51 protein-coding genes and 2 pseudogenes are annotated in these 46,094 nt (G+C 39.9%); 27 read left to right on the top strand and 26 right to left on the bottom strand.

The genetic code is table 11. The features are described 5' to 3' along the window. Positions 1-79 precede the first annotated feature (79 nt). Both BABA_RS17065 and liaG read right to left on the bottom strand, forming a co-directional pair. Entirely contained in the window at positions 80-469 is a 390-nt protein-coding gene (locus BABA_RS17065) for a YuzC family spore coat inner layer protein (protein ID WP_007086463.1), read from the bottom strand. 192 nt (positions 470-661) lie between these two features. Next, a complete protein-coding gene (gene liaG, locus BABA_RS17060; RefSeq protein WP_083865426.1) occupies positions 662-1,546 on the bottom strand; it encodes a LiaG family protein in 885 nt (294 codons plus the stop codon). A 210-nt stretch (positions 1,547-1,756) separates the two neighbouring features. Between liaG and BABA_RS17055 the strand changes: the two genes are divergently transcribed. The 6 genes from BABA_RS17055 to BABA_RS17030 all read left to right on the top strand — a co-directional run bounded on the left by BABA_RS17055 (position 1,757) and on the right by BABA_RS17030 (position 6,150). Further along, positions 1,757-2,089, top strand: a complete 333-nt coding sequence (locus BABA_RS17055; protein WP_007086461.1) for a rhodanese-like domain-containing protein — start codon at positions 1,757-1,759, stop codon at positions 2,087-2,089. 16 nt (positions 2,090-2,105) lie between these two features. Further along, positions 2,106-3,074: a bile acid:sodium symporter family protein gene (locus BABA_RS17050; RefSeq protein ID WP_007086460.1), complete on the top strand. Its 969-nt coding sequence runs from the start codon at positions 2,106-2,108 to the stop codon at positions 3,072-3,074. Between the two features lie 19 nt (positions 3,075-3,093). Continuing rightward, on the top strand, positions 3,094-4,410 hold the full coding sequence (locus BABA_RS17045) for a purine/pyrimidine permease (protein WP_007086459.1): 1,317 nt from the start codon (positions 3,094-3,096) through the stop codon (positions 4,408-4,410). A gap of 72 nt (positions 4,411-4,482) precedes the next feature. Next, positions 4,483-5,418 (top strand): dipeptidase, encoded by a 936-nt coding sequence (locus BABA_RS17040; protein WP_007086458.1) that lies wholly within the window; start codon positions 4,483-4,485, stop codon positions 5,416-5,418. Positions 5,419-5,436: 18 nt separating this feature from the next. Continuing rightward, positions 5,437-5,685, top strand: coding sequence for an excisionase family DNA-binding protein (locus BABA_RS17035; RefSeq protein ID WP_211214194.1), 249 nt, complete (start codon positions 5,437-5,439; stop codon positions 5,683-5,685). Positions 5,686-5,775: 90 nt separating this feature from the next. Beyond that, entirely contained in the window at positions 5,776-6,150 is a 375-nt protein-coding gene (locus BABA_RS17030; protein WP_007086456.1) for a DUF488 domain-containing protein, read from the top strand. A 41-nt stretch (positions 6,151-6,191) separates the two neighbouring features. Here the strand turns inward: BABA_RS17030 and BABA_RS17025 are convergent, their stop codons facing one another. Both BABA_RS17025 and trhA read right to left on the bottom strand, forming a co-directional pair. Beyond that, the gene (locus BABA_RS17025) at positions 6,192-7,013 is read right to left on the bottom strand and encodes a YitT family protein (protein WP_007086455.1); all 822 of its coding nucleotides are present in this window, start codon (positions 7,011-7,013) and stop codon (positions 6,192-6,194) included. Between the two features lie 121 nt (positions 7,014-7,134). Continuing rightward, positions 7,135-7,782, bottom strand: coding sequence for a PAQR family membrane homeostasis protein TrhA (trhA, locus tag BABA_RS17020; protein WP_007086454.1), 648 nt, complete (start codon positions 7,780-7,782; stop codon positions 7,135-7,137). Positions 7,783-7,914: 132 nt separating this feature from the next. Here trhA and BABA_RS17015 point away from each other — a divergent pair, with 132 nt between their 5' ends. After that, entirely contained in the window at positions 7,915-8,505 is a 591-nt protein-coding gene (locus BABA_RS17015; protein WP_007086453.1) for a DUF1836 domain-containing protein, read from the top strand. Here BABA_RS17015 and BABA_RS17010 read toward each other — a convergent pair. Continuing rightward, entirely contained in the window at positions 8,496-10,046 is a 1,551-nt protein-coding gene (locus BABA_RS17010; protein ID WP_007086452.1) for a glycosyl hydrolase family 28-related protein, read from the bottom strand. The two genes, BABA_RS17015 and BABA_RS17010, sit on opposite strands and share 10 nt — an antisense overlap. A gap of 142 nt (positions 10,047-10,188) precedes the next feature. Here BABA_RS17010 and BABA_RS17005 point away from each other — a divergent pair, with 142 nt between their 5' ends. After that, the gene (locus tag BABA_RS17005; protein ID WP_007086451.1) at positions 10,189-10,905 is read left to right on the top strand and encodes a VOC family protein; all 717 of its coding nucleotides are present in this window, start codon (positions 10,189-10,191) and stop codon (positions 10,903-10,905) included. Between the two features lie 143 nt (positions 10,906-11,048). On the opposite strand, the gene BABA_RS17000 is transcribed toward BABA_RS17005, so the two are convergent. After that, positions 11,049-11,798 (bottom strand): RDD family protein, encoded by a 750-nt coding sequence (locus BABA_RS17000; protein WP_007086450.1) that lies wholly within the window; start codon positions 11,796-11,798, stop codon positions 11,049-11,051. A gap of 153 nt (positions 11,799-11,951) precedes the next feature. Between BABA_RS17000 and BABA_RS16995 the strand changes: the two genes are divergently transcribed. Next, entirely contained in the window at positions 11,952-12,251 is a 300-nt protein-coding gene (locus BABA_RS16995; protein WP_007086449.1) for a DUF3892 domain-containing protein, read from the top strand. A gap of 38 nt (positions 12,252-12,289) precedes the next feature. On the opposite strand, the gene leuD is transcribed toward BABA_RS16995, so the two are convergent. From leuD to BABA_RS16930, 13 genes are all read right to left on the bottom strand, one after another. Beyond that, a complete protein-coding gene (gene leuD / locus BABA_RS16990) occupies positions 12,290-12,874 on the bottom strand; it encodes a 3-isopropylmalate dehydratase small subunit (RefSeq protein WP_007086448.1) in 585 nt (194 codons plus the stop codon). Positions 12,875-12,876: 2 nt separating this feature from the next. After that, positions 12,877-14,295 (bottom strand): 3-isopropylmalate dehydratase large subunit, encoded by a 1,419-nt coding sequence (gene leuC / locus BABA_RS16985; RefSeq protein WP_040346753.1) that lies wholly within the window; start codon positions 14,293-14,295, stop codon positions 12,877-12,879. Between the two features lie 178 nt (positions 14,296-14,473). Continuing rightward, complete coding sequence (gene leuB, locus BABA_RS16980) at positions 14,474-15,580, bottom strand: 3-isopropylmalate dehydrogenase (RefSeq protein ID WP_007086446.1); 1,107 nt, start codon at positions 15,578-15,580, stop codon at positions 14,474-14,476. A 107-nt stretch (positions 15,581-15,687) separates the two neighbouring features. Further along, positions 15,688-17,223 (bottom strand): 2-isopropylmalate synthase, encoded by a 1,536-nt coding sequence (locus BABA_RS16975; RefSeq protein WP_007086445.1) that lies wholly within the window; start codon positions 17,221-17,223, stop codon positions 15,688-15,690. Next, positions 17,210-18,241, bottom strand: a complete 1,032-nt coding sequence (ilvC, locus tag BABA_RS16970; protein WP_007086444.1) for a ketol-acid reductoisomerase — start codon at positions 18,239-18,241, stop codon at positions 17,210-17,212. The genes BABA_RS16975 and ilvC overlap by 14 nt, the downstream gene beginning before the upstream one ends. Positions 18,242-18,267: 26 nt before the next feature. Continuing rightward, positions 18,268-18,789, bottom strand: coding sequence for an acetolactate synthase small subunit (gene ilvN / locus BABA_RS16965; RefSeq protein ID WP_007086443.1), 522 nt, complete (start codon positions 18,787-18,789; stop codon positions 18,268-18,270). Further along, positions 18,786-20,516 carry an acetolactate synthase large subunit gene (gene ilvB, locus BABA_RS16960; RefSeq protein WP_007086442.1) on the bottom strand — a complete coding sequence of 577 codons (1,731 nt, stop codon included), beginning with the start codon at positions 20,514-20,516 and terminating at the stop codon, positions 18,786-18,788. Before ilvB ends, ilvN begins: the two co-directional genes overlap by 4 nt. A 480-nt stretch (positions 20,517-20,996) precedes the next feature. Then, entirely contained in the window at positions 20,997-22,664 is a 1,668-nt protein-coding gene (ilvD, locus tag BABA_RS16955) for a dihydroxy-acid dehydratase (protein ID WP_007086441.1), read from the bottom strand. Between the two features lie 11 nt (positions 22,665-22,675). Further along, entirely contained in the window at positions 22,676-23,581 is a 906-nt protein-coding gene (ilvE, locus tag BABA_RS16950; RefSeq protein ID WP_007086440.1) for a branched-chain-amino-acid transaminase, read from the bottom strand. A 421-nt stretch (positions 23,582-24,002) separates the two neighbouring features. After that, the gene (locus tag BABA_RS16945) at positions 24,003-25,265 is read right to left on the bottom strand and encodes an ammonium transporter (RefSeq protein WP_007086439.1); all 1,263 of its coding nucleotides are present in this window, start codon (positions 25,263-25,265) and stop codon (positions 24,003-24,005) included. Positions 25,266-25,441: 176 nt separating this feature from the next. Beyond that, on the bottom strand, positions 25,442-25,768 hold the full coding sequence (locus BABA_RS16940; protein WP_007086438.1) for a MerR family transcriptional regulator: 327 nt from the start codon (positions 25,766-25,768) through the stop codon (positions 25,442-25,444). A 135-nt stretch (positions 25,769-25,903) separates the two neighbouring features. Then, positions 25,904-26,278, bottom strand: a complete 375-nt coding sequence (locus tag BABA_RS28525) for a hypothetical protein (protein WP_007086437.1) — start codon at positions 26,276-26,278, stop codon at positions 25,904-25,906. A 78-nt stretch (positions 26,279-26,356) separates the two neighbouring features. Further along, positions 26,357-27,346 (bottom strand): cbb3-type cytochrome c oxidase subunit I, encoded by a 990-nt coding sequence (locus tag BABA_RS16930; protein ID WP_007086436.1) that lies wholly within the window; start codon positions 27,344-27,346, stop codon positions 26,357-26,359. Positions 27,347-27,557: 211 nt separating this feature from the next. On the opposite strand from BABA_RS16930, the gene BABA_RS16925 reads away from it, so the two are divergent. The 4 genes from BABA_RS16925 to BABA_RS27390 all read left to right on the top strand — a co-directional run bounded on the left by BABA_RS16925 (position 27,558) and on the right by BABA_RS27390 (position 30,177). After that, positions 27,558-28,358 carry a basic amino acid ABC transporter substrate-binding protein gene (locus tag BABA_RS16925; RefSeq protein WP_007086435.1) on the top strand — a complete coding sequence of 267 codons (801 nt, stop codon included), beginning with the start codon at positions 27,558-27,560 and terminating at the stop codon, positions 28,356-28,358. A gap of 104 nt (positions 28,359-28,462) precedes the next feature. Continuing rightward, positions 28,463-29,119, top strand: a complete 657-nt coding sequence (locus tag BABA_RS16920) for an amino acid ABC transporter permease (RefSeq protein ID WP_007086434.1) — start codon at positions 28,463-28,465, stop codon at positions 29,117-29,119. Continuing rightward, on the top strand, positions 29,116-29,838 hold the full coding sequence (locus tag BABA_RS16915; RefSeq protein WP_007086433.1) for an amino acid ABC transporter ATP-binding protein: 723 nt from the start codon (positions 29,116-29,118) through the stop codon (positions 29,836-29,838). Before BABA_RS16920 ends, BABA_RS16915 begins: the two co-directional genes overlap by 4 nt. A gap of 18 nt (positions 29,839-29,856) precedes the next feature. Continuing rightward, on the top strand, positions 29,857-30,177 hold the full coding sequence (locus BABA_RS27390) for a hypothetical protein (protein ID WP_157273217.1): 321 nt from the start codon (positions 29,857-29,859) through the stop codon (positions 30,175-30,177). A gap of 5 nt (positions 30,178-30,182) precedes the next feature. Here BABA_RS27390 and BABA_RS16905 read toward each other — a convergent pair whose 3' ends face one another. After that, entirely contained in the window at positions 30,183-30,692 is a 510-nt protein-coding gene (locus tag BABA_RS16905) for a hypothetical protein (protein ID WP_007086431.1), read from the bottom strand. A gap of 240 nt (positions 30,693-30,932) precedes the next feature. Here BABA_RS16905 and BABA_RS28150 point away from each other — a divergent pair, with 240 nt between their 5' ends. From BABA_RS28150 to BABA_RS27380, 7 genes are all read left to right on the top strand, one after another. After that, positions 30,933-32,066, top strand: coding sequence for a tetratricopeptide repeat protein (locus tag BABA_RS28150; protein WP_235749725.1), 1,134 nt, complete (start codon positions 30,933-30,935; stop codon positions 32,064-32,066). A gap of 9 nt (positions 32,067-32,075) precedes the next feature. After that, positions 32,076-33,686 carry a dynamin family protein gene (locus BABA_RS28145; protein ID WP_268870164.1) on the top strand — a complete coding sequence of 537 codons (1,611 nt, stop codon included), beginning with the start codon at positions 32,076-32,078 and terminating at the stop codon, positions 33,684-33,686. Positions 33,687-33,821: 135 nt separating this feature from the next. Beyond that, positions 33,822-34,514, top strand: coding sequence for a response regulator transcription factor (locus BABA_RS16895; RefSeq protein WP_007086430.1), 693 nt, complete (start codon positions 33,822-33,824; stop codon positions 34,512-34,514). After that, positions 34,492-36,735, top strand: coding sequence for a sensor histidine kinase (locus BABA_RS16890; RefSeq protein WP_007086429.1), 2,244 nt, complete (start codon positions 34,492-34,494; stop codon positions 36,733-36,735). Before BABA_RS16895 ends, BABA_RS16890 begins: the two co-directional genes overlap by 23 nt. A 35-nt stretch (positions 36,736-36,770) precedes the next feature. Continuing rightward, a complete protein-coding gene (locus tag BABA_RS16885) occupies positions 36,771-37,286 on the top strand; it encodes an RNA polymerase sigma factor (protein ID WP_007086428.1) in 516 nt (171 codons plus the stop codon). A 328-nt stretch (positions 37,287-37,614) separates the two neighbouring features. Continuing rightward, the gene (locus tag BABA_RS27385) at positions 37,615-37,986 is read left to right on the top strand and encodes a VOC family protein (protein WP_007086427.1); all 372 of its coding nucleotides are present in this window, start codon (positions 37,615-37,617) and stop codon (positions 37,984-37,986) included. A gap of 15 nt (positions 37,987-38,001) precedes the next feature. Beyond that, positions 38,002-38,439, top strand: coding sequence for an SRPBCC family protein (locus BABA_RS27380; protein WP_007086426.1), 438 nt, complete (start codon positions 38,002-38,004; stop codon positions 38,437-38,439). A 41-nt stretch (positions 38,440-38,480) separates the two neighbouring features. On the opposite strand, the gene BABA_RS16870 is transcribed toward BABA_RS27380, so the two are convergent. Beyond that, positions 38,481-38,990 carry a hypothetical protein gene (locus tag BABA_RS16870; RefSeq protein ID WP_007086425.1) on the bottom strand — a complete coding sequence of 170 codons (510 nt, stop codon included), beginning with the start codon at positions 38,988-38,990 and terminating at the stop codon, positions 38,481-38,483. A 292-nt stretch (positions 38,991-39,282) separates the two neighbouring features. On the opposite strand from BABA_RS16870, the gene BABA_RS16865 reads away from it, so the two are divergent. The 3 genes from BABA_RS16865 to BABA_RS16855 all read left to right on the top strand — a co-directional run bounded on the left by BABA_RS16865 (position 39,283) and on the right by BABA_RS16855 (position 40,487). After that, on the top strand, positions 39,283-39,777 hold the full coding sequence (locus tag BABA_RS16865) for a DUF456 domain-containing protein (protein ID WP_157273216.1): 495 nt from the start codon (positions 39,283-39,285) through the stop codon (positions 39,775-39,777). Positions 39,778-39,793: 16 nt separating this feature from the next. Next, on the top strand, positions 39,794-40,090 hold the full coding sequence (locus BABA_RS16860; RefSeq protein WP_007086423.1) for an antibiotic biosynthesis monooxygenase family protein: 297 nt from the start codon (positions 39,794-39,796) through the stop codon (positions 40,088-40,090). A 109-nt stretch (positions 40,091-40,199) separates the two neighbouring features. Continuing rightward, complete coding sequence (locus BABA_RS16855; RefSeq protein ID WP_007086422.1) at positions 40,200-40,487, top strand: hypothetical protein; 288 nt, start codon at positions 40,200-40,202, stop codon at positions 40,485-40,487. A 65-nt stretch (positions 40,488-40,552) separates the two neighbouring features. On the opposite strand, the gene BABA_RS28520 is transcribed toward BABA_RS16855, so the two are convergent. Both BABA_RS28520 and BABA_RS16850 read right to left on the bottom strand, forming a co-directional pair. Further along, positions 40,553-40,657, bottom strand: a complete 105-nt coding sequence (locus BABA_RS28520) for a hypothetical protein (RefSeq protein ID WP_420806000.1) — start codon at positions 40,655-40,657, stop codon at positions 40,553-40,555. Further along, the gene (locus BABA_RS16850; RefSeq protein WP_007086421.1) at positions 40,623-41,015 is read right to left on the bottom strand and encodes a LysR family transcriptional regulator; all 393 of its coding nucleotides are present in this window, start codon (positions 41,013-41,015) and stop codon (positions 40,623-40,625) included. The genes BABA_RS28520 and BABA_RS16850 overlap by 35 nt, the downstream gene beginning before the upstream one ends. A 116-nt stretch (positions 41,016-41,131) precedes the next feature. Here BABA_RS16850 and BABA_RS16845 point away from each other — a divergent pair, with 116 nt between their 5' ends. Then, positions 41,132-41,917, top strand: a complete 786-nt coding sequence (locus BABA_RS16845) for a class I SAM-dependent methyltransferase (RefSeq protein WP_007086420.1) — start codon at positions 41,132-41,134, stop codon at positions 41,915-41,917. A gap of 382 nt (positions 41,918-42,299) precedes the next feature. On the opposite strand, the pseudogene BABA_RS16840 reads toward BABA_RS16845, so the two are convergent. Continuing rightward, positions 42,300-42,641: pseudogene (locus BABA_RS16840) on the bottom strand (IS1595 family transposase); the annotation flags it as partial. Between BABA_RS16840 and BABA_RS16835 the strand changes: the two are divergent. Beyond that, positions 42,617-43,092: pseudogene (locus tag BABA_RS16835) on the top strand (transposase); the annotation flags it as partial. The pseudogenes BABA_RS16840 and BABA_RS16835 sit on opposite strands and share 25 nt — an antisense overlap. Positions 43,093-43,335: 243 nt before the next feature. On the opposite strand, the gene BABA_RS16830 reads toward BABA_RS16835, so the two are convergent. Next, the gene (locus tag BABA_RS16830) at positions 43,336-44,097 is read right to left on the bottom strand and encodes an SDR family NAD(P)-dependent oxidoreductase (RefSeq protein WP_007086417.1); all 762 of its coding nucleotides are present in this window, start codon (positions 44,095-44,097) and stop codon (positions 43,336-43,338) included. 363 nt (positions 44,098-44,460) lie between these two features. Here BABA_RS16830 and BABA_RS28140 point away from each other — a divergent pair, with 363 nt between their 5' ends. Both BABA_RS28140 and BABA_RS16820 read left to right on the top strand, forming a co-directional pair. Then, the gene (locus BABA_RS28140) at positions 44,461-44,604 is read left to right on the top strand and encodes a site-specific integrase (RefSeq protein WP_007086416.1); all 144 of its coding nucleotides are present in this window, start codon (positions 44,461-44,463) and stop codon (positions 44,602-44,604) included. Positions 44,605-44,946: 342 nt separating this feature from the next. Further along, positions 44,947-45,147 (top strand): hypothetical protein, encoded by a 201-nt coding sequence (locus BABA_RS16820; RefSeq protein ID WP_007086415.1) that lies wholly within the window; start codon positions 44,947-44,949, stop codon positions 45,145-45,147. Between the two features lies 1 nt (position 45,148). Here the strand turns inward: BABA_RS16820 and BABA_RS16815 are convergent, their stop codons facing one another. Then, positions 45,149-45,757 carry a YitT family protein gene (locus BABA_RS16815; protein ID WP_007086414.1) on the bottom strand — a complete coding sequence of 203 codons (609 nt, stop codon included), beginning with the start codon at positions 45,755-45,757 and terminating at the stop codon, positions 45,149-45,151. Positions 45,758-46,094 lie beyond the last annotated feature (337 nt).

The raw sequence follows: 46,094 nt of genomic DNA, 5'->3' as shown, positions 1-46,094 counted from the left end.
GCTCTCCGTGTTTCCTTTATCTCAGTTGGAGCACTCCAGGCCATACGCCGCTGACCAGGGCGCTTGCGCTTTTCTTATTTTACTGCCCCCACTTCATCGCTATGGTTAAGGAGCAGCAATTTAATGGATTTTGTTGGGTTGTTTGTGTTGTCAAAATGAAATTCACTCCGGTTGGTGTAAACTTAGTGATTACTGGGACTTTTAGACCGATGGATTTAATCATTTGATCCACTTCGGTATTTTTCCCTTGCTGGGCAGCACCCATCATTTTTTTTGCAAAACTAGCATCACCCAAGCGGTCTAAAAGAATACTTCCTTGTTCCATTAACAGCCGAAATGACTTTACTGAGCCTGCAAAAATTTTGGTATCAACTGGCGGATAGGAGCGCGGAATGGGGTAGGCTGCCATGTATGTTGGAAAGGGCGGCATTGGTTGAACAGACGGATAATTAAAAGGGTAGTAGTACATACTTCACTCTCCTTCCTTTAAGAAAAACACAAGGCAATATACGGTATGATATTTCCAGATTTTTGGTTACTTGGAATTTAAAACGGAAACGTGATACATAAGGGATTGTCAGGTGGAAAATGGCATAGCGGGAGGGAAGTCTGAATTAGTAAAGAAGCGCACGGATTATAAGCATCCATGCGCTTTTGGGTATTAATGAATTTTGACATTGCCACTGGAAACATCAAGGTCAATTTTATACTTGCCAGAGCCATGTTTGCCCTGAATACTATGTTTACTAACCTCCTTTGTGGTCAATGGAAAATCACAAGAAATGTTGCCGCTGCTGACATCACTAGTAAGGGTAAAATCAGCCTGATCAGGTAAATCAAGCCCGACATTCCCTGAGCTTACATCAATTTTAATTGAATCGGTTAATTTATCCATTTGGATATTTAGCCTACCTGATGAAACATCTGCTTCCATTGCTCCCATATAGTGTTTGATATCCATGTTACCGGAACTAAGGTCAAATGTGCCTGTTTCCGTTCTAAGGGAATCAATCTTCACATTTCCAGAACCAATGTCCTGACTCCAGCGTTTAACGAGTAGATTTTTGAAATCCATGTTTCCAGAACCAATATCAATCGTTACTTCATTTAATTTCATCGGATTTTCTTTAGATTGTCCGGAAAAATGTAGATTTCCTGAACCCAAATCGATGGTCATATTTCGGTCGTAATCTTTGGGAATATAAATGGTAAGCTTTGATTTTTCCGTGAACGGTGTCCAGTCAAAAAAATTGAATCCCTTGCTTTTTACGGAAACAGCCACTGTATCCCCATTTTCTGAAACCTTTAATTGTTGTTTCCCATTATAAACGGCCTTTAAATCGATTCGATCTTCGGGAATAATAGTTGTACTGACACTTGAAACATCTACTTTAATGACCTGTACATCAGTTGAAATAGCGGCCTGCCCGTTTTTATTCCCCTCACTACTGGTGCCAAATATATCGAAGCGATAGGCCTGATTAAACACTATATATAAGCCGGTAATCACCAATAACAATATCAATATTCTCTTCACTTTTAACATCCCCTTTTCTTTCGTACTCCTTCTATATATATCATAAGAAATCCTTTATCTTTCCTCCATGTACTGGAGATTTATTTTCATCTACGACTTGAGGTGTATTTAACTGGTTTAGTACCAATAGATCGCCCATTATTTTTCGATTATCGAAGGATTTTTTTCGTTCGGAGATAAGAAATTGTGTTATTCTTTTTATTGGAGGTGTAGACAAAAATGACTTACAAAAAAATAACACCAAAGGAGCTCCACGTAAGGCTGAACAGCGATGAAAAGCTAGTCCTTCTGGATGTTCGGGCGGAAGAAAAGTTCAATGAATTTCATATAAAGGAAAGCCGTAATCTACCTAAGACGGTTATTTTTCAACTAGACGAGAAAGAAGATGCCGAGCTTTCCTTACCGAAAGATCAAGAAATCATCGTCACCTGCACAACGGGTAATTCCGCAGCAAAGTGCGCCGCAATCCTAGACAATCTCGATTATTCTGTGACTGTATTGGATGGGGGTCTTACGGGGTGGAAGGAATATTTGAGCTCATTAGAGGATTAATGAGGAGAGATTCGGCATGCTCCAAAAAATAAATAAACAACTAGAAAAAGCCATGCCGTTACTAACCCCAGTTAGTGTGGTTTTAGGTGTGCTGCTCAGTGCCTATTTGCAGGATCTAGTCTTCTTAATCCCGTGGATTTTTGCTTTTATGTCCTTTGCTGGAAGTTTGGGTTCCAACTTCAAATCATTGAAGGTAGTGTTGAACCATCCGTTTCCCGTTTTCTTGGCGATGTTGATCCTCCATGTCTTGATGCCGCTCTGGGCCTCGGGAATCGGTCATATCGCCTTTTCTGATGATATTTACACCATTACCGGACTTATTTTAGGTATGGCAATCCCAACAGGTATCACAAGCTTTATATGGGTTTCCATCTACAAAGGTAACATTTCCTTGGTCTTAGCGGTGATCTTAATTGATACCTTGCTATCGCCAGTCCTAGTTCCGTTATCGCTTTCGTTATTTGTCGGTCAAAGGGTTGAACTAGATTTCATTAGTATGATGAAAGGGCTATTGGGGATGATTGTTATTCCTTCCATAATTGGCATGGTGTTAAACCAGGCAACAAAGGGGAAAATTAATGTCCAACTAGGCTCACGTCTAGCTCCTTTTTCAAAAATCAGTTTAGGCATTGTTGTTATGCTAAACGGATCAGTCGTTGCTCCTTATTTGAAAAATATTAATCTGAAACTTGTCGGCATTTCTGTGGCTGTTTTATTCATCGCCATGACGGGGTATTTGTTCTCCTTCCTTTTAGGGCGGTGGATGAAAAGGGATCGAGACACGGTGATCACCCTGACCTTTACTGGTGGAATGAGAAATATCAGCTCTGGGGTCGTCATAGCTGTATCCTTTTTTCCGCCAGCGGTTGCTGTACCAGTTGTAGTAGGTATGCTTTTTCAACAAGTACTTGCCTCCACAATTGGCCATTTTCTTGATCGTTTTTATCTTAAAAAAGAGGATAAGCGAGAATCGATAGCTTTATAAAAAGAGAAGGTGTTTTTACATGAATGACTTAACTAAAAGGGACAGCGGCTTTTTGTCCGGGGTGCAGGGCATCCAATGGGCTGTCTTTATGCTGACGAATATTATCGCTGTTCCGGTTGTGGTGGGGGCAGCATTTCATATGTCGCCGGCAGAGATTTCAACTTTTATGCAGCGCATGTTGTTTGTTTCGGGATCCGCAACATTAATCCAGGTATTTATTGGCCACCGTCTGCCCGTTGTTGAAGGAGCGGCAGGCATGTGGTGGGCAATATTTATTCTACTTGGCACGATGAGTGCTCCAGGTAACCAGGTTCTATTACTGCAGCAATTAGAAATGGGCTTAATCATCGCTGGTTTATTTTTAGCTATATTGGGATTTTTGCCGATTATTGAAAAAGTACGATTGCTCTTTACCCCAATTGTGACAGGGGTATATTTAATTCTCCTTGTCGCCCAATTGAGCGGCTCATTTTTTAAAAGTATTCTTGGCATTACCGCAACAGGCCAATTAAATGGGAAAATCGCGTTAATTTGCATCATTGAAATTATCATTATCTTGTTATTTTCCTTAAAAGTAAATGGGATATGGAAGAGCATGGGGCCGCTTGTCGGCATTGTTGTCGGCTGGCTTCTGTTTCATTTTTTCGGATTACTCCATCTCGGAAAGACCTATGAGCCAACAAGTTGGTTTGCGGTACCTAAATTATTGGACTGGGGTTCTCCGAAATTTGATGCCGGGATTGTATTGACATCAATCATTACCTCTGTAGTTCTTATTTCGAACGTCATTGCCAGTATTCTTGTTGTTGGCATTGCGCTTGAAAAAGAAATTCAGCCAAAGCAGTATCAGAAGGGGATTTTCGGTAACGGAGTCAATTTGTTTGTTTCTGGAATTTTTTCCGTCGTAGGTGTTGTTCCTTTATCCGTTTCAGCGGGTTTTATTACGACGACTGGTATTAAAAAAATGCGCCCGCTCGTAATCGGTGCTATCCTGATAATGGCCGCAGGCTTTTTCCCTTATATCGGCGGGTTTTTATCAACGCTACCATTAGAGGTGGCCTATGCTTCCTTGTTTATTCCTTTTTCCCAAATGATGGGCTTTGGAATTCGCGACCTGATGGGGCAGGAACCGTCATCACGGAATTTACTTGTGATTGGTTTGTCGTTGATGGTCGGAATCGGCATGATGTTTATGCCTCCTCAAGGCTTTGAAAGTGTCGTACCATGGCTCAGAAATATCGTCGCCAATGGATTGCTTGTTGGCTTGATTTTCTGTTTATTCCTTGAACATGTGCTTTTTCGGGAAAAGAAGGGTGCAGTTAGTACAAATAAATAAACCAATGAAGCATCTCCTCGGGGACAATTGTGAGGGGATGTTACTATTTAGAAAAGGGGGTTTTTAAAAAATATGAATATCATCGACCTACATTGTGACGCCTTAATGAAACTCCAAGAAGCAAATGGGGCACTGAGATTTGCAGATTCACCAGACCTACATACAAATAAAGCCCGGCTACATAAGGGAAAAGTGAAGGTGCAATGTTTTGCGATTTTTATTGAACCTGATATTAAGGGGGATCAGAAATTTCAGGTTGCCCTTGAGCAAATCGATTATTTTTATAAAGAAGTGCTGGGGAAAAATCCGGATATGGTTCATATCAAAGAATGGGCTGATTTTGACCGTTTAAAACTAGGGCAGATTGGCGCCATGCTTACACTTGAGGGTGTGGATGCAATCGGCAACGATTTAGCGAAACTCCATATTCTTTATCAACTCGGGGTTCGCTCCGTTGGCCTGACATGGAATCAAGCAAATCTTGCAGCTGACGGTGCCGGTGAGCCGCGCGGCGCTGGTCTGACGCTGTTTGGAAAAGAGATTGTTGAATTTAATAACGAGCATCAAATCCTCACAGATGTGTCGCATTTAAGTGATAAAGGGATTTGGGAGGTCATTGAATTAGCTAAATATCCAGTTGCAAGTCACTCCAATGCGCGGGCACTATGCAATCATCCGCGTAACCTAACGGATGAACAGGCAAAAGCGATGTTTGCCAAGGGCGGACTGATCCATGTTGTCTATCATCCACCTTTTATAAAAGAATCAGGCGAGGCGACAATTGCGGATCTGGTGAGGCATATTGATCATTTTTGCTCACTAGGAGGATCCCGGCAAATTGGGTTAGGGTCGGATTTCGATGGAATTTCGCTGTTTGTAAAAGATTTAGAGGACGCTTCTAAAACTCAAAATCTCATCAATGAGTTGTTAAAGCATTTTAAAGAAGAAGAGGTCAGGGGCTTTGCCTTCGAAAACTTCCTTAATCATCGTCCTGGAATTGGATCCTAGTCGATTAGGGAAAACTGTATGAAAGGAGTAAAAGCATTGTACCTTACCATAAAAGAAACAGCAGATTATTTATCAGTACCAGAGGCAGCAGTCAAAAGCCTCATCCAACAAAAGAAGATACGTGCCCTATATGATGGCCGCGATTATCTAATATACAAAGAACAATTCAACACCCACCTAAAACAAATAGAAAAATACAAACAACTCGTCGATGAAATCCTAAGCGAACCAATTCCAGAAAGCATTGACGTGAAAGACGAAGACTAATTTGGTGCCTGACACCCTTTATGGACACTGTCCATATGGGGTGGACATCTACTGTTTTTAATGGTACCAAACAGAATATGGGGTGCAATTATGTCTGCTATTTTTCTGAAAAGAGTGTATGAACCAGTTGATCACACGGATGGCTGCCGGATTTTAATTGATCGGCTGTGGCCGCGGGGAATTTCTAAAGAGACGGCGAGGTTATCTCATTGGTTTAAGGAAATTGCTCCAAGCCCGGAGCTGCGAAAATGGTTTTGCCATAAACCAGAGCTATTTGAAGATTTTACAGCTAAATATCTTGAGGAACTTCGTACTAATGACGAAAAGCAGCAATATATCAAGCGGATTTTTGAAATTGCATCAAGTGAAAGAGTCACACTTCTCTATGGAGCAAAGGATCCTATTTATAATCATGCGCAAGTTTTAATGAATGAACTTTCTAGATTAATGGAAGATGTGAAATGATAAAAAGCAGTTGGGTGCCAAATGCCCCAACTGCCTTTTTATTAATCCCTGCGGAATCGTCCCATTACTTCCATGGTTTGCATGATGTTTACAAACGCTTTGGAATCCACAGATCGAATGGTATGTTTTGTTTCATTCAGTTCGAATTTAGTGATGACGGTTGTTAACACCTTTCTAGGCTTATGGGTATAGGCACCTTCCGCATCTGTAATCGTGACTCCCCTGGCATGCAGCCGGATCAAGGCCTCACTGAGCTCTTCATATTTTTCCGTCACAATCGTTAAGGTTAATTTATTCTGGGTGGTGTAAACCATATCCACGGCACGACCGGCTACATAAATCGCAATAATCGTATACAATGTGATGTTCCATCCAAAAATCAGTCCGGAAATCCCTACTACCAGAAGATTCATACATGTATTTAAAAAGCCAACCTGCATATTTTTTTGTTTGGCAAGCGTTAGACTGATAATATCAGTCCCGCCAGTTGATCCTCCAAGCCGAATGATAATCCCCACAGCAATCCCATATAGGGCGCCGCCAATGATCGATGACAGCAGAATATCAGGGCTAATCGCATGAATCGGAATAAACTTCATACTAAACGATAGAACTAGAACAGCGTAACCAGTGAGCAACACAAATCTTTTTCCAAGGTATTTCAAGCCTATAAAAAATAACGGGAAATTAATGGCTAAAATGACCCAGCCGGTATTGATGGACGTAAAATGATGAATGAAAAAGGCGATGCCTGTCACACCACCTGATGTAAGCTTATGTGGAATAAGAAAGGTATTAAAGGCAAAGCCAAAAAGAATGGAGCATAACCCAATGACGATAATTTGAAAAAATAATCGAAACAAGAAAAACACCTCTATCAATTTTGTGCCTTTTTTATTTAACAACTCTTTATAGTGTGAGTCAATTTAAAATATTTAATGTCACCAATTTGTCTAAAAAAAAGACGCCTTGTCAGCAGGCGTTTTAAATGACGTATAAATACACTGATAAAAAGTGTGCCAGGCTGCCAAGCATAATAAATATGTGAAAAATCTCGTGGAAGCCCAAATACTTCAATTCTAAAAATTTCGGTTTTGCCCCATATATGATTCCACCGATTGTATAGAAGATTCCTCCAAGTACCAATAAAAACAAACCAACTGGATTTAAGCTGCCAGTTAACGGTGAAAAAACAAACACAATCATCCAACCCATAGCGATATACAGGGCGGTTGAAATCCAGCGCGGGCAGTTAAACCACATCATTTTAAAAACAACTCCGCTGATGGCGACTCCCGAGATAATTGAAAATAGAATCGCACCGGTTTTTCCGTTCAAGCTAATAAAACAAAAAGGTGTGTATGTACCGGCAATCAGTACAAAAATCATCGAATGGTCAAGCCGTCTTAAAAAGGCAATGACATTAGCACGGGCAATAACCATGTGATATGTCGCGGATGCCGAGTAAAGCAGAATCATACTAACGCCAAAAATAATGACGGCCGAAAGTGCAAGTGGGGTTGGAGTGGTCGATGCCGCTTTAATAACCATCGCAAGCAGCCCGACAAACGCGAAAATGGCCCCCGCCAAATGAGTTAGTCCGTTAATAGGTTCCCGAATGTAACTGTTCATTAAAAAATCCCCCTAACACAACATGTAGTTTTGATAACTACTTATAATAATACTGATAAGTTGAAACCTAGTCAACTCTTATTTCATTATGTATAATAAAATTACTAATTAAAATGGTGGGGTTCTTTTATCATGGAAAATATTAAAAAAATCATCGATGAACTTGGCTTAGAAACAAGCTTATCCTTGGATGAAATTCCAAAGATAGATTTATATATGGATCAAGTCATTCAATTATTCGAAAATAAATTCAATGCATCGAAGAGGAATGAGGACGAAAAGGTGCTTACCAAAACGATGATTAATAACTACGCGAAGGGAAAGCTGATTTTTTCGATTCAAAATAAAAAGTATTCAAAAGAGCATCTGATCTTAATGAGCTTGATTTACCAGTTAAAAGGGGCGCTATCGATCAATGATATTAAGGCAACCCTAAGTGGTATGAATAAAAAGATTGTAGATGAAGCGGTTGATTTAGATACTTTTTATTCAAGCTATTTGCATCTTACCAGTCGAAATACGACTGATTTTAAAGTGGATATTGAGGAAAGAGTGAAGGAAGTTAAAGAGGAAATTGCCGAGACTGAAAAAGAGGGTTCAGCCTATCTCGAGCAGGTATTGATGATTTCGTCACTTGTCCACATGAGCAATTTATATCGAAGAGTAGCCGAAAAGCTTGTGGACGAAATCGTTGTTGAAAAAGAAGGAAAGCGTCAAAAGTAAACATTGACGCTTTCCGTACTGTCTATAGTAATATCTTGGACTCCTGAACCAATTTCGATTTTCTCAGAAGGGTAAGTAAGAATTTTAATTGAATCCGCGCGATTGTCGCCACCGTAAACCTTAATCATGGCACCAGCCTTATTAAAGTCAGTGGCTGTAATGTTATCCAAAAATACATTTCTCGCTCGATATTGGAGGGCGACCAATGGATTCCTTTTATAATCGTAATTGGGGTCGCCGACCAATGTAAAGTGATTAACTACTACATTTTTGTAGGCGGAAATAACCATCCCCCGCGGTGCGGAATCCTTATATAAATCTGTAAAAATCGGTTCAATTGCTGCAAGGTTTACAGCGATAATATTAAAGGCAGATTGAGATTCTGGATCAGTGATTTTATGGTGCCCGATATGACGGAAGTTAAAGGCACGATTATCGTTCACGGAAAGATGCCCAACAATTTGTACATTGTTAGCCGCGGAGGAATTTTGATGGGCTTTAATTTCCACGCCGCCAAAGCACCTAGCAGAAGAATTATTCGCTAATAACACATTTCGCGAACCATCATCCACTTCAATCCCATTGGAATTGGAAAAACCTTTCTGATGCGCCCGTCCGCTGGGATCGCAAATATGGGAATTAGAAATAAAGATATAATCACTATGATGTGTTGTAATTCCGTCATCACCGAAACCATAGCCCGATACATGATCTAGCCATACATACTTGCTGCCGCCACGGGCACGATATCCGTCACCGGCATAATTGTACTGAGTGGAGGAAATGTCAAAACAATGGAGTCCCGGATTGATTCCTTCAACATCCTTGACCCAGCCGTAGGTAACATTTGCATAGGTTAGGCAGCTTGAATGATTGCCCCAAGTACTCGTTTTTGCCGCAATCCCAATCCTTTCGACATTCCAGTCTAAACTCATTCCTTGGACAAAAATATGATGATTGCCTCGCCAATGATTAGCGTTTGTGATTAACCGGGTTCCCTTCGAAGCTTGGTCATGCAGCTTAATTGTTGTTGAACCTTTTCCTTTGCCAATTAGACATGTCCAGGACGGCAGGCGGATGCCTTTGGTGATAAAAACCCCAGGGGGGACTACAACCTTTACCCGTCCTGTGCCGAGTGCCCTTTTAAAAGCGTCTGTACAATCCGTTTTTCCATCCCCAACCGCACCAAAATCCGCAACATTGACTTCCATTATGATGTTTGCCAGCAACTGCTCGTATTCCTGATCCAGTTTAGACTTCCAATCAGGAATCACATTTCCTTCATCATCCACAAGAATCCGAGTTGATTCCAGAATCTGTGAACGCTTTGCTGTAAGACGAAATAAACTTTCCATGGCCTTTTCTGAAAAAGAAAGTGGCTGCACTTTTTCCGGAATCGGGGCGCGACGATTCATTCGGCATTGCTCAAAAATGTATACCGTTTGCTGAATCACCTGTTTCAAATCAAGGCGTTTTCCGCTAATTTGCTCAAGTAGTTCTTTATTTTTCCCCGGATCATGGGTTTTATCGTATCTTGCCAATTTGCGTCACTCCTATCACAAGTATTATAGCCATATTAACTATAAAGGAAAAAGTACCCTTTTTGTCGAAGTTTAAGTATTGGTTTAAGATGTTCATACTGTAAACTGATATTAGATGTAATTAGGAAGTGGAGTTGAAAATATGGGAAACACAATTAAGATGTTTGTCATCGCAGCGAGAGATGGAAATCTAGCAAAAAATTTTTACGAGGGAGTGTTTAATTGGAAAGTGACCGATGTTGGGCCGTTACTGCAAATTTCCGGCGCAGGCTTAAGCGGCCATATTCTCAAATGGCCGCATAATAACCATCCGACACATACCAGCATGTACATAAACGTTGAAAACATTCAAGAATGTTTGGCAAAAGTTGAGGAAATGGGTGGCACAGTCATCCTCCCGGAAATGGCCGTCCCAACAGGCGGTTCGATTGCCCAATTTGTTGACCCAGATGGGATTATCATGGGTGCCTACCAAGGCACGACCCATGCCGTGAGCCAAAGCAAAGCTGTGATTGACTTTAATCAAATTGGTTTCTTTGAAATCGCAGCTAGAGAAGGGCATCGTTCACTAGGGTTTTATGAAGCTGTTTTTAATTGGCGAATTACCGATGATGGTCCGGTCATGAGTATCTCTGACGAAGACACCGGCTTAGACGGACACCTTTTTAATTGGACATTTGAGGAACAACCTTACTTGACCCTTTATATTAGAGTAGCGGACATGTCAGCATGTTTAGAGAAGGTAACCGAGTTAGGTGGGAAAGTGATTTTACCTGAAACGGAGATTCCTAGCGGCGGGACTTTTGCGCAATTCCTTGATCTTGATGGAAATCCGATTGGTATTTATAGCGGTAGATAATACTATATAACAGAAATGATATGGGCCAATAGTTTCTTGACCCTTTATTCGAAAGATGTGAAGACCCTTCCATATTGGTGTATGGAGGGCTCTTATTTTGAAGAGATTGTTCAGCTTTTTACAACGTGAAACAAAAGAAATAACTAAATGGACAGACCGGCAATTAATAACGCAATAGGAAAGAGGCTAACGAAAATGATCCGCGTTGGACTAACCTTTCCATATAGGACAACTGTTCCAATCTGCTGGTCCCAAGTGGATATCCCATTCTTTTTAAGATCAAAAAAGGAAAAATAAAAGCAAATAAAATTAATAATCGGTACACCAAAGCCCATTCCGGCTGCTGTTACAAAAATACTCCGCTTGAGTGCAATCAGAAAATGAAGCGGTTCACCATTAATCGTTCGAAGGCGGGCGTTTAGGATGGTCTTCCCTAATGTATTTCCGAAAATCGAGAGGATGGATGCCTCTACCAATACATAGAGAACGAGACAAAGCATAAAGATAAAGCTTCCAGATGTTTCTAAGATGAATTTGGGAGAGAAGATTGATACAAAAGTGATTAAGACTAGTGAAAATAACGAAAGGTCGAAAAACCTTGCTAGATATCGCACAAACGGTCTTCCTTTTGGATAGGTATCCTTTTCAATTTCTTGCCAAGTACTAGCGAAATTTTCTTCAGGTTGTGCACACTCCTTGGGCTTAAAAACTATATCTGGCAATAGATCAAGGCTTTTTACCATTTGCCATTGATTCAAATTCTTTGACCAAACAAAGGTTTCAGGAGTTAATATACCTTGCTCAAACATTTTTTTCAGTTCAAACAATCCGATGGGTCCCTGTTGCTGATGATTTCGTATATAAAACCAAGCATTCCCTTCCCTTGCTTCCAATTTGATCGCCCCCAATTAGGTAAATTATACCACGTATGGTAATGGGGTAATTTTTTTAGTAGAGGAAAATATTGAACAGTTTTTGACAATTACGGGACAAGGGGATAATTTTTAAAAATAGAAAAATACTAACAAACGTTCGGAGGTGACAGGATGGAACAAGATTTTGAAAAGATATACGAACAGTATAAGCAGCAAACCCCCATAGAAGCCGATCAATCGAATCTGGATGGCAAAGAGGAATTTGTCGCTGTCAGGAAAAATGATGATGGCGACCTGATTGCTTTTAAAACAAATGCAGGAAGGGAGCTAGATTATATTACGGCACTAGCTGAAGCGAAGGCGGGGAAGATTGCCCATATCGATGTTTTCCACAAATATGGGAGAGACATTATCCGCAGCGAACCTGACGGAATAAAGGAAAATAATCTTGATCAATTGCCGGAATTCTAGATTTAAAAAAGAGCTTGGATTTCAAGCTCTTTTTGGTATTATTTTTGCGCAAGCTCATATTGCTTGATTTTATCTTCATAGCTTAACGTGACACCGATTTCGTCCCAGCCGTTTAAAAGCATTTGCTTAGGATAGGGTGCGATATCAAATGTAAGCTTAAAGCCCTCATTATCGTAAACCACTTGTTCTTCAAGGTCTACAGTTAAGGTATATTCACTCGATTCAGCTTTTCGAATAATTTCTTGAACTTGTTCTTCAGATGCTTGAACGGTTAGAATCCCCGTTTTTGCACAGTTGTTTTTAAAAATATCAGCGAAACTTGGAGCAATAACTACTTTGAAACCAAAGTCCTGAATGGCCCATGGCGCATGCTCGCGGGATGAGCCGCAGCCAAAGTTTTCTCCAGCAACGATGATGGAAGCATCTTTATATTTTGGATCATTCAATGAAAAATCTTCACGTAGATTACCCTCATCATCAAAACGCCAGTTATAAAATAAGAATTGGCCAAAGCCACTGCGTTCGATCCGTTTTAAAAATTGCTTCGGAATAATTTGGTCTGTATCAACGTTTGCACGGTTTAATGGATAAACAAGGCCTTGGTGTGTGCGTAGTGGTTCCATGATTAGTAAACCTCCTGTGCAGTAAATTTGCGGACATCAACGAAATGACCCGCAACTGCAGCCGCTGCTGCCATTTCTGGGCTGACTAAGTGTGTACGTGCACCATTTCCTTGACGGCCTTCAAAGTTTCGGTTTGAAGTGGAAGCACAGCGTCCTCCTGGAGGAACAATATCATCATTCATCGCTAAGCACATGCTGCATCCTGCCTCGCGCCATTCAAAGCCGGCATCTTTAAAAACTTGGTCAATTCCTTCTTTTTCAGCTTCCATTTTTACGACAAAAGAACCTGGAACAACGATTGCCTTAACAGCAGGATTAACCTTCTTGCCACGAATGACTTCAGCCGCTTTTCGTAAATCACTTAGACGAGAGTTTGTACATGATCCAATAAAGACATGGTCAATTTGGATGCTAGTAATTGGCTGATCAGCCTCAAGTCCCATATATTGAAGGGCACGGGAAATTTGATCTTTTTCACTCACTTTATCCGTATTATCCGGATTTGGAACATCAGCAGTTACTGGTAGACACATACCAGGGTTTGTGCCCCAAGTTACTTGTGGTTCAATCTCGTCAGCATTAATCTCAACTACTGTATCGTAAGAAGCACCTTCATCAGTAGCAAGTGCACGCCATTTGGCAACAGCTTCCTCGAACGCTTCGCCTTTAGGGACATGACGGCGTCCTTTTAAGTATTCAAAAGTCGTTTCATCTGGTGTAATCAAGCCGGCACGTGCTCCAGCTTCAATAGACATGTTACATACTGTCATACGCTCTTCCATGGAAAGGGAACGAATCGCTTCGCCTGTATACTCCATTACATAGCCAGTACCAAATTGAACTCCAAATTTACCGATAATCGCTAAAATTAAATCCTTAGCTGTTACACCCACTCCAAGGTTACCATTTACTTTTACGTTCATGGTTTTTGGAGGCGCCTGCCATAATGTTTGTGATGCCAGAACATGTTCGACTTCACTTGTTCCTATACCAAAAGCAAGGGCACCGAATGCACCGTGAGTGGAGGTATGGCTGTCACCACAAACGATGGTTTTACCAGGCTGGGTTAAACCAAGCTGTGGTCCAATAACATGAACAATTCCATTATCTGGGTGGTGTAAATCAGATAATTCGATACCGAATTCCTGGCAGTTTTTCTGTAATGTATCAACTTGATTTTTTGAAACTGGATCTTTTATCTCACTGCGGTCACGGGTTGGAATATTGTGATCCATTGTTGCGTAAGTAAGATCTGGGCGGCGAACCTTGCGTCCGTTTATTCTTAAGCCCTCAAATGCTTGAGGAGAGGTTACCTCGTGAACGAGATGCAAATCGATGTATAGTAAATCTGGTTTTCCTTCTTCTTGATGGACAACATGCTGTTCCCAAATTTTTTGGATAATCGTTTTTGGTGTTTGCATAGCTTCCTTCCTCACGTTAAAAGATTTAAATTTTGCTTCAATCAGCGGATACCCTGTTCCAATCGGCGGATAACTCGCCTCAATCAGCGGATAACCCGTCTCAATCAGCGGATACTCTACTCCAACAGAATTGTAAGGGTAAATCATCTACCAAAGACGATTTACCCCAGAAAATTACTTAATAATAGCAGCTAGCGATACATTTCGAAGCGTTTTGCGATTTAATATAATCGACAATCAATTTTGTCATTTCCGCTGTTCCAACAAGGCGTCCATTTGCAACCTGGAGATCCCCTGTATGGAAGCCGGTATCAAGGATTGATTGAACGGCATCCTCAATCACTTTTGCTTCATCTTCCAATTGGAAGGAGTATCTTAGCATAAGGGCAGCGGACAAAATCATGGCAACTGGATTGGCTACGCCTTTGCCGGCAATATCTGGTGCAGAGCCGTGAACTGGTTCATAAAGTCCAAGTCCATCTTCACGAAGGCTGGCAGAAGGGAGCATGCCGAGCGACCCTGTCAATACGGAAGCCTCGTCGCTTAAAATATCACCAAACAGATTTTCAGTTACAATGACGTCGAAATGGGTTGGGTTCGTGATCAATTTCATTGCCGCAGCATCGACTAAAACATGTTCAACTGCAACATCTGGATATTGAGCTTTTTTCTCCTCTACAACCTCACGCCAAAGCTTGCTGGATTCCAGAACATTTGCCTTATCGACAGAAGTCAGGTGACCGCGCCGTTGCTGAGCTGCTTGAAAGCCTTTATCTACAATTCTTTCAATCTCCTTACGGGTATAAGAGAGTGTGTCTACTACGGTGTTACCATTATCACGGCGTTCACTAGGAGTACCGAAATAAAGCCCGCCCGTTAATTCACGAACAATAAGGAGGTCGCTTCCTGAAACCACTTCTTCTTTTAATGGGGATGCATGAAGCAGGTTTTTAAATCCTTTGATTGGCCTTAAGTTTGCAAATAAATCTAGTGCTTTGCGGATGCCAAGCAAACCTTTTTCAGGACGTAAGTGGGACGGATTATTATCCCATTTTGGCCCGCCGACAGCACCTAGTAATACAGCATCCGCTTGTTTACAGGCATCAACAGTTGTTTCAGGAAGAGGAGTGCCGTAAAGGTCAATGGCTGCTCCTCCGATTTCATGGGTTTCAAAACAAAAACTATGATTATATTCTTCGGCAATTGCCTGTAACACATCTTTTGCAGAATGAATAACTTCTTTTCCAATCCCATCACCGGGAAGTAAGACAATACGTTTTTTCATTAGAAGCAACCTCCTTATTTGGTTGAAAAATCCAAATGGTGCCTGACACCATTTGCACTACTTGTATGCAGTTATTGGTGTCAGGCACCGTTTTACAAAGCTTCGTTTTACAATGATTTTACTAGTACTTTTTGGGTGAAGAATACGCGGTTGACTGCGTTTATGAATGCTTTGGCTGATGCTTCTAATACGTCTTGTGCGGAGCCGCGGCCGCTGACATTTGTACCGTTTACGGTCATTTTGACATGAACCTCTGCAAGGGCATCATGACCACGTCCAACGGAACTAAGGTTAAAATCTGTTAAATCGATTTCTTCTTTAATGAGTGCTTCTAATGTGTTGTATAATGCTTCAACACTTCCGCTGCCGGTTCTGGCAGTTTCTACCCGCAGCCCCTCAGGTGTGGTAAGGGCAACAGTAGCAGTAGGGAGGTTCGCTGACGCATACTGCACTTGGAAAGCAACAAGCTCATACTTTTTCACATCGACGGCAGCGGTTTGAATATCGAATAAGATAGTAAATAGATCCTCATCCGTCACTTCTTTTTTACGGTCGGTTAATTGTTTAAAAGATTGGAATGCTTCATTCAATTTCTCAGATGACAATTCAAAGCCCATCTGCTCAATTTTATCCTTAAAGGCATGGCGGCCAGAGTGCTTTCCAAGGACGAGATCATTGGAGTTGACGCCCACTAATTCAGGTGTAATAATCTCATAGGTCAAAGTATTTTTAAGCACGCCATCCTGGTGGATGCCGGATTCATGGGCGAAGGCATTTTTCCCAACAACGGCTTTATTTGGAGGCACCTTCATCCCAGTAAAGCGGCTTACCAAGTCGCTGGTACGCTTGATTTCTTTTAATACTAGATTGGTAGTATACGGGTATTTATCCTTGCGAATATTTAAGGCAACGGCAATTTCCTCTAAAGAAGCATTACCGGCACGTTCGCCGATTCCGTTAATGGTACCCTCAACTTGAGTGACTCCATTTTCAATGGCTGCCAGTGAATTAGCAACGGCCATTCCGAGATCATCATGGCAGTGACAGGATAAAGCGGCCTTATGAATATTTGGAACGTTTTCTCTTACGTAGCGGAACATTCGACCGTATTCTTCTGGCGTTGTATAGCCCACTGTATCTGGAAGATTAATGACGGTTGCTCCGGCATCAATGACTTTGGTAATGATTTGAACAAGAAAATCAAGGTCTGAGCGAGAGGCATCCTCTGCTGACCATTCCACATGCTGAAATCTCTTTTTAGCATAAGAGACCATGTCCACAGCGATCTGCGTGACTTCCTCGGGTGTTTTCATTAGCTTATAGTGCATATGGATAGGGGAGGTTGCCAGGAAAACATGCAACCTTGGTTCTGCCGCATCTTTTAAAGCATCCCACGCAATGTCAATGTCCGATTTTGTGGCACGTGCTAGGCCTGTAACGGAAGAATTTTTAATCGTCCGGGCAATCGCTCTTACCGCTTCAAAATCTCCTTGAGAGGAAGCCGGGAAGCCGGCCTCCATGATATCAACGCCAAACCGTTCAAGCTGTCTGGCAATTTCTACTTTTTCAAGCTGGTTTAAATTTACACCAGGGGACTGTTCGCCATCGCGTAAGGTTGTATCAAAGATGTTAACGTGAACCATTTACCACAACTTCTTTCTTAGCGTTTTCTGGTTTTTTAATAAACGGCATTAATGCACGAAGCTCACGACCCACTTTTTCAATTTGATGATTGTTTTCACTGCGATTGATTGCATTAAATTGTGGACGGTTTGTTTGGTTTTCTAAGATCCAGCCTTGTGCGAATTTTCCAGTTTGGATATCTGTTAAAATGTCTTTCATACGAGCCTTTGTATCTTCGTTGACAACACGTGGTCCGGAAACAAAATCTCCCCATTGAGCTGTATCGGAGATAGAGTAGCGCATGTTTTCTAATCCTCCTTCATATAGAAGGTCAACGATTAATTTCAATTCATGTAAACACTCAAAGTAGGCAACCTCGGGCTGATAACCTGCTTCGACAAGCGTTTCAAAACCTGCTTTGATAAGGGCAGTAGTACCGCCGCAAAGAACAGCCTGCTCTCCGAATAGATCCGTTTCAGTTTCTTCTTGGAATGTCGTTTCAAGAACGCCTGCACGGGCTGCACCAATTCCTTTTGCATATGCAAGGGCAACATCACGGGCTTGACCTGTATAGTCCTGGTATACAGCGTAAAGTGCTGGAACCCCGGCACCTTCAGTGTAAGTACGGCGAACTAAATGTCCTGGGCCTTTAGGGGCAACTAGGAATACGTCTACATCAGCTGGAGGTACAATTTGGCTAAAATGAATGTTGAATCCATGGGCAAAAACTAGAGAATTACCAGCTTCAAGGTTCGGTTTGATGCTTTCTTCGTATACTTTTGGCTGCATTTCGTCTGGAAGAAGAACCATTACCACGTCTGCTGCAGCTGTTGCTTCAGCTACTGAAGTAACTTCAACACCATCTTCAACTGCTTTATCCCATGACTTTCCACCGCGTAATCCAACGATAACATCAAAGCCGCTTTCCTTTAAGTTAAGGGCATGTGCGTGGCCTTGTGAGCCATAGCCGATTACTGCGATTTTTTTCCCTTGTAAAACTTCCTCTTGAATATCTCCGTTATAAAGTACTTTTACCATTATTAATCATCCTTTCGAGAATATTATTATTTTAATAGTGTGTGTGTTGCTAGCTCGTTTACTTGTGGCTGATGCCCGCGTAGGAAGGCGGTCAGCCCTGTTCTGGCAATCTCTTTAATTCCAAATGGGCGAAGCAGCTCGATTAAGGCATCAATTTTTTCAGGACGGCCTGTAATCTGGACGGCTAAACTATCTTTACTTACGTCAATCACTGAGGCACGGAAAGGATCAATAATTCCATTAATTTCACTACGAAGCTGACTCGAGCTGGAAACCTTAATGAGAGCAAGCTCTCTGACAACAATTGCCTTATCGGTAATATCTGAAACTTTTAATACATCAATTTGCTTGTTTAATTGTTTCGTTACTTGTTCAAGGCGCTGTTCATCTTCTATTTCTACAACCAGAGTCATCTTGGAAATGCCCTCAGTTTCAGTAGGTCCGACGGAAATACTCTCGATATTGAACTGCCGCCTTTGCAAGAGGCCGGTAACACGATTGAGTACGCCGCTGCGATCTTGAACTGTTAAGGTTATGATTCGTTTCATAGTGGTTTCACCCCAATCATTTCATGATGCCCTTTGCCAGGAGCAATCATTGGAAAAACCTTTTCCTGCTGCAGTACTCGGCAATCAATAAGAACAGGGCCATTATAGGCAAATACTTCTGGTAAAACTGTGATTAATTCTTCTTGATTTTCAACCTTGTATCCGCGAATCGAATAGCTTTCAGCAAGCTTGACAAAATCTGGCTGTGTGTGAAGAATCGATTCGGAAATCCGGTTGCCGTGCAATAATTCCTGCCACTGACGAACCATTCCAAGTGCACCATTATTGACAATGATGATTTTGACTGGAAGGTTTCGTTCATAAATGACGGAAAGTTCCTGCAATGTCATTTGGAAACCGCCGTCACCGACAATCGCGACAACTGTACTCTCTGGTGATGCAATTTGTGCTCCAATGGCGGCAGGGAAGCCAAAGCCCATAGTGCCTAGTCCGCCGGAAGTAATCCAGCGATGCGGCTCTTTAAAGGTGTAGTACTGGGCGGCCCACATTTGATGTTGGCCGACATCTGTTGCCACAATTGCATCGCCATTTGTCACTTTATGAACGGCTTCGATTACCCACTGCGGACACATTCCCTTTGGATTATGTTGATACCAAAGCGGATATTCCTGTTTGTATTGCTGAAGTGTTTCCATCCATTCCTCATGCTTAGGTGATTCAACTGTTTGATTGATTAATTCAACCAATGCTTCTTTCGCATCGGACACAATCGGAATTTGGGTAGGTACATTTTTACCAATTTCAGCTGGATCGATATCAATGTGAGCGACCTTTGCTTGTGGAGCAAAGTGCTTAAGATTACCGGTTAACCTGTCATCGAAGCGTGCACCAAAGTTGATAAGTAAATCACTTTCATATAAAGCCATGTTTGCTGCATAGGTTCCGTGCATGCCACCCATTCCTAATGAGAGAGGGCTATCAGCCGGGAAGGTACCAAGTCCTAGTAGTGTCGTCACGACCGGAAGCTGGTGTTTTTCAGCAAATGCGGTTAATTCCGCTGATGCTTTTCCATGAAGTACACCTGCGCCTGCAAGAATGACAGGCTTTTTTGCTTTTGCAATTGAAACAGCCAGTTTTTTAATTTGCATTGGATTTGGTTTTGTTGTTGGCTGGTAACCAGGTAAATCAATTTTTGCCTCTTCAGGTTCTTCAGCTAAAACTCCAGCTGAAATATCTTTAGGAATATCGACTAAAACCGGCCCCGGTCGTCCTGTAGAAGCAATATGAAAGGCTTCTTTCACAATTCTTGGTAAATCGGCAATGGATTGTACTTGGTAATTATGCTTGGTGATTGGTGTTGTAATCGCCATGACGTCAGCTTCTTGGAAGGCATCCGTTCCGATGACGCTGCGTGCCACCTGCCCAGTAAATACCACCAGCGGTAAGGAATCCATCATCGCATCTGTAATTCCAGTTACCAGGTTTGTTGCACCGGGACCTGAGGTAGCGATAACTACACCAGGATTGCCAGTAATTCGGGCATATCCTTCAGCTGCATGGATCATGCCTTGCTCGTGACGGAAAAGAATATGATTGATCGTACCCTGTGCACGATAAATTGCATCGTAAATCGGCAGGACAGCACCTCCCGGATACCCAAAAATTGTATCAACACCTTCATTTTTTAATAAGTCAATAAGAAGGTCTGCACCCGTCTTTGGTGCGGTACTGGCTTGGAATTCCAGTTCTTTTGCTTCTACTTTCACGTCATAATCCCTCCTTGTGGGTGATTAGATATTTCCCGAAAAAATACCAAAAAAGGCCATTTCGTCTCCGAATAAACTGCAGTCTACAAACTACAAAGCAGAATAATCGGGGAGAAAAGGCCTTCTTTTTCTCGGTACCACCCGGTTTTTACAGTATTCTTACGAATACTGCCTTATGAAGCGACAACTAAAATAAAAAACGCTTCTTTTGGTAACAGGTGTTCAAGTGACACCCGATTGAGCCTACTAGTTAAGACCGTTCAGCTCAATACTCAGGGATGATGTCGGAATAAGATGTATTACTGGGCTTCCAGCAACCCCAGCTCTCTGAAAATACATTTCCTTATTCCTTTATTCCCGTCATCGATTTATGGATATTTTTTTGTCAATGGTATGCCACTGTACCTTTAGTACCTTAACTTCTCTTAGAAGGGGAGGGGTACTAGCGAATCCCTGATTGAAAGAAACTGCAAATTGACTTTAGATTTTCATAACCCCGCCGGTATTAGCGGATGTAACAAGCTTTGCATATTTTGCGAGATAGCCAGATTTAATTTTTGGCTCCGGCTGCACCCAAGAACGACGTCTTTCTGCTAACACTTCATCATCAACGAGAAGTTCAATAGAACGACCCTCAAGGTCAATCAAAATTTTGTCACCATTTTGAACAAAAGCGATTGGTCCGCCTTCTGCGGCTTCCGGTGAAATATGTCCAATAGAGATTCCACGGCTGGCACCTGAGAAACGACCATCTGTAATTAATGCGACCTCTTTATCTAAACCACGACCGGCAATCGCCGACGTTGGAGCGAGCATTTCAGGCATCCCCGGTCCGCCTTTAGGGCCTTCATAGCGGATAACCACCACATGCCCAGACTTGACGGTTCCGTTGTTAATGTTTTCCTGTGCCTCATCTTGTGATTCGAATACAATCGCTTCACCCAAGAATGTTTTAATCGATGGATCAACTGCACCTACTTTGATTACACCGCCATCTGGGGCAATGTTTCCAAAGAGGATGGAGAGTCCGCCAACCTTGCTATATGGATTATCTTTTGAGCGAATAACCCGCTCATTAAGGATTGTTGCATCCTTCACATTTTCAGCTAATGTCTTTCCGGTAATGGACAAGCAATCCTGATGAAGTGCACCTTCAACCTTACAAAGCTCGTTTAAAATGGCACTTATACCGCCTGCTTTGTGGACGTCATCCATTGAAACATCTGATGCTGGCATAATTTTCGCTAAATATGGGACCTTCTCAGCAATTTTGTTAATATCACGTAAGTCATATTCAATACCTGCTTCATGTGCAATGGCAAGTGTATGGAGAACGGTATTGGTTGAACCGCCCATAGCCATATCAAGTGCAAAGGCATTATCGATTGATTCACGAGTAATAATGTCACGTGGACGAATATCCTTTTTCACTAGTTCGATTAAGTGTCTTGCTGCCTGGCGGATGAGTTCGTGTCTTTCTTCAGAAGTTGCGACGATTGTTCCGTTTCCTGGAACCGTCATCCCTAAAACTTCCATTAAACAGTTCATCGAGTTTGCGGTAAACATGCCAGAACAGGATCCGCATGTAGGACAGGCACTTGTTTCAATTTCGAGTAATTGCTGCTCGGTCATCGTTCCATTATGATAGGCGCCAACTCCCTCAAAAACGGAAGTAAGGGAAAGATTTTTCCCTGTAGAGGAAACGCCAGCTTCCATTGGTCCACCTGAAACAAATACGGATGGAACATTGGTCCTTGCGGCGGCCATCAACATGCCCGGTGTGATTTTGTCACAGTTCGGTATGTAAAACACACCATCGAACCAGTGGGCGTTGATAACTGTTTCGGCACTGTCCGCAATAATTTCACGGCTTGGAAGGGAATAACGCATACCGATATGCCCCATGGCAATGCCATCATCGACGCCAATTGTATTAAATTCAAAAGGAATGCCCCCAGCTTCACGGATGGCTTCTTTGACAATCTCGCCGAAATGATTAAGGTGTTTATGTCCTGGGATAATTTCAATAAACGAGTTACAGACACCGATAAACGGTTTTTCTAAGTCTCTAACGGTTACCCCTGTTGCGTATAATAGGCTGCGGTGGGGAGCTCGATCAATCCCCTTTTTAATCATATCGCTTCGCATTTTTCTATCTCCTAACTGACTACAGCATGGTTTGTTGCAGGATAACAAGCCACTCCGTCTGTTGTTACGATCTTTCTGAACTCTTCTAAAAGAACGTTTGTTACTGATCCAGGCTTACCGCCATTAATGACGCGGCCATCTACTTCAATAACAGCAATGACCTCGACGGCTGTTCCGGTTAAGAACACTTCATCAGCGACATATACATCATGTCTTGTAAAAGGTGATTCCCGTACTTCGTAGCCTTTGGCTCTTGCTACATCAATGATGGCGTTGCGGGTAATTCCTTCTAATGCACCAAGGTAAACAGGCGGTGTGTACACGACTCCATTTTTTACAATGAAGATGTTGTCAGCAGAACCTTCGGTAACATACCCTTGGTCATTCAACATTAACGCTTCCTGAACGCCAATCTGATTGGCTTCTAATTTTACAAGAATATTGTTTAAATAATTGAGTGATTTAATCTGCGGACTTAATACATCTGGGCGATTCCTTCTGCTTGCAACAGAGGCAATTTTGATCCCATTGTCGTAAAATTCTTGCGGATACATGGTTAATGCCTCAGCAATAATGATAACGCTTGGGGTGGAGCAGGAAGACGGGTCCAGTCCGAGATTCCCTTTGCCACGTGAAACAACGACACGAATATAGGCGCTTTCTAGCTGATTTTTTCTAATAGTTTCAACGATTAATTGCGTCATTTCCTCCTGTGTGTATGGAATCTTCAGCATAATGGATTGTGCTGATTCAAATAGTCTTTTCAGGTGAGCATCGAGTCTGAAGACATTACCGCTGTATACGCGAATCCCTTCAAATACCCCGTCACCATATAAAAAACCATGATCAAAAACGGATACAACAGCATCCTCTTTCTTGACGAATGTGCCGCCAAGGAAAATCCATTGACTTCCCAACCTAACCACTCCTCTTTCGTGTTAAACCGCGTTAAATGATTAAAAAAGAATGCCATACCACATCCCCAACTGGAAATGAATAAAGGCTGTGTTAAATAGTAATGATTATTTTCGATAATCATACAACCAATCGATAACATGGTCAATACAGAAATCAGACAATTCAAATAAATGAGAATTGCTGGTAGCGTTTACAATCTTGACGTAATAGGGATAATTGGAGTAAAAATTTTTTTAAAATTTTTTCTATTAAGAAATTGACGGTGGGGAATACGAGGATAATTCAGTAGTAAGTAACCTTGGGGTGTTGGAAAGTTCTATTATTTTCTAAAAGGAAAAATAGAAAAATATACTAGGTTAATATAGTATTTTTCTATTTTATTTTAGCAATCCTTTCTTACGCTTCTCATAATTGCTAATATTATTGAGCCTTCAGTTTTTGTTCAGCTTTCACCAATTCTGGGTAACCGTAGCTGCCGTGTTCACTCATATCAAGCCCAATCATTTCTTCCTCTTCTGTTACACGCAATCCGTTCATTGCACTTTTCATCACAACCAGTAGGATAAAGGAGACGATAAAAGCAAAAGCTGCACAAGTGATGACACCCATTGCTTGAACACCCAGCTGGTGAAAGCCGCCGCCATAAAATAACCCAGGCTGGCCGACTGTTGCTAATTCGTTTGTGGCAAAGAGTCCGGTCGATAATGTACCCCATACCCCTGCTGTACCATGCACGGAAACGGCGGCGATCGGATCATCGATTTTTATTTTTTCAAAAAAGCGAATGCTGTAAAAAACAAGAATTCCGGCGATGAATCCAATCACGACAGCCGCCCAAGTATCAACAAAGGCACAGGAAGCAGTAATCGCAACCAAACCTGCCAATGCGCCGTTTAACATCATCGGTACATCTGCTTTACCTAAAACTATCCAAGATATGATCATCGAGGCTACAGTGCCAGCAGCTGCTGCCAGGTTAGTGTTGATAGCAACAAATCCAAAGAATGCTTGATCAACAGATAGGGTGCTGCCTGCATTGAAACCAAACCAGCCAACCCATAAAAGTAATACACTCAAAGCGGTGAAAACTTGATTGTGACCGGCTAAATTATTGGTCGAGCCATCCTTATTAAACTTGCCAATTCGTGGTTTTAACAGAATAGTAGCTGCGAGGGTTGCCATGGCTCCAGTTAAATGAACAACGGTTGAACCGGCGAAGTCTTGTTTTCCATGCGCAGCTAACCAGCCGCCGCCCCAAATCCAGTGTGCGATAGGAGGGTAAACAACTACGGAGAAAAGTACTGCAAATACAAGATAGACACTAAGTTTAGCTCGTTCAGCAAACCCGCCAAAGGCAATGGTTAAGGAAATACCGGCAAATGCCAATTGGAATAGGAAAAAGACCGATCCTGATAATGGTATTCCATCAATGTCATAGCCTGAATAAAAGAAATCGGAGAGCCCAATCAAAGGATTTCCCTTGCCAAAGATTAATCCATACCCCACTGCCCAAAACATGATGGAGCTAATTCCGAATGTAAGGATTGTTTTTCCGGCAATATGTCCAGCATTTTTCATTCTGGTAGAGCCTGTTTCAAGAAGAATGAAGCCGCCAATCATTAATATGACTAGTACCGCACCAAACATAACCCATAGACTGTTCATTAAAAATAAATTATCCAATTTTTCTCCCCCTTAATTTTCATAACATTTAGTGTAGTTGTATTTTTACATGAATAGCGAGGATGTATCTATAAAGTTGTAAGGTTATGTAACATGGTTTTTAATGTGTTGGTAAGTGAATGAGGTAAAAAAAGCCTCGCCCTTAGAAAAAGGAACGAGACTATAAAAAGAGACGATTAATTTTTCCTTATTCCAAACTGAGCATTAAGCTGCCCTTGGATCATTTTACGACGGATTTCATCCTGACTTTGTTTCTTTTGTTCCTTCAGCATTTGTTTCCTAATTTCATGTGTCTGAATGCCATCTTCGATTTTGTTGGCAATCTCCATGAGTAATTCCACATCTGAAAAGGAATATTTTCGGCTTCCTCCTGGGGATCTTTCAGGGAAAATCAGTTTCCGTTCTTCATAATAACGGATTTGTCTTTCAGAAAGGCCTGTGAGTTCCCTGACAATCCCAATCGTTATGACTTTCTTATCTTTATAAGAAAAATCGTTTCCCATCTAAGATCACCACACTCTTGTTTAGTATAGTTTATTAAATATTTAAGATTTTTCAATCACTTATGTAAGAATTCCTTACATGGATTTTAAAAAATAAAAAAGAACCAGACAATTGTCCAGTCCTTACCCGCATACCTAAAATTCCCCATCAAATGGTGTGAAAGGTATATTAAATCTCCTTTCAAGTGCACGGAGTCGTTGGTTTACACGTTGGAGACGGCGTTGCAGCTGATTGATATCTTTTACTTGCCGCTCATTTTGCCTTTCTAGCTGAGTGACTCGACGTTCAAGTTGTTGCGGCTGCCTATTAGGGTCAAATTGATCGAGTGGAACATAGGATTGATACGGATCCGCAGGCACCGGAACATAGGAGTGATAGTGCTCCGCGGGAACCGGAGCATAAGAATGGTATTGCTCAGGCTGGGAATAAAGTTGCTCTGCAGGAACATACGAATGGGAATGGTATTCAACCGGTAATTGTGGTATTTGATTAAGGCCATAGGGATTCATTTAGGCATCTCTCCTTAGGTGATAGTACCCTATAGATTATGTGGGGGTTTTAAGTGGGTCACGGCGAATGCCTAACCTTTATTTATGTGATGCAACGGAAATGAAGAAGTAAATGGGCCATCTATAGGCAGATACCCATGGCCTAGCACGGCTCCGAGTAAGATTTTCATACGCTTCAAAGCCAATCAACACGAGTGGAACGACCTCAAGAGCACTAAACGAAGCTCCGAAGGCAATGACCCCCGTTGGAGTTCCACTAAAATATAAATGGTGGAAGGTTCCGATAATTCCTCCGAATAAGAAGATAACTGTAGAGAAAAGGACGGAAGTAGTCGCTGTCCGCAGTCCGAGCAATCCCATCCTTGTAAATAAGAAAGCCATGACAACGGTGGCAAACACTTCAAAGAAGCCCTCGACCCAAAGGTGAACAACCCACCAGCGCCAATATTCAGCAATGGCAAGGTTACTGTGCTGTCCCCATAATAATGCCGGAATATAGAAGACCGGAATAGCAAGGGATGCGATTAAAAACAGGGCGAGAAGGTGGCGGCTTTCCTTAAGTGTTTTAAAAGTAGGCCAAATCGCCCGCGCCATTAGGAACAACCAAAGGAATAATCCAACCGTTAAGAATATCTGCCAGAAGCGTCCAGTGTCTGTATATTCGTAGCCCTGATGACCGAACCAGAAGTTTGTAGTGTGACCTAATTTTTGCTGCACGGCAAACCATTGTCCGACCATGGAGCCTACGACAATAATAAGTAAGCACACAAATAAGAAATTCACACCCAACCGTTGGAATTTTGGTTCATGACTGGAAACTGCCGGTCCAATAAATAAACCAGTTGCAAGCCAGGCCGTAGCAATCCATAGAATTCCAAGCTGAGTATGCCATGATCTAGTCAATGAATATGGTATCCATTTATCAATCGGGATTCCATAAAAACCACTGCCTTCTACTTGATAATGTCCGGTAATGGCTCCAAGTAAAACCTGGACTAGCCATAAGGCTACAACCACCCAAAAGTTTAGCAATAATTTGGCAAGTATATTTCGGGAAATATGGTTCAATAGAAGTATTTTTTGAAGGGAATGCACGTATGTTGTTATTAAAAATACTATTTACTTAAAAGCTATCCACACGTTAGATAATTAACGTATTAATATAGTAAAAAAATATGTGATTGAATAATAAAACAAAAGAGGTTATAATCATTTATATTCAAAATATTATTAATCTTTTAATAAATCACTTTTATAAAAAAATAAAAGGAGGCCTAAAATGAAGAAATTAAAATTAGTATCAACAGTATTGATGGTGGCATTTCTCTTACTTCTATCAGCCTGTGGAACTAGTAAATCAGGAGGAGAGGAAAAGAAGACGTTAAGAGTTGTTACAGATGCCGCTTATGCACCATTTGAGTACCAGGATAAAGGGGAGATTGTCGGGTTTGATATCGATTTCGTAAAGGCCGTCATAAAAGAAGCAGGCTATGGCGTGAAGGTTGAGCATGTAGGCTGGGATCCAATCTTTGTTGAAATCGAAGGAAAGACAGCCGATGTCGCCGTTTCATCAATTACAATCACCCCTGAACGACAAGAATCCTATGATTTCACAGTCCCTTACTTCTTATCTAAAAATGAAATTCTCGTACCAAAGGGAAGCACGATTAAAAGTGCAAAAGATTTAGACGGCAAAAAGATCGCTGTTCAAAATGGAACAACAGCCCAAACTATCGTTGAAAATCTGTATGGAAAAAACAACGATAAACTAAAAAAGTTTGAAAATAATAATCTAGCAATTTTAGAGTTGAAAAATGGTGGCGTCGATGCAGTAGTAGCCGACAATACAGTTGTTGAAACATATGTAAAGAATAACCCAAAAGATAATTTCGAATTCATTGAAGATGATACTGCATTTGAAAAGGAATTCTATGGTTTATTGCTGCCAAAGGGAAGCAAGCTTAAAGCGGATTTAGACAAGGCTGTTAAGAAGGTCATTGACAATGGTACCTACGCTAAACTTTATAAAAAATGGTTTGATGTCGAACCGGATGTGCAAATTTTAAAAGATCAGCAATAGAGAATGAATTGCGTAACTTCTAGATAATAGGCAGTTACGCAATTTTTGATTAGGTAAAAAGATTACTACATAGCACAATACACACATAGTCAGGGGGATCGATAATGGATTTTAGGTGGGATCTTATTGCGGAATACGCCCCTTTTTTTCTAAAGGGGACACTGATAACCATTGGGCTTTCGGTCGCAAGTATTATCATTGGTTCAGTACTTGGTTTATTTATTGGTTTAGGAAAAATGATGAGAAAAAAGCTATGGGCTTTGCCCTTTCATTGGTATATTAACGTTTTCCGCGGCACTCCGTTAATGGTACAAATTTTATTAATCCATTTTGCCGTTGTTCCGGCGTTTTTAGGGACAACCAATGCCATTGTTGCCGCAATATTAGCTCTTTCTTTAAACTCGGCAGCGTATGTGGCAGAAATATTCCGTGCCGGAATTCAATCGATTGATAAAGGACAGATGGAGGCGGCTCGTTCACTGGGTATGACACATGTACAAGCCATGAAGCATGTTATTTTACCGCAGGCATTTAAAAGAATGATTCCACCTCTTGGCAATGAATTTATTGTCTTAATCAAAGATTCCTCCCTCGCAGCATTAATTGCCGCTCCAGAGCTGATGTACTGGGGTCGTGCGATGCAGGGGCAATATATGCGCCCATGGGAGCCCTATTTAACAGCGGCAGTTATTTATCTCGTATTAACGCTTTCCTTAAACTTCCTGCTAAATCGACTTGAAAGGAGGCTGGAGACAGAATGATTGAGGTGAAAAGTTTAAAAAAGTCGTTTGGAATGAATGAGGTTCTAAAGGATATTAATGTGACTGTTAAGCCACAAGAGGTCGTTGTCGTGATTGGTCCTTCCGGATCCGGAAAATCAACGTTCCTACGATGCATCAATATGCTTGAAACGATTACCGGCGGTCATGTCCTTATTGAAGGGATTGATCTAACAGATAAAAAAACTGATATCAATAAGATTCGGACAGAAGTGGGAATGGTGTTCCAACAGTTTAATCTTTTTCCACATAAAAAGGTCATCGAAAATATTATGCTCGCACCAATGAAAGTAAGGAACGTACCAGCTGAAAAGGCAAGGGCAAAAGGGTTGGAACTTTTGAAAAAGGTGGGGTTGGCGGATAAGGCGGAAGCTTATCCTGATTCCTTATCAGGCGGTCAAAAACAGCGGGTAGCGATTGCGAGAGCCTTAGCGATGGAACCGAAAATCATGCTGTTTGATGAACCAACGTCTGCCCTCGACCCAGAAATGGTTGGCGAGGTTTTGGAGGTCATGAAGCAGCTTGCCAAAGAAGGAATGACAATGGTCGTCGTGACGCACGAAATGGGTTTTGCCAAAGAAGTTGGCGACCGGGTTATTTTCATGGATGGCGGCTTGATTGTTGAAGAAAATGTCCCAAGCGAGTTGTTTGACAATCCGAAGGAAGACAGAACGAAGGCGTTTTTGAGTAAGGTGTTATAAGGGGAAAAACGGTTCTACGTGACCGTTTTGAAGAAAAAGCATGGGAGAGGTCACGTAGAGAGGTTCTACGTGACTATTTTGGAGAAAAAGCATGGGAGAGGTCACGTAGAGAGGTTCTACGTGACCATTTTGGAGAAAAAGCAAGAGAGAGGTCACGTAGAGAGGTTCTACGTGACTTTTTTGAAGAAAAGATATGAGAGAGGTCACGTAGAGAGGTTCTACGTGACCTTTTTGGAGAAAAACATGAGAGAGGGGCACGTAGAAAAGGTCTACGTGAACTTTTTGAAATATAAAAATTACGAAACGATTAAATGTCATCTTTTCCATCTTTCCCACTAAAGAAATCAATTTTCAAAATCAAATACCTCCACTATTTTGTCCGCTCTAACTCTATTTTGACATAGCTTAAATAGTTGTGTGAAAAATTTCTCCACTTCACTGGGTGACGATGGCAGTTTAATGTGAACCGTAGTCGAGCCAAACATTTGCTTAAAATAGGCCTTTCGTTGATCATTTTTTCCATCACGTTTAAACGGTTTGTATGCCCATACAAGATGAGGCCCATCGTCAAGCTCTTGAATTTGCCGGATTTCCGCGCAGGTTGTTGACCGATCATGTGCATAGATAACTAAATAATAATTCTCATTACGATGCCAATCAATGAATAAAAAGTAATAGCCCGTATCACTTTCCGGCCGCGTGACTTCATAAGCGGCTAACGTTTTCTTGCTGTTCGTCCATTGATGAAACTTCGGTAGGGTGCCACCAACCGTTTCTAGTTTCCTAATCTCATACATGGCAGGCTTTGAGCTTTCAATCTGATTTGCTAAGTAAATAGCTTGATCCTTTTCCAAGGTCTATAATCTCCTTTAGGGTCTTTAGTCTTATTATTTATTGTATAAGTAAATAAAGGAGATGTCTTGTATCGTTTGTCTTCAAATTGAAACAAAATTGACATCTTTTTAAAAAATTCATCTGTTAGAATCGATATAATTGGGACTTAAAATCCGTACATATGACGAACAGTATATGGAATAATTATGACTATTTTCCATATGAATGACATAGAGTGGTTGCAATTGGAGGGAAAGAAAATGACGGTAGAGAAGCAATTAATACAAAAGACATATTATAAAATGTTCATAAATGAGCATGAAGATATGCATCCGATTCGAGTCCTTGGTGAAGTGTTTCAGCAGGAGGCAAAACAGGACCTTCCTGATTTATCGTCTATTCGCTTTGCACAGGGTGAAGTCTATTTTCATCATAAAGATTTTGAAACCGCCATATTTAAATGGGAAAATATCATTAATGAACTCGAACCGTGGGCAAAGAAAAATACCGCTGATGCCTATTATGAGCTTGGGCTTTTATCCACAGCTGAAGATATATATTGTGCGATCGCATCCGATGATCCTACATTAACTACTGAAGTAGCCTTACAGTTATTTTCGCTATATATTGAGCGGGGGAAGGTAGACGCAGCCGTTGCAACGATTAAAAAGACAATCATCGCTAACCCTGATTATCCGAATGTCACCGAAATCGCCCGCAATTTTTTTGAAGAACAGCAGGATTGGGATAATGCCGTTGAATTGGCGGTAACTGAAGCAAAGCGTACGAATTCATTGGAATGGTTCCACATCCTAAACACGTATATAAAAAAAGGTGTAACAAAACACCATGCGCCAAGCTATTTCTCCCAGGCGTTAGTCCTTTTATTTACGCTTGATAAAAGAAAGTTTGAGGAGCTCGTTTCGTCTTTGTGGGATAGCTACCAAAATGAAGAATCCTATTTTACATGGTTAAGTGAAATCAACCATCTGTTATTAAACCTTGAACTAAATCGGGAAGAAAATTGGTCAGAGCTTTCAAGACTTCATAAGGAACATTATTTTAGTTTAATTGAAGGAAGATACTTTATTAAAGTGCTGCAAGATTTTATTCCTGACTTATTAACCAATTGGTTTAGGCTGGCGGATGAATCAAATGTGGTGTTATCATCAGCTGCCGTACTTTCTTGGAATGAGTTATTTCCGGCGAGCATCAGTATGTCAATTGTGAGTGAAGCGGAAAAATTAATCAGCTTGACGGAAACAGATATGGATGAACTTAATGAGTGCCTTTTCCTGCTTGATTCAATCATGAGTTGGGCACAAGCACATGATATGGGTGAGAACAATCGTATCAAATGGTTTGTTCAGCAATTAGTTGATTTTGACACGTAGCATCTTTTTATTACCGGATTAAGCGGAACGGGAAAATCAACGTTTGTGAATACGGTTTTAGGAGAGGATTTACAAGATAGCCCAACTTCGTCCATGGTGATGTTTAAACATGCTCCTTCTTTAGAAATCACAGAAATAACGGATAGAGAGATGATCAGTTTACCCGAGTTTTCTGATTTTCAAGAACGCATGGATCGCCGCCGCAATGCACTGGAATCCATTATTGAATTTAAACAGCCGAACGGCTTTTTACAGGAAAATAAGGTTGCTTTTATCGACACCCCTGGATTGAAGGGAACCCCTCATTATGATCGCTATGAAGTGTTGAAAAACTTGCATGTTGCCGATTCCGTTCTATTTGTCCTTGATGCAAATGCACCGTTTACTGAAAAAGAACAGACGGCTATTAAGCAAATCCAGGATTTAGCACCAGATTTACCGGTTCATTTTCTATTGAGCAAAATGGATACGATTGTTGGTGAGCGGGAAGCTCTTCGCATTTATGAGGAAACAATGTCATTGATTCATTCCTATTTGCCTGATGCAAGAGTGTTTGCTTTTTCATCGCAATACGAAGGTGCACAGCAAAAGGAGCTAAAAGAATTTATTCATAGTGTTAAGAATACAAGAAACATAGAGGATAAGCGTCTGGCAAAGCTGCTTTATTTTATTCGCACCACGATTGCCAGCCTGCTGCAAAAACGGATTGATGTGGAAAATCAGCTCGTTGAATCAGTACGATGGAACGAAGAAATGCTGATGAAGTTAAACGGTGCGGTAAATCAATTGAAGGATACTGAAGTACAAAAAACACAGACAATCGCGAAATCTTATCGAGCCATTAAGGAAACGATTGAAAAAGATTTATCAGAAAGTGTTCCGAAAATGCTTCAAGAGTGTTCATCTTTAATAAAAGAAGATAGCAATTTTAGTAAAATTCACTTAGAGCTCAATGATGAAATGAATCGAAGAATTCAAGATTATTTGGAACAAACGGTTATGCCGAAATTTTACCGTTCGCTGCAGGAATGGATTGAACATGGCAAAGAGGAACTTGAGCAAAGCCAGGAATTTTTGAATGAAATGGGTGAAGGATTTAATCATATGTATGGGGAAGAGCGGCTCAAGCTTGAATGCGATTTTAGAGTGCTCGACGATTGGCGACGTGATACCGACCGAATGACAAGCCGTTTCCAACTTGAAAGCATCAATATTCTCCTCAAACGTACACCAGCACAATTTTTATTAAAAAGCGCCGGGAAACTATTTGGCGCACTTTCACAAAATAAGGCGATGCTTTATAACAAATACAAGACATTTGTAGAGAATGAAGATTATTCCGAAGCAATCGCAACGGTTAATAAGCAATTTTTCCAGCCGTTTGAGCTTTTTGAAAAATCCCTGGAGCGGGACATCACCTTATTTTTCAGGAGTCCACTTCATGTGTTGAACGATTCCGCGGAAGAGGCGCGTGAGGGTATTCAATCAAACCAAGAAATGCTGAACAAAATGAACACCAACCCAGAAATGTTCCGCGATCCATTAACACTGTTTGATGTTAGACTGCGTCAGTTTGAGTGGATGACAATTGCCGGAAAAGGAATGCAAACAATTTACTAATATAGGAAGATGTCCAAAGGGCATCTTCTTTTTTATATAAAACTTAAGAAATTTTTAAGATTTATCCTAAATGAATGTTAAGATTTTCCGTTTACTATTAAGATAATGATAGAGAAGTTAGAAAGTTGGGTGAAAATGGAGCAATATTTTGTGCTGGTTGTCGATGATGAAATGGAAATCCGAGATGCAATTGAGATTTATTTGAAAAATGAAGGCATTACCGTGTTAAAGGCCAAGGACGGTATTGAAGCATTAGAAATATTAAATGAGCACCAGGTTCATTTGATTATCTTAGATGTGATGATGCCAAGACTGGATGGGATTTCCGCTACATATAAAATTCGCGAGAAGAAAAACATACCGATTATTATTTTGAGTGCAAAAAGTGAGGATACCGATAAAATCTTAGGGCTTCAGGTGGGTGCAGATGATTATGTTACAAAACCGTTCAATCCGATGGAACTTGTGGCGCGTGTAAAATCGCAGCTTAGGAGGTATGTCACGTTTGGCACCTTTGAAGGTGTAAAGAAGGTAATTAACTTAAATGGACTAACCCTTGACCAAGAGGCTAAAGAAATGACAGTCCATGGCGAGCCAGTGAAGCTCACACCAATCGAATATAAAATTGTCGAACTGCTGATGACAAATGCCGGCCGGGTGTTTTCCATCAATGAAATCTATGAACGGGTTTGGAACGAACCGGGCTATAACGCTGAAAATACAGTCGCCGTTCACATTAGGAAGATTCGAGAAAAAATTGAAATAGACGCAAAAAATCCAAGATATTTGAAGGTGGTGTGGGGGATTGGCTACAAAATGGAGAAGTAGGATTACTATCATTTTCACCGCTTTTCTGTTTACTTTTGGCTTGAGCGGAATCCTTTCATTTTTTATCTATGGGAGCCAATTCTTCCATCGTGATTATTTCCAGACTTCTGAATTTCAAATGGAACTTGATGAATTCAAAGGGTATTTAAGTTCGTTTGAGCTGTACAATATGCCAATTGAAGAAGCAAAGAAGGAAATAAAGGTTACGAAGGATGATATTGTTGAGCATCGTTACCGATATGGAAATCAGACAGATCAAATCAGTAATTTAAAAGGACAATATGAAGAACGAATTCAAGAAGCAATGAATGCCGGTAATCAAGGGGCTGCAGATGCTTATACGGCTGAAAGGGACGCAAAGATCGAGGATATCACCAAGAACTTTGAAAGCGATGAGTACGTAGAGCCGAAAGTACTAAAAGAAAAAGAAAAACGATTAGAAGATTACTATAAAAAAAGGGAAAACTATCGATCGGAATATCTGAGATATAAGAAATCATTTCAGTACTATGTTAAAAATGTCGAAACAGGTAAAGTCTTTACTAATCTAAAAAATATAGATGAGGACGCAATCAAAAAGGATTTTAGTGAGAACAATACGTTATTTGTAACAAATACGACAGTTACAAGTAATGATGCAACTTTTGTTATTCCAGAAAATGGTGAGCCACTGGATTCATTTATCCCTGCAATGGGAGGAGTATTTGAAGGACAAATTGGTATACCCACATCGTTAACTTCGGCAAATTTTATCATGAGTGCATATGAAAACTATCAGCAGAATCAAATGCTTTTATGGATATATAGCGTGGCGGGCCTTGTTGCTTTCATTGGAAGTATTCTTATTTTAAGGAGAACCAAGGCTATTCCAGCAGCTTCTGAAAAATGGCAGCCTTATTATTACAAGATTCCAATTGATGTAAGGACGATATTTTTTACTATAACAGTTATTGGAGTATTTGCTGCTATTTTTGGAATCAGCAGCCAAATTGTTTACGTATACAATAGTCCTTACGACCGGATGGAGACGATCGTCGGATTGCTGGCAGTTACATTTATAGCACCACTACTATTTATCCAGTGGAGATACATTAAGACAGAACTAAAAGATTGGCCAAATCTAAAGAAACAATGGGAAAAGGCGTTATTGAATAAAGCGTGTAAAAGAATCTTTGTGCTTTTTCAAAAATCAAAAAATAACTTAACCGAGGCTTTTTTGAATCAAAGCATTGGTACGCAGTTGTTTATTTTGTTGGCGGTTGTATTTGGTCTGGGATTAGCATCTGTTTTGTTGGTGATCCACCCTATTTTTATCCTGTTTAATATAGCCCTACTTGCGTTCATTGGAATTCCTCTGGTAATGATTTTAGTCAAAAAAATTGGTTATTTTAACCGGATTGTTGAAAAAACGAATGAGATGGCTGTGGGCAAACTTGGAGAGAACTTGCCAGTGACAGGGAACTCTGTTCTCACTGTACTTGCGGACAATATTAATGTTTTGAAACAAGGGGTGAAAACCTCCCTGAACGAACAGGCAAAAAGTGAAAGGCTAAAAACTGAGTTAATTACAAACGTTAGCCATGACCTAAGAACACCGCTAACCTCTATCATTACGTATACTGAACTGCTAAAAGCAGAAGATTTATCCGGTGATGAGAAGGCTGCCTATTTAGAAATCATTGACCGAAAGTCGAAACGACTAAAGGTGCTGATTGATGATTTATTTGAAGTATCAAAAATGGCAAGCGGAAATATTGAATTGAAAAAAGAAAAAGTGGATTTAGTTCAACTTTTACAACAAGCGCTTGGGGAATATGACGAAACGATAAACTCATCGAATCTTCAGTTTCGGGTAGCAAAACCTGAGAAGCCCATATACTCCATTGTTGATGGACAGAAGCTTTGGCGGGTTTTTGATAACCTAATTGGTAATATCCTTAAATATTCGTTAGAACACTCACGGGTCTATATTACGGTATCGAAAGAGAACAGCCAGGCTATGATTACCTTTAAGAATGTTTCAAAATATGAACTCAACGAAAATAGTGATGAACTATTTGAACGGTTTAAACGCGGCGATACATCGCGCCATACGGAAGGATCTGGGTTAGGACTAGCGATTGCGCAATCCATCGTCGACCTCCATGAAGGTAGACTTGAGATTGAAACGGATGGCGATTTGTTCAAAGTGAAAATTTCGTTAAATGTGGTGGACGAGTGAGCAAAATAGAAAGGGCATGATAGGGGGGGATAATTGTGAATGAGATTGATTTTTCAGAGGTATATAGAATGTACTATAAACGTCTTTTTCATATAAGCTATTCCATCACAAGAGATTTGCATCTAGCAGAGGATGTCGTTCAGGAAACGTTTATAAAAGCGATGAATAAAGTGAACACAATCGAAGAAGAAAAGAAAATGGGGGCCTGGTTATCCGTCATTGCGACTAGAACGGCGATTGATTATGTCCGCAGCGAACGGAAAAAGAAAGCTATCCTGATGGAACAGGAAATGCTTGAATGCTTAGGAAAAGAAATGAAGCAAAATGTCGAGGAAGAAGTGGAACTAGCAAGTTTGCAGGATCAAGTAAATGCCGCTATTGGAACGCTCACCGTTGAGTATCAGGCGGTGCTTAATCTTAAGCTTTTGCATGGTTTAAAGGAGAATGAAATTGCCAGCGTCCTCGATATAAAGCCCAGCACTGTTAAAACTAGAATTTACAGAGCACGAAAACAACTAAAATTACTGTTTCTTAAACAAATAACCGCATAAACTTTATAGTGTAGAACCGGAAAGTCCTTCATTGCTTGATGAAGGACTAATCTTGTTGGAATTCATCTAGAAAGTCCTTCATTGGCCTTATGAGGGACAAAACTCGTTAAATTCTCCTAGAAAAGTCCTTCATCGACCCCATGAAGGACAAAACTTGTTGGATTCCCCCTGAAAATTCCTTCATCGGCCTTATGAAGGACAAATCTCGTTAAATTGCCCTTAGAAAAGTCCTTAATTTTGATGAAAAAGGAACACTTAAAGAGTTTTTTTTCCAAAACTTTCTATGATAGAATTGAGGGAGGGAACATTGAAAACGGGAGGAATAGGGATGAAAAGTGCCAGTCCATACATATTTGTAGATAATTGTGAGGAAGTTATGGAGTTTTACCAAAATCTATTCGGCGGGGAAATTACAAATGTTCAAAAAAGCGATGATGGCAAGTGTTTGCATGCTGAACTTCATCTTGGTAACAGTATCATTCACTTTTCAGATACCTTCGGCAATACTCATGTTGGGGATAACGTGCGAATCAGCTTGGAATGTGAAAGTGAAGATGAAATTAGAAGAGTGTATGATTCGCTTAGCCAATCTGGAAAGATTACTTTCCCGCTACAGGAGACATTTTGGGGAGCAATACACGCAAACCTAGTTGACCAGTTTGGTATTGGCTGGCTGCTTAATTTTTCAAAAATAAAATAGAGGATGGTTTTGTGAATGAAAAACCTTACAAAAATGAAAATCAATAAACCAGCGAAGGATGTATTTGAAGCTTTTGTAGATCCTTCGAAAATCGGGAACTTTTGGTTCTCGTCCAGTTCGGAAAGATGGGATGCGGGCAAGACGATTACATTGAAGTATGAGGAATACAATGCTCAAGGTGAAATAAAAGTAATGGAAATCGAAGAAAATAAAAAGATTGTCTTCGTTTGGGGAGCAAATGGTGAAGGGCATATTGTGACGATATCGTTGAATGAACTGGATCACGCGACTACAATAATTGAAATTAACGAAGAAGGATTTAATGAAAATGACGATGAGTTTATCCCGCAATTGATTGATAATAAAGAAGGCTGGGTTTTCATGTTAACTTGTTTAAAGGGATATCTAGAATTTGGAGTAAATCAATTAAGAGGCGGATTAGTAAAGGATTGACTGAAGAAAAGAGCCTGTTGGCTCTTTTCTTCAGCCTCTCCTTAATCCATGTTTACTTTGTCTAATGGAAATTCTTTAACGATATTTACACCATCCAATATTATTAGAGCTGAATCAAAAGCCAATTCTTTAACCTCTTTTAAGTTAGTACCTTTTTTAATTTTATATTCAAGGTGATATGAAGCTTCAGATCCTGAGTCGATGATTCCAGTACTCCCAGAACCCCACGGGATCATCTTAATAAACTGGCTCCCTTCGACCAACTCCATTTTTGATGCTAACTCCTTGTTCGGTCGTATCACGACTTCAATCCCGTAGTTATGTTGGCCAGGGTAATCAAATTCACTTTTAAATGGGGTGTTACCTGTATTTTTGATTTTAATATCGTAACGTAGAATCCTTTCTGCTTTAATGATGGTAGTATCAATATTTGTAATAACCAGCTGATTTGCCCTATGAAATCCAGTAAGAGGAAGCAATGAAATAAGCAAGAAAACAAATGCTAATTTTCTGATGATGATACAGCCCTTTCTATTTAAAATAATTTCCATGTTTATTATTTATAGTTACTTTCAATATTATTCCAGTCATCCTTCACAATAGATTTACACAAAAAGGGATTAATTTTAGTAGGTGAGGATTTTTAATACAACGTTTAGCGGAAAATGAGTAATCAAACATCTTAAGTTCGATTGAATACCAATTAATTTCCATCAAATGTAGTAAGTATCGAAAAATGGGTAGTATGTGACAGGAATTATGTCGTAAGTGTACTGAATTATGTAGTAAGCTACCTGATATAGGTAATAAGCAGCGGAAAATAGGTCGTAATTGGAAAAAGAGGTGAATAAGATTCTGGACATCTTATTTTGGGTTATTATTATAGCGTGTTTTATCTTTAGTTTCGTCGGGCTCATTTATCCAATCATCCCTTCAGTGTTGCTGATTTGGGTTGGAGTAGTGCTATATCATTTTGGAATTAATTCAAATGAGCTTACTTGGATCACCTGGACGATGTTAGGGTTATTGACGATTTTTCTATTTTTAGCAGATTATCTAGCGAATCTTCACTTTGTCGATAAAGCTGGAGGATCTAAGTGGGGAACAAGGGCTGCAACGATTGGATTAATTGTTGGAAGCTTTGTGATACCTCCTTTTGGCGTCATGATTGTGCCATTTGGATTAGTACTAATAGCAGAAATGATGCAAAAGAAAACTTTCAAAGAATCCATTAAAGTGGCGTTTGCTACCTTAATTGCCTTTTTTAGTGGAACGTTTGCCAAAGCGATCATTCAGCTAATTATGATTGGTGTTTTTACATTTGGTGTGATTTTTTAAAATTGGAGGAGATATCATGATATTGGAAGCGGCAATACTTCAGGTTAAACAAGGGATGGAAGCGGAATATGAGGAAGCGTTCCGACAGGCATCGGAAATTATTTCTTCCATGAAAGGTTACATCTCTCACGAATTACAGCGTTGTATGGAAGTTAACGGCAAATATTTACTGCTGGTAAGGTGGGAAACATTAGAAGACCATACAGTTGGATTCAGGCAATCAAATGAGTATCAAGAATGGAAAAGACTATTACATCATTTCTATGATCCGTTTCCAACAGTGGAACACTTTGAGAAAGTTCATCTATCATAGGTTAGAGTTTTCTTGGAACTAAAGGGGATGAAGTTTTTGTTTGAAACAGAGAGATGTTTTATTAATACCTTCCAAAAATTTTTGCTTTTTAAAAATGGAGGTGAATAATATGCAGTTATTATTTTGGCCTTGTACGATTGCTTCACTCGTTCTCTGTATATTTTCCCTAGGTTTCAGGAAATCGAAACTCCTTGTTATCTCTTCACTGCTTATCCTGCCAATGTCCCTTTATTTAGCAGCTACACCTCTTTTCCTAATTTGGGGTTTAATTTTTCCACTCCTATATCTTGGTGCGGCAAAATTTATAACAAAGAAAATGATTTGGCCGGCCATTTTGCTTGTTATTCCAAATTACTTATTAGTTGGATGGCTGGGATCTGTTGTTTTAAATCAGTAGGGATTACTTTCGCCGGATTATCAAAGAGAGACATGATCACAGTCTCTCTTTTTTAGCCACGTTTTTCATAGATTTCGAATAGGAAGTGACAAAATCGAAATATCGACTAATCCTCTAGCTGTCAAATCTATAAGCTTATCTGTTGATTCTTCTATTAAACGAATGGGCACATTTGGAAACAGTACTTGATAACTTTTCAGAAGCGGAGGCAAAATATGTCCTCCCGTAAGCCGTTGAGCCAATTTTTAATTCCACCCTGATGCCTTCCTTTCGTTCAAGGATCTCCTGTTTTAAATCATCACGCATTTGTAAAATCCTCTCAGCTTGTTTAATAAGCACTAAACCATCAGGAGTGAGTTCTACTGGACTGCCTGGTTTACGATCAAATAAAAACACACCCAGCTCCGATTCCAATTTGGCAATTTGTTTACTTAATGATGGCTGTGCAATATGAAGATTGGAAGCAGCCCTTGTAAAACTCTTTGTTTTATATATTTCCAGTGCATATTCAAATAGTCTTATTTCCAAACGATCCCCCATAGCTTCAAGCTATTAATATAATAGATTATATATCTTAGACGAATAGTTGTTATATGAATTAAGATAAAAATATAAATATTTCAAAATTGAAGGGGTGTTATTACATGAGTTCTGTGAATGTTTGGAATGCAGAAATGTATGATAATAAGTTAGGTTTTGTAGCCAATTATGGAAAAGGCATAGTTGAACTTCTACAGCCGCAAAAGGGCGAGAAGATACTTGATTTTGGCTGTGGCACTGGAGATCTATCCTATGAAATTTCCAAGTCTGGTGCGTTGATGACGGGAATGGATTCATCCGAGGCAATGATTACAAAGGCACGTGAAAAATATCCGCAAATCTCGTTCATCATTGATAACGGGGAAACACTTAGAACCAATGAAAAGTATGATGCAGTTTTTTCGAATGCAGCCCTTCATTGGATGAAAAGTGCTGAGAAAGTGGTTGAGTCAATAGAGATGGCATTACGTGAAGGCGGCCGCTTTGTTGCGGAATTTGGTGGAAAAGGAAATGTACAAACCATTATTCGAGGAATAACCGAGGTACTTAATCAAGATTTTGGAATCAATGTAGAAAATAGAAACCCTTGGTACTTTCCAAGTATCGGGGAATATAGTACCTTACTAGAGCGGCACGGATTTAAGGTATCCTATGCACATCATTTTAATCGTCCTACACCGTTACCAGATGGAGAAAAAGGGTTAAGTCATTGGCTGAATGGTTTTGCAGATGACTTTTTTCCAGAATTCACGGAAAAGGAAAGAGTGGTTATTTATGAAAAAATAAAAAACAAGGTTCAGCACGATTTATTTAAAAATGGCATATGGGTAGCGGATTATGAACGAATTCGTATTGTGGCAAGTAAGAAAGCAAATGGATCTGCTTTTTAATAAAGGCTGTTTTCTAAAAGATTGTTGTTTTTTATTAAAGGAAGTTTTTGTTACTATAAAAATATAAGTCTGTTATAATAGATACATAGAAATCCTATGTAAAGGGGATATAACCTTTGAATATTGGGTTAGGAATAGTAACAACAATTATTGTAATTGTCTTGATTTTTTTGATTATCGTTTTACGCAAGGAGTTTAACAAGATTTTAAGTTATGGATTGTTGTTAGGTGGGATAATATTACTGACATATAGTGTTCTATTACTCACAGGATTACACGACCCATATGCTCACCACATTAGATAATAGAAACAGAAGATATAAAAATCTTATTTACAAGTAGGAGTTTAAACCTAAGACCCGCATTTAGTTGTTGGTCTTTTTTATGCCATTTTGATTATTTCAACAGTATTGTAATTCAACTTTTGGCACGCTGAAATAAGCATTTGCTCCACTCGTTTTTCAAATGCTGAATTCTTCCCTAATTCAAGCCAACGAAACCAGTAGAGATAATTGTCCAGATACTTCGTTGCCACGCCTTGAAACCGTTCCATCCAACCTTTCAAGCGATTATGAAAGTTATTGACGTGCTGAATGTGATATATCCCCTTTTTTACACGCTGTTTCTGTCGCTCATTGACCGTTTCGTGCTGTAATCCTTTTATCTTAGCGAACTTTTTATAATTCGTTGCTGTATCTGTACATTGAAGAAACAATTTATCAAGCAAAATCATTGTCTAAACCTAGAAAAGTGATTATGCAATCGGTACGCCCAGCGGACGAACTGTTTTTTATCCATTCCTTTTTTGTGACAAAGCTAGAGGTAACCTTTTCTCCAGAAGATATTGTCCGTGAATACCAAAAAAGAGGGACAATGGAGAACTATATCAAGGAAGCCAAAAACAGCTTTAGATTAGATCAAATGAATAGCCATTCTTTCCAAGTGAACGAAGTAAGAATGATGCTGAGTCTTTTAACTTAACGAATTGGCTTCGAACTCTTTCTTTTCCACCAGAACAAAAGAATATGCAAATCGATACCATTCGTACACGGATCATTAAAGTTGCTAGTAAATTAGTAAAGTCAGCACGATCCCCTTACTTTATAGTATCTTCCAGCTATCAGGAATTTTTCTGGAAGGTTCTTAGCCGAATTCAGAACCTACAGATAGAATAACCCAGCCTATTCATTTGCCATCTTTTTAAAAGCAGTTTTAATACCAAGGGTAGTCTGTCTGAAAAGGGTATTTTTTGTTCCTGAATTTTGGAAATTAAGATTTGAAAAGCAAAATATTCATAATCCTTTTAAAGCGATGGAAGAATATTTGATTTTTAACTAAAAGCATGGCTTATGACGAAGGTATGAATATTTCAGGATTTATAATTTATTTTTTCATCGAGTTACATCATTAACTTTAAATTATTGTGCAAGCCATCCACCGTCAATATAAATTGTTTGACCTGTTATAAAACTGCCTGCATCAGAGGCTAACAAAATAATCGCACCCTCTATTTCATCTGGATTTCCTAATCTTTTCAATGGTGTTTTGCTAATTATTTTTTCACGAACTTTCAGGTTTCTTAATTCTCTTTGATTCATTTCCGTCTCGATATATGCTGGGCCAATTGCATTTACTTGAATACCAAACCTAGCCCACTCCAAAGCAAGTGATCTTGTTAAATTAATAACAGCTGCCTTGCTGGCAGTATAAGCACTTATTCCAATATCTCCTACAGCCCCAACCACAGAGGAAACATTAATAATTTTTCCATGCCCCTGCTTTTGCATCGCTTTTGCAACTGATTGCGAGCAAAAGAATAGAGATTTTACATTTAAATCCATTACTTGATCCCATTCTTCTTCCGTTACATCCAATGCATATTTTGTTTGAGAGATCCCCGCATTATTTATCAAAATATCAATTGTTCCAAAAGTAGTAATGATGTTCTCAACCATTTCACTGATGGATGCAATCTTCGTTAAGTCTGTCGAAAAACCCATTGCCTTCCTGCCCAATTTCTCAATTTCAGCAACAACTTGTTGGTTTCTTTCCACATCTCTTCCTACTATTACCACATTAGCCCCTCTTGCTGCTAAAGCCAAAGAAATTGTTTTGCCTAATCCTCTGTTTCCGCCTGTTACAATAGCTGTCTTATTTAATAAACTAAATTTATCCACCATTCTTCTATCCCTCACTCCTAACAATCTTTTATATTATCATTAATATGATTTGCAATTTTCATGCCAAAATTAATATGTTGTTATGCTGAGAAAAAGAAATACTTTATTTTATAATACTGCTGTGTAACTGCTAAACTTAAGTCAACAGTTTCTGCTAGATAAATAGAACAATTTTTTACCAAATTGGCCAACAGTTACGCTATCATGATTTTATATTTACCTAAATTAACTAGGGTACCAATCTCATATTCCGAGGCAACTAAAAATCTATAAAAGCAGATTTATACCAAATATCTTTTCAAAAGATGGCTGAAGTTACTTTTTAATGCATGTGACACCATTGAGGTTAATGGGCAGACAACTATGAAATATATTCTTCCTGTTGTTTTCCGCCTGATTTATGGCTGTGGATTGAGGGTAAGTGAAGCATTGGCTTTTAAATGTGAGGATGTAAATCTTGTTGCTGGTTACATTACTATTGGAGAAATAAAAAATGGCTGTGATTGAATGCTTCCCCTATCAGATTTATTAAAAACTGTGTGTATTCAATACAGCAAGTGTTGTTTATCGATACAAAGCCCTAGCGATTATTTTTTTATGCAGAAATGTAAAAAAAGTATGCATCTGATACAGTTTATAGGTGGTTCCGTAAAATCCTCTGGAAAGCTAGCATTCTTCATGGTGGTAAAGGAATCGGATCATGGGTGCACGATCTTAGTTGTCCCAACTTAAATAAGATCCAAACCTTTTTCAAAGACACTTTATTTCTATGTGTTTTAATGAAAAAAGGTTTGGATTTTTTTCTTTTGGCGTATGCTCTTCTTATCTAATGAATAGGAGGTCATACAAATGAATGTACAAAACCTACGGGATAATTATCCTAAACTCATTTCCTACATGGAAACCAACGGTTACTCAAAACATACGTTGATAGGTTCAAACGGGGAGGTTGAAAAAATTTTTGCGGTTGTTGATTCAAAGGAATGCTTATATACCAGGAAAAATTTCCAAGACCCGCGAACAAGTAAGAAACACATCTATTGTATATAAATTAAACATTATCTTCAATGAATGCTTGATGTTTTTCTTTGGTGAACTTTTGAGGTAGAACACTGATAACATAAACGCCAAATGCACTTGAAGCTGTAAGAATTAAAGAAAATAAAGTCTCCCTACCTCCTATGACAAATAAACTGAGGGGATACACAACTGAATCTGAGTAAAAGATGGATTTGCTTAGCGAGTATCCATAACGTTGATTTATCATCTTTCCCAACAACGAACCACCACCCACGCTAGCGTTACATTTAGCTAAAACACCCACAGATAATCCCATCCAAAAGCCACCAACGATGCTACCAATCCAAATATTATGAATGCCGAAAGGAATTAGAAAATCCTGTAGAGATCCAACGACCAAGGCAAGAGCAATCATACTTACCACTGATTTGTAAAATAAGGATCGATAAAAAATAAATGCTAATATAAAAAGTGGTAAATTAAATAAAAAGAGGTTGAAACCGATGTTTGTATTGAAAATGTAATAGGTCATCAGACTTAAACCTGTAGCTCCACCGTTCATAATATTATTAGGCACTGCAAAAAGTAAATTGCCAACGCCAAAAGAGAGAATAGCAAGAAAAATAAATACGTATCTCACATAATCACCATCCCGATTTGATTTGTAATATTTCTTAGTTTAATAAGGGAAAAATAAAGATTCGGCTCTTCAATTGTTCGAAATATGGATTCACAGGTGATAAGAAAGAAGCAGCTAAGAAAATCCATCAATGTTTGTCTATTGATAAATGTAACTTTTCTTCCTAAACGAATCAATAATCATTTTGATTCATTGTTCGCCACCAATGCGTAAAAATGCCAAATGAAGAGCGGACTATAATCGAACATCCTACATCACTCCTCTTAAGAAACTTATCTATTCTTTGTAAAGATTATAAAGCAAGAATCATGCCAACTGTGTACAAATAAAATTTACA

The sequence above is a fragment of the Neobacillus bataviensis LMG 21833 genome, assembly GCF_000307875.1.
In the GTDB taxonomy this organism is placed as follows: domain Bacteria; phylum Bacillota; class Bacilli; order Bacillales; family Cytobacillaceae; genus Neobacillus; species Neobacillus bataviensis.
Note: the sequence above shows the minus strand (reverse complement) of the source record. Positions and strands in the feature narration are given on the sequence as shown.

What these genes read in the sequence shown, in the direction of transcription:
- BABA_RS17065 (WP_007086463.1), bottom strand. Translation starts at nt 469, where the DNA reads ATGTACTACTACCCTTTTAATTATCCGTCTGTTCAACCAATGCCGCCC.
- liaG (WP_083865426.1), bottom strand. Translation starts at nt 1,546, where the DNA reads ATGTTAAAAGTGAAGAGAATATTGATATTGTTATTGGTGATTACCGGC.
- BABA_RS17055 (WP_007086461.1), top strand. Translation starts at nt 1,757, where the DNA reads ATGACTTACAAAAAAATAACACCAAAGGAGCTCCACGTAAGGCTGAAC.
- BABA_RS17050 (WP_007086460.1), top strand. Translation starts at nt 2,106, where the DNA reads ATGCTCCAAAAAATAAATAAACAACTAGAAAAAGCCATGCCGTTACTA.
- BABA_RS17045 (WP_007086459.1), top strand. Translation starts at nt 3,094, where the DNA reads ATGAATGACTTAACTAAAAGGGACAGCGGCTTTTTGTCCGGGGTGCAG.
- BABA_RS17040 (WP_007086458.1), top strand. Translation starts at nt 4,483, where the DNA reads ATGAATATCATCGACCTACATTGTGACGCCTTAATGAAACTCCAAGAA.
- BABA_RS17035 (WP_211214194.1), top strand. Translation starts at nt 5,437, where the DNA reads ATGAAAGGAGTAAAAGCATTGTACCTTACCATAAAAGAAACAGCAGAT.
- BABA_RS17030 (WP_007086456.1), top strand. Translation starts at nt 5,776, where the DNA reads ATGTCTGCTATTTTTCTGAAAAGAGTGTATGAACCAGTTGATCACACG.
- trhA (WP_007086454.1), bottom strand. Translation starts at nt 7,782, where the DNA reads ATGAACAGTTACATTCGGGAACCTATTAACGGACTAACTCATTTGGCG.
- BABA_RS17015 (WP_007086453.1), top strand. Translation starts at nt 7,915, where the DNA reads ATGGAAAATATTAAAAAAATCATCGATGAACTTGGCTTAGAAACAAGC.
- BABA_RS17005 (WP_007086451.1), top strand. Translation starts at nt 10,189, where the DNA reads ATGGGAAACACAATTAAGATGTTTGTCATCGCAGCGAGAGATGGAAAT.
- BABA_RS16995 (WP_007086449.1), top strand. Translation starts at nt 11,952, where the DNA reads ATGGAACAAGATTTTGAAAAGATATACGAACAGTATAAGCAGCAAACC.
- leuD (WP_007086448.1), bottom strand. Translation starts at nt 12,874, where the DNA reads ATGGAACCACTACGCACACACCAAGGCCTTGTTTATCCATTAAACCGT.
- leuC (WP_040346753.1), bottom strand. Translation starts at nt 14,295, where the DNA reads ATGCAAACACCAAAAACGATTATCCAAAAAATTTGGGAACAGCATGTT.
- leuB (WP_007086446.1), bottom strand. Translation starts at nt 15,580, where the DNA reads ATGAAAAAACGTATTGTCTTACTTCCCGGTGATGGGATTGGAAAAGAA.
- BABA_RS16975 (WP_007086445.1), bottom strand. Translation starts at nt 17,223, where the DNA reads ATGGTTCACGTTAACATCTTTGATACAACCTTACGCGATGGCGAACAG.
- ilvC (WP_007086444.1), bottom strand. Translation starts at nt 18,241, where the DNA reads ATGGTAAAAGTACTTTATAACGGAGATATTCAAGAGGAAGTTTTACAA.
- ilvN (WP_007086443.1), bottom strand. Translation starts at nt 18,789, where the DNA reads ATGAAACGAATCATAACCTTAACAGTTCAAGATCGCAGCGGCGTACTC.
- ilvD (WP_007086441.1), bottom strand. Translation starts at nt 22,664, where the DNA reads ATGCGAAGCGATATGATTAAAAAGGGGATTGATCGAGCTCCCCACCGC.
- BABA_RS16940 (WP_007086438.1), bottom strand. Translation starts at nt 25,768, where the DNA reads ATGGGAAACGATTTTTCTTATAAAGATAAGAAAGTCATAACGATTGGG.
- BABA_RS28525 (WP_007086437.1), bottom strand. Translation starts at nt 26,278, where the DNA reads ATGAATCCCTATGGCCTTAATCAAATACCACAATTACCGGTTGAATAC.
- BABA_RS16925 (WP_007086435.1), top strand. Translation starts at nt 27,558, where the DNA reads ATGAAGAAATTAAAATTAGTATCAACAGTATTGATGGTGGCATTTCTC.
- BABA_RS16920 (WP_007086434.1), top strand. Translation starts at nt 28,463, where the DNA reads ATGGATTTTAGGTGGGATCTTATTGCGGAATACGCCCCTTTTTTTCTA.
- BABA_RS16915 (WP_007086433.1), top strand. Translation starts at nt 29,116, where the DNA reads ATGATTGAGGTGAAAAGTTTAAAAAAGTCGTTTGGAATGAATGAGGTT.
- BABA_RS28150 (WP_235749725.1), top strand. Translation starts at nt 30,933, where the DNA reads ATGACGGTAGAGAAGCAATTAATACAAAAGACATATTATAAAATGTTC.
- BABA_RS16895 (WP_007086430.1), top strand. Translation starts at nt 33,822, where the DNA reads ATGGAGCAATATTTTGTGCTGGTTGTCGATGATGAAATGGAAATCCGA.
- BABA_RS27385 (WP_007086427.1), top strand. Translation starts at nt 37,615, where the DNA reads ATGAAAAGTGCCAGTCCATACATATTTGTAGATAATTGTGAGGAAGTT.
- BABA_RS27380 (WP_007086426.1), top strand. Translation starts at nt 38,002, where the DNA reads ATGAAAAACCTTACAAAAATGAAAATCAATAAACCAGCGAAGGATGTA.
- BABA_RS16870 (WP_007086425.1), bottom strand. Translation starts at nt 38,990, where the DNA reads ATGGAAATTATTTTAAATAGAAAGGGCTGTATCATCATCAGAAAATTA.
- BABA_RS16860 (WP_007086423.1), top strand. Translation starts at nt 39,794, where the DNA reads ATGATATTGGAAGCGGCAATACTTCAGGTTAAACAAGGGATGGAAGCG.
- BABA_RS16855 (WP_007086422.1), top strand. Translation starts at nt 40,200, where the DNA reads ATGCAGTTATTATTTTGGCCTTGTACGATTGCTTCACTCGTTCTCTGT.
- BABA_RS16845 (WP_007086420.1), top strand. Translation starts at nt 41,132, where the DNA reads ATGAGTTCTGTGAATGTTTGGAATGCAGAAATGTATGATAATAAGTTA.
- BABA_RS16830 (WP_007086417.1), bottom strand. Translation starts at nt 44,097, where the DNA reads ATGGTGGATAAATTTAGTTTATTAAATAAGACAGCTATTGTAACAGGC.
- BABA_RS28140 (WP_007086416.1), top strand. Translation starts at nt 44,461, where the DNA reads ATGAAATATATTCTTCCTGTTGTTTTCCGCCTGATTTATGGCTGTGGA.
- BABA_RS16820 (WP_007086415.1), top strand. Translation starts at nt 44,947, where the DNA reads ATGAATGTACAAAACCTACGGGATAATTATCCTAAACTCATTTCCTAC.